Genomic DNA, 54,952 nt, shown 5'->3' on the forward strand with positions numbered 1-54,952 from the left:
GCTCCGCGTCGGCGGGCGTGCCCGCACCGCGCACCTCGGGGCCCATCGCCGCCAGCAGCCGCAGGATCCGCCGGGCGTACGCCACCGCCCGCGCGCCGGCCTCGGTGGGGCGTGCGCCGTGGCGCCCGCGGTCGAAGAGCACCGCGCCGAGCTTCCGTTCGCAGGAGCGCACGGCGTGCGAGACGGCGGACTGGGTGGTGCCCAGGCGCTCGGCGGCCGCCGTGAAGCTCTGCTGCTCCTCGACCGCGACCAGGATCCGCAGCTCGTGCGGGGCGAGATCGGTCATGCGCCCGACCCTACCGACATCCATCGATCCTGCTCATGGAAGGGGCCGTTCCATCGCTGCGGACCCCTGCCCGACCCCGCCCCCCGCTTCCTACCGTGAGCACGTCCGCCCGTCGCCTCCCGTCCGGAGCAGCCCGATGTCCCGCCCCACCGCCCGCGCCGTCCACCTGGTCTCCCGCCCCGACGGCGCCCCGACCGCGGAGAACTTCGCCTTCGTCGAGGAGCGCGTCCCCGCGCTCGCCGCCGGCGAGGCCCTCGTCGAGAACGTCTACCAGTCCGTCGACCCGTACATGCGCGAGGAGATGGACGAGGGCGGCTGGGAGCTGCACGCCCCGCTGGAGGGCCGCACCGTCGGCCGGGTCGTGGAGTCCCGGGCCGACGCCCTGCCGGTCGGCACGCTGGTCCAGCACCGCAAGGCCTGGCGCACCCACTCGGTGGTCACCGCCGACACCGCCACCCTGCTGCCCGACCTCGCCGGCGTCCCGCTCAGCGCCCACCTCTCCGTGCTCGGCGGCACCGGCCTGTCCGCCTGGGTCGGCCTGACCCGGATCGCCCGGCTCGCACCGGGCGAGACGGTCTTCATCTCGGCGGCCGCCGGCGGCGTCGGCACCGCCGCCGGCCAGCTCGCCCGGCTGCTCGGCGCCGGCCGGATCATCGGCAGCGCCGGCTCCGCCGCCAAGGTCCGCCACCTCACCGAGGACCTCGGCTTCGACGCCGCCTTCGACTACCACGACGCCCCGATCGCCGACCGGCTCCGCGCGGCCGCCCCCGACGGGCTGCACGTCTACCTGGACAACGTCGGCGGCGACCACCTGGCGGGCGCCATCAGCGCGATGCGCGACCACGGCCGGATCGCCTGGTGCGGCGCCGTCGCCCAGTACAACCACCCCCAGCAGCCGCCGGCCGCGCCGCACAACCTCTACGACGTGGTCGGCAAGAGCCTGCGCCTGGAGGGCTTCCTGGTCCGCAACCACCTCGACGCCCGCCCCGAGCTGTACGACTTCCTGGTCCCGCACCTGCGCTCCGGCGCGGTGGTGCCGGACGAGACCGTCGTCCGCGGCTTCGAGCACGTGGTGGACGCCTTCCTCGGCGTGCTGAAGGGCGCCAACACCGGCAAGATGATCGTCCAGCTCACCGACGCGCCCGCCTAGGGCGCGGCCTGGCCGGAGCGGAGGCAGACCCTAGAGCGGGGTGACGGCCTTCAGGACCAGCAGCAGGGCCACCGCCGCGTTCAGCGCGCACAGCGCCGAGGCGGCGGTGCCGGCCGCCGCGACCATGGCGGCGAGGCCGGCCCGGGTCGTCGCCGGGGGCCAGTTGCGCGAGGTGGGCACCGGGCCGAGCAGCGCGGCGACCCGGCGCGGCACCGGGCCGGGCGCCGGGGCCGGGGCGGCGAAGGCCGCGAAGCCGGGTGCCGGGGCCGCGTGCGACACCAGCGCCGCCCGGGCCACCGCCCGCGCGGTGATCCGGCGGTCCCCCACCGCCTGGGCCGACTCCTCGTCCGCCCACCGCTCGGCGCTGAACGCCACCGCCTCCTGCAACGGCCGCAGGAACGGGTTGACGCAGGCGGCGAGCTGGGTGGTCAGCAGGTAGCGGTGGTGCCGGTGCAACAGGTGCGCCCGCTCGTGCGCGAGCAGCGCCTCCCGCTCGTCCTCGGCCAGCCCGGCCAGCATCCCGGTGGACACCACCACCCGCCCCGGCGAACCGGGCAGCGCGTAGGCGTACGGGTTGCGGTCCGGCAGCACCGCCAGGTCGCCGGACGGCTCCGGCCCGGCGGGCAGTCCGGTCAGCGCCCGGCGGGCCCGGGCCCGGACCCGCAGGTGCCGGACGACCGTCCGGCAGCAGGTCGCGGTCACCAGGACCAGCAGCCACATGGAGGCCGTCCCGACCGTCTCGTGGTACGGCAGCGCGGCCCGCACCTCCGGGTCGGACCAGCTGTCCGGCAGCGGGTTGCCGGGGATCTGCGCGGTGCCCACCACGCCGATCAGCCCGAGGCAGAGCACGCTGCACACCGCCATCACCGCGCTGATCACGGTCATCAGCCGGGCCGCGCCGCGCGGGTGCAGGTGCTGCTCGGTCAGACGCGCGATCGGCACCGCGGTCAGCGGCAGGATCAGCGGGAGGAAGACGAAGAAACCCACGGGTCAGCTCTCATGGTCGGCCGCTGCCGGATCGGTGGACGCGGCGTCGAGCAGCGCCCGCAGCAGTTCCTCGTCGTGCGGGAGCAGCGCGCTCACGAAGCTGGCCAGGACGGCGTCCCGGTCGGCCTCGCCGTCGAGCATCCGGCGCATCCGCAGGGCCGCCAGCCCGGCCGCGTCGGAGGAGGCCTGCCACAGGTAGGAGCGGCCCGAGCGGGTGCGGGAGACGGCGTTCTTGGCGTGCAGCCGGGACAGGATGGTCATCACCGTGGTGTACGCCAGGTCGCCCTCCAGGCGTTCCTGGACCCACCCGGCGGAGACCGGGCCGGGCGCCCGCTGGAGCACGGCCAGCACCTGGGCCTCCAGCTCGCCCTGGCCGCGCCGTCTGGCCGGCTGGTCCCCGGCCGCCGGGGCGTTCCTCTCGTCTGCCATGACGGCCCACTCCCTCCGGATGCCGCGCCCCGGAGCCGGTGGGGCACGCGTTCATCCTAACGAGCCGCCCCCGCCGCGACCCCGGTCAGCGCAGCGGCTCCCGGGCGTTCTGGCGGCGGTCGAGCTCGGCGATGTCCGGGTGGTGGAGGTCGAAGGCCGGGCATTCGGAGCGGATCTTCGGCAGCGTCGTGAAGTTGTGCCGGGGCGGCGGGCAGGAGGTGGCCCACTCCAGCGAACGGCCGTAGCCCCACGGGTCGTCGGCCTCGATCCGCTCGCCGTACCGGGCGGTCCGCCAGACGTTGTAGAGGAACGGCAGGGTGGAGACGCCGAGCAGCAGCGAGCCGACGGTGGAGACGGTGTTGAGGGTGGTGAAGCCGTCCGAGGCCAGGTAGTCGGCGTAGCGGCGCGGCATGCCTTCGGCGCCCAGCCAGTGCTGCACCAGGAAGGTGACGTGGAAGCCGACGAAGAGGGTCCAGAAGTGGATCCGGCCGAGCCGCTCGTCCAGCATCCGGCCGGTGAACTTGGGCCACCAGAAGTGGAAGCCGGCGAACATCGCGAACACCACCGTCCCGAAGACCACGTAGTGGAAGTGGGCGACCACGAAGTACGAGTCGGAGACGTGGAAGTCGATCGGCGGGGAGGCCAGCAGCACCCCGGTCAGGCCGCCGAGCAGGAAGGTCACCAGGAAGCCGACGGTCCACAGCATCGGCGTCTCGAAGCTGAGCGAGCCCCGCCACATGGTGCCGATCCAGTTGAAGAACTTCACCCCGGTCGGCACCGCGATCAGCATCGTCATGATCGAGAAGAACGGCAGCAGCACCTGCCCGGTGACGAACATGTGGTGCGCCCAGACGGTGATCGACAGCCCGGTGATGGCGATGGTCGCGGCGATCAGACCGGAGTACCCGAAGACCGGTTTGCGGCTGAACACCGGGATGACCTCGGTGACGATGCCGAAGAACGGCAGCGCGATGATGTACACCTCGGGATGCCCGAAGAACCAGAACAGGTGCTGCCAGAGCAGCGCCCCGCCGTTGGCCGCGTCGAAGACGTGCGAGCCGAACTTGCGGTCGGACTCCAGGCAGAGCAGCGCGGCCGCGAGCACCGGGAAGGCGAACAGCACCAGCACCGCGGTGAGCAGGATGTTCCAGACGAAGATCGGCATCCGGAACAGGGTCATGCCGGGCGCCCGGAAGCAGACGATCGTGGTGACGAAGTTGACCGAGCCCAGGATCGTGCCGAAGCCGGAGAGGGCCAACCCCATGATCCACAGGTCCGCGCCGAGGCCAGGGCTGTGCTGGGCGCTGTTCAGCGGCGCGTAGGCGAACCAGCCGAAGTCGGCGGCGCCGTCCGGGGTCAGGAAGCCGAACACCGCGATCAGCGAGCCAAACAGGTAGAGCCAGTAGGCGAGCGCGTTCAGCCGGGGGAAGGCGACGTCCGGGGCGCCGATCTGCAACGGCATGATCCAGTTGGCGAAGCCCGCGAACAGCGGGGTCGCGAACATCAGCAGCATGATCGTGCCGTGCATGGTGAACAGCTGGTTGAACTGCTCACTGTCCATCAACTGCATTCCCGGTCGGGCCAGTTCCAGCCGCATCAGCATCGCCATCAGGCCGCCGACCAGGAAGAACAGGAAGGACGTGACCATGTAGAGGGTGCCGATGCGCTTGTGGTCGGTGGTGGTCAGCCAGCCGACCAGCGCCCGGCCGCCGCGCCGCCGGCGGGCCCGGCGCCAGCGGTCCAGCCGGGGGGTGCGCGCCGGGGCCGGCGCCCGGCCCACGACGTCCTTCGGCAGCAGGGTCACGCGGCCCGCCTTCCGTCCTCGGGGCCGGAAGGACGTCCGCCCCGCGGGCCGGACCGGATCCGGCCGGTAACCGGTCCACCACTACCAGCGACCGCCCGGTGGCACCCGGGGCGCGCGCGGCACGTCACCCGAACAGGTGCGGACCGGTTGCCCCGCGGCACGGCCGGGCGGACGGTCGAAACCCGTACGCCCGTTCGGGAGCATTCAGTTCCGCCATGGAGGAACCCATGAGCAGCGCAAGTACCCCGGGCAACCCGCCCACCGGTTCCGGCCCGCAGCAGCCCTGGCAGGCCGGCCCCGGCTCCGGCGGAACACCCCGCTCGCACAACTCCGGCTGGGTGACCGGCGGCGTGATCTTCGCGGGCGTGATCATGATGCTCAACGGCGCGCTCGACGTCTTCCGGGGCATCATGGCCATCGCCAAGGACGACGTCTTCGTCGCCACCCGGAACTACGTCTTCCAGTTCAACCTCACCGGCTGGGGCTGGATCCACCTGATCATCGGCGTGCTGCTGGCCGGCGTCGGCTACTTCGTGATCACCGGCGCGGCCTGGGCCCGGTACGTCGGTGTGGGCCTCGCCGCGATCAGCGTGATCGAGTGCTTCCTGTCCCTGCCCTACTACCCGATCTGGGCGATCATCGTGATCGCCCTGGACGTGTTCGTGATCTGGGCGCTCTGCGTCTACCGGCCCGAGACGGAGTGACCGGGCCGACGCCCGCGCGCGCCCGCACCCGACCCGGCGTCAGGTGCGGGCGCGCTGGGTGACCGCGATGCAGACCAGCACCACCACGGCCGTCACCGGTGCGGCCGCCGGCAGGGCCTCGCCCAGCAGCAGCACCGACCACACCAGCGTCAGCAGCGGCTGCGCGAGCTGGAACTGGCTGGCCCGCGGCACCCCGATCGCCGCCATCCCCCGGTACCAGAGCACGAACCCGCCGAACTGCGAGACCGCCGCCGTGTACGCCAGCCCGGCCAGCGCCTTCACCCCGAGGTGGACCGGCTCGGCGGGCAGCGCGAGCGCGACCGTCAGCAGCGTCACCGGCAGCGCGGCCACCACCGCCCAGGCGATCACCTGCGCCCCCGGCAGCTCCCGGGACAGCCGCCCGCCCTCCGCGTACCCGGCCGCGCAGATCAGCACCGCCGCGAACAGGTAGAGGTCCGCGCCGGTCGGCCGGCCGTGGCTCTGCAACGCGGTGAAGACCAGCACCGCCGCCGCCCCGGCCAGCGCCGCCGCCCAGAACACCCGGGACGGGCGGCGCCCGGTCCGCAGCGCCGCGAACACCGCGGTGGCCAGCGGCAGCACGCCGATGACCACCGCCGAGTGGGCCGTCGAGGAGGTCCGCAGGGCGAGGGTGGTCAGCAGCGGGAAGCCCAGCACGCAGCCCAGCGCGACCACCAGCAGGCCGGGCCACTGGTGCCGCCGGGGCAGCGGGGCACGGACGGCCAGCAGGTAGAGCGCGGCGAGCAGGCCGGCCACCGAGCCGCGCAGCCCGGTCGCGCTCCACGGGCCGAAGCCGGTCAGCGCCCAGGCCGTGGCGGGGAAGCTGATGGAGAAGCAGAGCACCCCGAGCGCGGCCAGCGCGGTGCCGGAGGTCGACGCGGCGGTGGGGGCGGGGGTGGGGGCGGGGATCGAGACCGAGGCGGAGGCCTGCGGTGCTATCGCAGCGGGGCGGGTAGCGCTATCTTGTGCCGTCATGAACGAGCGTAGCAGTGTGGCCGAACTCGCCGAAAGACTGCGCCGGGAGGTCGAGCGCTACCCGGAGGGACGGAAGCTGCCGTCCAGTCGGGCCCTGATGGAACGCCACCAGGTCAGCCCGGTCACGGTCTCCCGGGCCATCGCGGTGCTCGCCGCCGAAGGCCTGGTGGTCTCCCGGCCGGGCGCCGGGGTGTTCCGGGCCGCGCCGTTCGCCGCCGCCCCCGCCGTCCCGGCCGCACCCGCCGGCCGCCCCGGCGACCTCTCCTGGCAGGAGGTCGCGCTCAGCGCCGACTCCGGGCCGCGCGACCTCCTGGCCGCCCCGGTCTTCGCCATGCTCAGCGTGCCCCCGCCCGACGTCGTCGACCTCAACAGCGGCTACCCGCACGCCTCGATGCTGCCCGAACGCCTGCTCGCCGCCGCCCTCGCCCGGGCCGGCCGGCGCCCCGGCGCCTGGAACCGCCCACCCGTCGACGGGCTCACCGAACTGCGCGGCTGGTTCGCCCGCGACATCGGCGGCAACGGCGGTCCGATCGGCACCGGGGACGTGCTGATCACCTCCGGCGGGCAGGGCGGGCTCACCGTCGCCATGCGCGCGCTCGCCGCGCCCGGCACGCCCGTCCTGGTGGAGTCGCCGACCTACTCGGGCATCCTGGCCGTCGTCCGGGCCGCCGGGCTGCGGCCCGTCCCCGTCCCGGTCGACGCCGACGGCGTCCGCACCGACCTGCTGGCCGACGCCTTCGCCGCCACCCGGGCCCGGGTCTTCGTCTGCCAGCCGCTGTTCCAGAACCCGACCGGCGCGGTGCTCTCGCCGACCCGCCGCACCGAGGTGCTGCGGATCGCCCGGGCGGCCGGGGCGTTCGTCGTCGAGGACGACTTCGCCCGGCTGCTCGTCCACGCGGACGCCCCCGCGCTACCGCGCCCGCTCGCCGCCGACGACCAGGACGGGGTCGTGGTGCACCTGCGCTCGCTGACCAAGGCCGCTTCCCCCAACCTGCGGGTCGGCGCCCTCACCGCGCGCGGCCCGGCCCTGGCCCGGCTGCGGGCCACCCAGGTGGTGGACAGCTTCTTCGTGCCCCGGCCGCTCCAGGAGGCCACCCTGGAACTGGTCGCCGACCCCGGCTGGGCCCGCCACCTGCGCACCCTCGGCGCCGAACTGCGGGACCGCCGCACCGCCGCCGTCGCCGCCCTGCACCGCGAACTGCCCGGGCTGCTCGACACCTACCGCCCCGGCGGCTACCACCTGTGGCTGCGGCTCCCGGACGGCGTCGACGACGGCGCCCTCACCGCCGCCGCCCTGCGCGCCGGTGTCCAGGTCACCCCCGGCCGCCCGTACCACGCCGCCGAACCCCCGGCCGCCCACCTGCGCCTCAGCTACGCCGCCGCCGAAAGCCCGGCCCAAGCCGTCGAAGGCATCCACCGCCTCCGCCAGGCCTACGAACAGCTCACCCGCTGACCTACCCTGCGCGACGACGGGACCCCACCCCCGGACATCCCGAACACCACCGCCGCCACCGCGCAGTGGGACCTCAGCGGCGGTAGCCCGCCATGCCCTCCAGGCGGGCGATCCGCTCGGCCATCGGCGGGTGGGTCGAGAAGAGCCTCGCGCCGGCCTCGCCCGGCCGGAAGGGGCTGGCGATCATCATGTGACTGGCGGTCTGGAGCTGGGGCTCCGGCGGGAGGGGCAGCCGGCGGGTACCGGCGTCGAGCTTCCGGAGGGCGCTGGCCAGGGCGAGCGGGTCGCCCGTGATGCGGGCGCCGTCGGCGTCGGCCTGGTACTCGCGGGAGCGGCTGACCGCCAGCTGGATCAGTCCGGCGGCCAGCGGGCCGAGGATCATGATGGCGAGCATCCCGAACAGGCCCGGCCCGTCGTCGTCCTCGCTGCGGCCGAAGGGGATCAGCCAGGCGAAGTTGACCAGGAACATCACCACCGAGGCGAGCGCCCCGGCGACCGAGGAGATCAGGATGTCCCGGTTGTAGACGTGGCTCAGCTCGTGCCCGAGGACGCCCCGCAGCTCGCGTTCGTCCAGCAGTTGCAGGATGCCGTCGGTGCAGCAGACCGCCGCGTTGCGCGGGTTGCGGCCGGTGGCGAAGGCGTTGGGGGCAGGGGTCGGCGAGATGTAGAGGCGGGGCATCGGCTGGCGGGCCGAGGTGGAGAGCTCGCGGACGATCCGGTACAGCTGCGGGGCCTCGATCTCGCTGACGGGGCGGGCCCGCATCGCCCGCAGCGCCAGCTTGTCGCTGTTCCAGTAGGCGTACGCGTTGGTCCCGAGGGCGACCAGCAGGGCGATGATGAAGCCGGTCCGTCCGAAGAGGCTCCCGATCACCAGGATCAGCGCCGAGAGGCCGCCGAGCAGGACGGCGGTCCTCAGTCCGTTGTGCCGGCGGTGCACGTCAGGCCCTCCAATGGTGCGGTGGGGAAGCCCTTTCTGCCTCGTCCCTCTTGCCCGGTCAACGGGTGGGGGGCCGGGCCTTGTTCCCTTGTGACGGGCGCGACACCGGCGCGACACCGCCGCCCACCCACCCTGGCACCGCCGGGCCGCCGCCGCGCCCGCCCGGCCGGTGCACTGCTCCGACCGGGCGCGACGGGCTCAGAACAGGCTGCCGCCGGCCACCTGGAGGACCAGTTGCGGGGCCACCGAGAGGACCACGGCCACCGAGGCGGTGAGCCCGAGGGTGGCGGTCAGGCCGGCCGGCAGCCGGTGCTCGACGGCGGCCGCGCCCTGCGTCCCGCCGTCCGCCGCCGGGGCGAACAGCCGGGCCGTCCAGAGCAGGTAGTAGTACAGCGCGACGACCACATTGGCGGCCATCACGACGGCCAGCCAGCCCAGCCCGGCGTCGACGGCCGCGCGGAACACCACGACCTTGCCGAACAGGCCGATCACGCCCGGCGGCAGCCCGGCCAGGCAGAGCAGGAAGAAGGCGAGCGCGAGGGCCGTCCAGCGGCGCCGGCCGAACAGGCCGCGGAAGTCGTCCACGCTGGTCCCGGCCCGGCGGCCGACGGCGGCGACCACGCCGAACGCGCCGAGGTTCACCACGCCGTAGATGAGCGCGTACGCGGCGGTGGCGCCGAGCGGGTCGGCCACGGTGGGCGCGTACCCGGCGGCGGCCAGCGGCACCAGCAGGTAGCCGGCCTGGCCGACCGAGGACCAGGCGAGCAGCCGCACCGCGCTGTACCGGGTGTCGAAGCGCTGGCGCAGCGCGCCCGCGTTGCCGGCGGTCATGGTGACGGCGGCGAGCACGGCGAGCACCAGGCCCCAGGTGTGCGCGTACGGGCGGAAGGCGATGGTGGTGGCGAGCGCGAGCCCGGAGAGGCCGGCCGCCTTTCCGACCACCGAGAGGTAGCCGGCGACGGGCAGCGGGGCGCCGGTGTAGGTGTCGGGCACCCAGAAGTGGAACGGGACGGCGGCGACCTTGAAGGCGAAGCCGACCAGGGTGAGCACGGCGCCCGCCTCGGCCAGCGGCTTGAGCTGGCCGGGGGCGTGCTCCAGGCCCTGGGCGACCGCGCTGAGGTGCAGGCTGCCGCTGGCCGCGTAGACGAAGCCGATGCCGAGCAGCATGACGGCGGTCGCGGTGACGGAGGAGACGAAGAACTTGAGCGCGGCCTCGGCGCCCCGGCCGTCCCGGCGCAGCGCGACCAGGGCGAAGGCGGGCAACGAGGCGACCTCCAGGGCGATCACCATGGTGGCGAGGTCGCGGGAGGCGGGCAGCAGGGCGGCGCCGGAGGCGCTGGAGAGCAGCAGGAACCAGTACTCGCCGCCGGGCAGCCGCTCGGTCTCGACCGTGTGCGTCGAGAGCAGCGCCGCGATCAGCGCGCCGCCGAGGGCGAGCAGCTGGAACACCAGGGCGAAGTGGTCGGCGACGTATGAGCAGCCCGCGTTGTCAGTGACGCCTGCTACGTTCTGCGCACAGAAGGTCGCCCGGGGTGATCCCCCGGTGAGGGGAAGGAGCGAGATGAGGGCGAGGGCGAGTCCGGCCGCGGTGATCCGGCCGAGCCACTTCTTGTGCTGCTCGGGCAGGAACAGGTCGGTGACCAGGACGGCGAGGGCGGCCACGGCGGCGATCAGCGGGGGCGCGATCGCCACCCAGTCCACGGACTGGATCAGGCTGCCCGGGTTGGCTACGGCGAGGGAGGTCACAGTGTGCTGCCCCGTGGAGAGAGGTCCGAGTGCGGCGGGCTGGGCTCCGAGCATGGTCAGCCACCCCCGAGGAGGTGCTTGACGGCGGGATCGGAGAGGCCGAGCAGGAGCGCCGGCCAGAGGCCGGCGAGCAGGGTGAGGGCGACCAGCGGCGTCCAGCTCACGGCCTCGTACGGGCGCAGGTCGGCCAGTTCGCCCACCGGTGCGGGCTGCTCGGGGTCACCCATGCAGACGCGCCTGACCACGATCAGCAGGTACGCGGCGGTGAGGAGGGTGCCGAGACCGGCCAGGACCATGTAGGTGACGAACGCGGGGCGCGAGAGGCCGTCGGCCGGGTCGAACGCGCCGAACATGGCGAGCAGTTCGCCCCAGAAGCCGGCCAGCCCGGGCAGGCCGAGGCTGGCGACGGCGGCGAAGGCGAGCAGCGCGCCGATCCGCGGGGCGCGGCCGTAGAGGGCGGCGCCGGTGGTGCCGGAGAGGGTGTCGAGGTCCGCGGTGCCGTAGCGGTCCTTGAGGGCGCCGACGAGGAAGAACAGCAGACCGGTGATCAGACCGTGGGCGATGTTGGCGAACAGCGCCCCGTTGACGCCGACCGTGGTGAGGGAGGCGATGCCCAGCAGGACGAAGCCCATGTGGCCGACGGAGGAGTAGGCGATGAGGCGCTTGAGGTCGCCCTTGGATCCGGAACCAGAAGGCGCGGAGCGCTTCGAAAGAAGGGTGGTGGCGGGCGACGGGAGGGCGAGCGCGAGGCAGGCGAGCGAGCCGTAGACGATGCCGACGGCGGCGAACGCGCCCAGGTAGGGGGCGAGCGTGGTGGCGCCGTCCGGCACGATCGGGAGGAGGACGCGGACCAGACCGTACGTACCCATCTTCAGCAGCACACCGGCGAGCAGCACCGAGCCGACCGTCGGGGCGGCGGTGTGTGCGTCGGGGAGCCAGCTGTGCAGCGGCCAGGCGGGGGCCTTGACCGCGAGGCCGACCAGGATCGCCAGCCCGGCGATCACCTGGGTGGTGTGGCTCAGCCCGCTGCCGTGCGCGGTGGCCAGCGCCTGCATGTCGAAGGTGCCGGCCCGGACGCCGATCAGCAGGAAGCCGAGCAGCATCACGGCCGAGCCGAGCAGGGTGTACAGGATGAACCGGTTGGCGGCCGGGGTCTTCGCGCCGCTCCCCCAGCGGGCGATCAGGAAGTACATCGGGATCAGCACGATCTCGAAGGCCAGGAAGAAGAGCAGGAGGTCCAGCACCGCGAAGGTGGCGAGCATGCCGACTTCGAGGAGGAGGAAGAGCCCGACGAAGGCCTTGGCCGAGGGCACGCCCTCCCCGTCCGGCAGCCGCTTCTCCGAGTAGAGCGCGCAGAGGAAGGTGAGCAGGGCGGTCAACACGATCAGCGGCAGCGAGACGCCGTCCACGCCGAGGTGGAACCGCACGTGGAGGGCCGGGATCCAGGACACGTCGGTGGTGGCCTGCATCCGGGCGGGCTCGTCGTGGTCGAAGCCGGCCGCGAGCACGACGGTGAGCAGGAACACCGCGCCGGTGACGACGGTGTTCAGCCGCAGCGCCCGCCGGTCGGCGGCGGCCGCGTCGGGGCCGAACACCGGCGCCAGGGTGAGCGCGGCGCCGAGCAGCGGCAGCAGCAGGAGGGCGATGAGGACTGCGTTCATCGGGGGCTCCTACGTGCGGCGGTCGGGATCGGGGAGAGCGAGGAGAGGGGGTACGGCATCCGCTACACCGCCACCAGGACGGCCAGCAGGACGACGCCGGCGAGCAGCGCGCTGAGGTAGGTCTGCGCGTTGCCGGTCTGCGCGAGCCGGACGGCCCGCCCGAGCAGGTTGGCGCCGACGCCGCTGCCCCGGACGTAGGTCTCGATGACCTCGCGGTCGAGGAAGCGGACCAGCTGGGCGGCGGCGACCACCGGGCGGACGAACAGCACGTGGTAGAGCCGGTCGACGCCGAAGCCGTGCCGGGCCGGGCCGAACAGCGGGCCGAGCAGGGTGCGCCCGGGGTCGGCGACGATCACCTCGGCGGCCGGGGCTCCGGCCTGCCCGGGCACCTGGCCGACGGCGGCCGGCGCCGGGCGGCCGGTGGTCAGCCGCGCCGTCGCGGAGCGCCAGGCCCCGTAGGCGGCGAGGATGCCGACCACGGCGAGCCCGGTGCCGGTGACGGCGGTGACGCCGGAGGGGCGCAGCGAGCCGCCGTCCAGCAGTGCGGGCAGCCAGTCCGAGCGCAGCCCGGCGACGCCGAAGCCCATGGTCGGGACGGCCAGCACCCAGAGCGGCCAGCGCATCGCCGGCGGCTCGGCGGTGGCCGGGTCGGCCTCGTCGAGCTCGGGCGAGTACGGGGCGTCCGCCTCGTGGTCGACCACGACGGTCGCCCGGTCGGCGGCGGGCAGCACCTGCGGTGCGGCAGCGGCAGCCCCGGCCGGGCTGTGGAACGCCAGCAGGAACAGCCGGGTGGCGTACGCGGCGGTGAGCAGCGCGGTGAGCGCGGCCGAGATCAGCACGATCCACCCGGCGGCCTCCGGCACGGCCGAGGCGGGGCCGAGCCCGTTGGTCAGCGCCTCGCCGTTGGCGGCGTGCTCGGCGGCGGTCAGCACCGCCTCCTTGCTGAAGAAGCCGGAGAAGGGCGGCAGCCCGACCAGGGCGACCAGCCCGATGCCCATCGTCCAGTAGGCGTCCGGCACCCGCTTGCGGAGCCCGGGGATCCGGGACATCGCGGAGATCGAGTTGGTGTGCGCGGCGTGGATCACCACACCGGCGGCGAGGAACAGCAGCGCCTTGAAGGCGCCGTGGCTGACCAGGTGGAAGACCGAGGCCTCGCGGTCGCCGCTGGCCAGCGCCCCGGCCATGTAGCCGAGCTGGCCGACGGTGGAGTAGGCGAGCACCCGCTTGAGGTCGTCCTGGGCGAGCGCGCAGAGCGCCGAGCCGATCATCGTCACGGCCGCCATCACGGCGAGGACGACCAGCGCCGCCCCCGACAGCAGGAAGACCGGCAGCAGCCGGGCGACCAGGTAGATGCCGGCCGCGACCATGGTGGCGGCGTGGATCAGCGCGGAGACCGGCGTCGGGCCGGCCATCGCGTCCGGGAGCCAGGTGTGCAGCGGGAACTGCGCGCTCTTGCCGGCGACCCCGGCGAGCAGCAGCAGCGCGATCAGGGTCGGGTGGCCGAGCCGCCCCTCGGTGGCGGCGGCCAGTACGTCGGGGATCCGGAAGCTGCCGGTGTCCGCGCCGAGCAGGAAGATCCCGAACAGGAACGGCACGTCGCCGAGCTTGGTGACCAGGAAGGCCTTCAGCGAGGCCGAGCGGGCGTCCGCGGTCTCCCAGTGGTGGCCGATCAGGAAGTACGAGCAGATGCCCATGACCTCCCAGCCGACCAGCAGCACGATCAGGTCGCCCGAGTAGACCACCAGGAACATCGCCGCGGTGAAGAGCGAGACCAGCGCCGCGTAGGAGGGGTAGCGCGGGTCCTCCTTCAGGTACGCGGTCGAGTAGACCTGGACGCAGGTGGCGACCAGGCCGACCAGCACCGAGATCAGCGAGCTGTAGCCGTCCAGGTAGAAGCCGAGGGAGATGTCCGGGCCGCCGGTCGGGGTGAGCCGGGTGGCCACGTCGAGGACCTGGCCGGTGCCGAGCTGGAGGGCGACCACCAGGGCGAGCACGGCCGAGACGGCGACCGGGACGATCGCCAGCGGCCGGGCCAGGCCGGGCGCCTTCTTCCCGACGGCCAGGGTGGCGGCGGCCCCGAGCGCGGGCAGCGCGGGGACGAGGGTGGGCAGGGCGAGGTTCATGCGGCGGCCTGGCCCTTCAGCGCCTCGGCTCCGTTCGGCGCCTCGTCGACGGCGAGCGGCTCGGCCGGGTCGCCGAGCGCGGTGGCCCGGTCGATGTCCGCCGTGCCCCGGGCCCGGAACAGCAGCAGGACGATGGCGAGCCCCAGGCCGATCTCGGCGGCGGCGATGGTGATGGTGAACAGGGTGAGCGCCTGCCCGGCGTGCAGCGAGTCGCGCAGCCAGACGTCGAAGGCGACCAGGTTGAGGTTGACGGCGTTGAGCATCAGCTCGACGGACATCAGCACGAGGACGGCGTTGCGCCGGGCGAGCACGCCGTACACGCCGACGCTGAACAGCAGCGCGGCGAGGACGACGGGGTAGGCGAGGTGCATCAGCTCTCCTCCGACGCGGACGGCCCGGACGACGCGGGCGCGGCCGACTCGGGAGCGGTCGGCTCGGGCACGGCCGGCTTGGGCGCGGTCGCGGCGACCGTCCCGTTCGACCCGACCGGCCGCCCGGCCCGCAGCTTGCCGGCCCGCGGGGCGGGCACCCGCCGCTTGGACCCGCGCGACAGCACGATCGCGCCGACCAGCGCCGCCAGCAGCAGCACGGACAGCGCCTCGAACGGCAGCACCCAGGTGCGGAACAGGCTCGCCCCGGTGACGGCGGCCGAGCCGCCGCCCGCGCCGAGGTCGATCCAGGAGGTCCGGAAGGCGTCGACCACCAGCGTCACCAGGGTCCCGGCCGAGGCCAGCGCCACGGCCAGGGCCACCCAGCGGTTCTTGGAGTCGGCGTCCGGCGAGCGCCCGATCGGCGCCTTGGTGAGCATCAACCCGAACAGCACCAGGACGACCACCGAGCCGAGGTAGATCAGCACCTGCACCCAGGCGATGAACTCGGCGGTGAGCAGCAGGAACTCGATCGCCAGCCCGCCGAGCGCGACGACCAGCCAGAGCGCGGCGTGCACCAGCTGCTTGGTGCTGACGGCGACCACGGCCGAGCCCAGCACGGCGATGCCGACCAGCAGGAAGACGATCTCCACCCCGGTCGGGGACAGGAACGAACGGGCGGCCGGGTCCAGGGAGCCGGTCGCCGCGAGCAGGGTGGCGCCGATCATGCGTCGTCACCCTTCTCCTCCGCGGCCGCGGCAGCGGCGGCCAGCTTGTCCGCCGCCTTGCGCGCGGTGGCGATCTCCTTGGGCTCCTCGGCCCGCTCGTCCAGCGCCGGCGGCGCCGGGACGGTCCACATCCACTCGCGGAGCCGGTCCCGTTCGTGGGTCAGCTCCAGGATGTCGGTCTCCGCGTACTCGAACTCCGGCGACCAGAACAGCGCGTCGAACGGGCAGACCTCGATGCAGATCCCGCAGTACATGCAGAGCGAGAAGTCGATGGCGAAGCGGTCCAGCACGTTGCGGGTGCGGGCGCGCGCGTTCGGGTCGGCGGCCGGCAGCGTCTCCTTGTGGGAATCGATGTAGATGCACCAGTCCGGGCACTCGCGCGCGCAGAGCATGCAGACCGTGCAGTTCTCCTCCAGCAGCGCGATGACGCCGCGCGAACGCGGCGGCAGCACCGGCTGCACGTCGGGGTACTGCGCGGTGACGCTCTTCCTCGTCATCGTCCGCAGGGTCACGGCCAGGCCCTTGGCCAGACCGGCACCGGGAAAACTCATGAGATCGCCACCTTGATGATGCCGGTGAGGGCCAGCTGGACGAGGGCGAGCGGGATCAGCACGGTCCACGCGAAGCGCATCAGCTGGTCCTCACGCAGTCGCGGGTAGGTGACCCGCAGCCAGATGACCACGAAGGCCAGCGCGAAGGTCTTCAGGATCGTCCAGAGCCAGCCGAGCTGGTCCGGCATCGGGCCGTGCCAGCCGCCCAGGAACAGCACCGTGGTCAGCCCGGACACCACGAGGATGCCCACGTACTCGGACAGCAGGAACAGCGCGAAGCGCAGACCGGTGTACTCGGTGTACGCGCCGAAGATGATCTCCGAGTCGGCGACCGGCATGTCGAACGGCGGGCGCTGGAGCTCGGCCAGGCCGGCCGTGAAGAACACGAACGCGCCGATGATCTGCCAGGGCAGCCAGTACCACTGCCAGGCGTCCACGATCGCGGGCAGCGACAGCGTGCCGGCGGCCATCGCCACCGAGGCGGCTGCCAGCACCATCGGCAGCTCGTACGACATCAGCTGCGCGGCCGTGCGCAGACCGCCGAGCAGCGAGAACTTGTTCGCCGAGGCCCAGCCGGCCATCAGCTTGCCGATCACGCCGATGCCCATGACGGCCAGCACGAAGAACAGTCCGGCGTCGATCGCCTGGCCGACGAAGCCGTCCGGGCCGATCGGGATCGCCAGCAGCACGAAGAGGTACGGCAGCAGCGAGACGGCGGGCGCCAGCTGGAAGATCCGGCGGTCCGCCCCGGCCGGGACGATGTCCTCCTTCTGCGCGAACTTCACGCCGTCCGCGACGAGCTGCGCCCAGCCGTGGAAGCCACCCGCGTACATCGGGCCGAGCCGGCCCTGCATGTGCGCCATGACCTTGTGCTCGGTCTGGCCGATGACCAGCGGGAAGGTGAGGAAGACGACGAGTGTGGCGACGCAGCGCAGCACCGTGTCGAGCAGGTTCACGCGCCGTCTCCGTCCTGGCCGGCCGCCCCGGCCGACGTGTCGTCCTTCTCGTCCTGCGCGGCCTCCGCGTCCTGAACGTCCTTCGCGTCCTCGGCAGCCTCAGCAGGAGCAGCAGCCTCACCAGGCGCAGCGGCCTTCGCGGGCTCCTCGTGCGCCGGCACCGGGTTGTGCCACGGCGCGTCGGAGGAGCGGGTCCGCGCGGGCGCCGGGCGCTCGGCCTGCGGCGCCGCGCCCTCATCGGGCCCGGCCGCCGCCTGGCTGGCCGACCCCTCGGACACCGACCGGGTACGCCGCGGCCGGTCCGCCCGCACCGCCGGAGCCCCGGACGCCGCAGCAGCCCCGGGCTCAGCAGCAGCCTCGGGCGCCGCAGCGGCCTCGACCGCCTCCCCGCCCGCCTGGCTGGCCGACCCCTCGGACACCGACCGGGTACGCCGCGGCCGGTCCGCCCGCACCGGCGCGCCCTCGGCGCCGACGGCGGCGGCCCCGGCGGCAGCCGCCCGGGGCGTGCGCGCCGCCGCGCCCGCCGCCCGCGCACCACGCGCGGGCCGCTCGGCGACCGGCGGCAGGGTGCCCTTGAGCGGCCCCCACTCGTTCGGGTCCGGCACACCGGCCGGCTGCATCTTGCGCCGGGCCGGCCCGCCGCCGTGGTCCGACTCGCCCGGCTCCTTGGCGCCCGGCCAGTCCTTGGCGACCCGGGCCGCGAGCACGAACTCCTTGCGCAGCGGGTGGCCCTCGAAGCCGTCCGGCAGCAGCAGGGTGATCAGGTGCGGGTGCCCGGGGAAGTCGATGCCGAACATCTCGTGGGTCTCGCGCTCGTGCCAGGCGGCACCCGCGTACACCGGGACGGCGGTCGGCAGCGCGGCCCCGTCCCGTGGCACCCGGGTGCGCAGCGCCAGGTGGCGCACCGCGTGCCCGTCGGCGGAGGCCAGGTGGGCGACCACGGAGAAGCCCTCGGCGAGCTCGTCGACGGCGCTCAGCCAGTCGAAGAAGCCCAGCCCGAGGACGTCCCGGGCGTTGGTCAGCGCCTCGATCCAGTGCTCGGCCGGCACGTCGACGGTGATCAGCCCGTACGCCTCGGCGCCGGTCGCCCACTCCCCGACCGACGCCGCGTACTGCTCCGCGCTGGTCACGGCGCTCCCCCTTCGGACGGACCGGCCGAGGGCCCCGCCACCAGCGGGCGGCGCAGCGCGGCGGTCGGCGCGGTGTAGCGGCCGGGCAGCGACTCGGCGGCGATCTTCTCCTGGAGCTTGAGGATGCCCTGGAGCAGCGCCTCGGGCCGGGGCGGGCAGCCGGGCACGTAGACGTCGACCGGGATGATCTGGTCCACGCCCTTGGTGACCGAGTACGAGTCCCAGTACGGGCCGCCGGAGTTGGAGCAGGCGCCGAAGGAGATGACGTACTTCGGCTCGGGCATCTGCTCGTAGAGGCGCTTCACGGCGGGCGCCATCTTGTCGGTCACGGTCCCGGAGACGATCATCAGATCGGCCTGCCGGGGGCCGGGCGCGAACGGGATGACACCCATCCGGATGAAGTCGTGCTTGGCCATGGACGCCGCGATGAACTCGATCGCGCAGCAGGCCAGGCCGAAGTTGAAGCACCAGAGGCTGTAGCGGCGGCCCCAGTTGAGCACGACCTTGACCGGGTCCGGCGCGAGCCGGGCCAGCGGGCCGATGCCGCGGCGCTCGACGGCGCCGGGGCGCGACGGGTCCGGGAGGCCGAGCGGGACCGGTCCGCCCTGGGCACCGTGCGTGTGCGGGTGGTTGTGCGTCACGTCCATTCCAGAACGCCCTTCTTCCAGGCGTAGAGCAGCCCGACCGCGAGGAAGCCGATGAAGAGGAACATCTCGATCAGCGTTCCGGCGCCGTACCCGGCGGTGGCGAAGACCGTCGCCCACGGGAACAGGTAGATCGCGTCGACCGCGAAGATCACGTACAGGAAGGCGTACACGTAGTAGCGGATCTGGGTGTGCGCCCAGTCCTCCCCCACCGGGTCCACGCCGCACTCGTAGGCGAGGAGTTTCTCGGGCGAGTACACCACCGGTCGCAGCAGCCGGTTGGCGGTGAACGCCACGGCGACGAAGAGCACCCCGACGACGGCCAGCAGGCCCATCGCGGCGTACGCGTCGAAGTAGCCGCCGCCGACCGCCGGGTCGGCCGCGACGGCAGCCGCGTGCTGCCCCTCCATGCCTTCGCCTCCACCTCGACCGTGAACCGCCCCTAAGGCAGTTCTACGACGTTTCTTTGCACGGTCATAACCATGGCCAATGCGTGAGTCTAAGGGGACCGCTCCGCTCCACCCGAACCCTGCCCGCTCCGCAAGACACCCGGTGGACACCCGGGTGAGCGGCGGACAGTGGCCCGAGGACCACGGTGGGGGTGGGGATAACCCCCGCCCGGGAAGATGCATCACCCCCATGGCCACCGCCCGCCCCGGTTCGGGAAGCTTGGTCCACCACGCTCGACCAAGAGGAACGGGTAGACCCAGATGACGCCTCCGCACCGCAGCGCCGTGGACCTCGGGAAGCAGGACGCGCGCACGGAGCGCCCCCCGCTGTACGGCCGCCGGATGTGGCGGCAGGCCGGGCACCTGCTGCTGAACCTGCCGCCGGGCGTGTTCGGCTTCGCCTTCACCGTCGCCGTGCTCGCGACCGGCCTGTCGCTGTCGATCACCGTGATCGGCCTGCCGGTGCTGGCCGCCGGGCTGGCCGGCTGCCGCGCCCTGGGCGGCCTGGCCCGGCGCCGGGCCCGGGCGGCGTACGGCTCCGGGATCCAGGAGCCGGAGCCGGTGCGGCAGCGCCGGCCGGGCTTCGCCGGGTACGCGATCGCCCACCTGACCGACCTGCTGAGCTGGCGTTCGGCGCTCTACAACGTGCTGATGCTGCCGTGGGGGATCCTCAGCTTCGTCCTCACCCTGGTCTGCATCGTCGTCGGCTGGCCGGTGCTGCCCTGGGTGGTGCGCGGCCTGGCGGCGGTGGACCGGGTGCTGATCGAGTCCCTGCTCTTCCCGGGTGCGCTCACCGAGCGGGTGCGCGAGCTGGAGGACGACCGCGGCACCGTGGTCGACACCGCCGCCGCCGACCTGCGCCGGATCGAGCGGGACCTGCACGACGGCGCCCAGGCCCGCCTGGTCGCGCTGGCGATGGACCTCGGCATGGCCAAGGAGCGGATGCGCGAGGTCGAGACGGCCGAGGACATCGCGGTCGCCACGAAGATGGTCGACAACGCGCACGGCGAGGTGAAGCTGGCCCTCCAGGAGCTGCGCGACCTGGCCCGGGGCATCCACCCGGCGGTGCTGACCGACCGCGGCCTGGACGCGGCGCTGTCCGCGGTGGCGGCCCGCTGCACCGTCCCCGGCGGGGTCAAGGTGAACGTCGACCTGAAGGGCCCGGACGGCGGGGCCGAGCGCCCGGACTCGGCGGTCGAGGGCATCGCGTACTTCACCGTCAGCGAGCTGCTGACCAACGTCTCCAAGCACGCCGGCGCCCGCTCCGCCTCGGTGGACGTCTGGCGGTCCGACGACCAGCTGATGCTGCTGGTCCAGGACGACGGCCGGGGCGGCGCGGCCGCCTACCCGGGCAGCGGCCTGGCCGGGCTGGCCGAGCGGGTCCGGGCGGTGGACGGGGTGTTCCTGGTGGAGAGCCCGGCGGGCGGCCCCACCACGGTCACCGTCGAACTGCCCTGGCGCACCCACGCCGCCCGCCACTGAGCAGCCCTGGCACCGTCCCGTCCCGTCCCGGACATGGTGCGGCGCCGGTCCCCGTCGAGGCAGTGACGGGGACCGGCGCCCGATCCGGTACGGCGGCCGGCCCGCGGAACCCTTGCGCGGTGTGCGGAACGGCCCCGCCGTGCCGGAACCTAGGGCGTTTCCAGGGTGCCGAGGGTGACCTCGGCGGTCTGGCTGTTGCCGTCCCGGGTGTAGGTGACGGTGACCTTGCTGCCCGGGGTGAGCGAGGCCAGCGCGGTGGTGAGCGCGTTCAGCGAGTCGACCGGGGTGTCGCCGATCTTGGTGATCACGTCGCCGGGCTGCAGACCGGCCGAGGCGGCGGGCCCGCCCGGGCTGACCGCGACGATGACCGCGCCGACCGGCTGGAACTGCTCGTTGAAGCTGGTCCGCGCGGTGACGCCGAGCGCCGCCCGGCCGGAGTTGGTGACCTTGCCCTGCTTGATCAACTGGTCGGCGATGTTGGTGATGGTGGACGCCGGGATGGCGAAGCCGATGCCGGGCGCCGCCGCGCCGTTGGCCTCGGGCTCGGTCGCCGCGAGGGTGTTGATGCCGATCACCTGGCTGTCCAGGTTGACCAGCGCGCCGCCGCTGTTGCCGGGGTTGATCGCGGCCGAGGTCTGCACCATGTTGCCGATGACGGCCCCGGGCGAGCCGCTGACCTGGGGTTCGGAGACGGTCCGCCCGGTGGCCGAGACGATGCCCTGGGTGACGCTGCCGGCGAGCCCGAGCGGGCTGCCCATGGCGAGGGTGATCTGCCCGAGCTGGACCTTGCCGGAGTCGCCGAAGACGGCCGGCCTCAGGCCGCTCGGCGGGCTGCTCAGCCGGATCACCGCGAGGTCGGAGTCGGGGTAGCTGCCGACCAGGGTGGCGTCCAGCGGCTTGGTGCTGTTGATCAAGGTGACCGCGAAGGTGGTCGCGGAGCCGACCACGTGCGCGTTGGTGACGATGTCGCCCTTGTCGTCGTAGACGATCCCGGAGCCCAGGCTGCCGCCGGTAGTGATCTGCACCACGGAGGGCAGCACGTCGACGATCACCTTCTGGTACGCGTCCTGAAGCTGGTTCCCACTGGTCGGCTGCGCGGCGGACGGCTTGGCGGAGCCCGAAGCGGTGGACGGGGAGGAGGAGGCGGAGGCGGAGGCCGTGCCGGAGGAGGAGGACGACCCGCTGCTGCACCCGGCCAGGGCCAGCGCGGCCAGCACGGCGACCGCGCCCGGGGCCGGCAGCCGTCCGTACTCCGCCTTCGGCCCGGTCGGTCTCGGGCCGGCCGGCACGGGGCGGGTGGGTTCCTTCTTCCGGCTCACCTCGGCGCCTCCGATTCGTCACCACGCTGAGAGCACGCAAATCTTTGTCAGCATTTCACCGATTTGTCCGAATTGGTGGCCCGACTCGCCCGGCTTCAGCGGGAAAGCCGAACGTCCTAGGATTCGGGGCATGACTTGGCTTATCACCGGCGGTGCCGGATTCATCGGCGGGCACGTGGTCCGCCAGCTCCTCGACGCCGGTGAGCGCGTCGTCGTCCTGGACGACCTGAGCACGGGCGACGCCGCCCGCCTGCCGGTCGAGGTCCCCCTGGTCAAGGGCTCCACCCTGGACCGGGACGTCCTGGACGAGGCCATCCGCGAGCACGCGGTCGAGGGCATCCTGCACTTCGCGGCCAAGAAGCAGGTCGGCGAGTCGGTCGAGCAGCCGTTCTTCTACTACCGGGAGAACATGGCCGGTCTCCAGACCGTCCTGGAGGCGGCGGCCGAGGGCGGCGTCAAGCGCTTCCTCTTCTCCTCCTCCGCCGCGGTCTACGGCATGCCGGACGTCGACCTGGTCACCGAGTCCACCCCCTGCGCGCCGATGAGCCCGTACGGCGAGACCAAGCTGGCCGGCGAGTGGCTGGTCGCCGCCGCCGGGAAGGCCTACGGCATCTCCACCGTGGCCCTGCGCTACTTCAACGTGGCCGGCGCCGCCTCCCCCGAGCTCTCCGACACCGGGGTCTTCAACCTGATCCCGATGGTCTTCGAGCGGCTCACCGCCGGTCAGGCGCCGCGCATCTTCGGCGACGACTACCCCACCCCGGACGGCACCTGCGTCCGTGACTTCATCCACGTCTCCGACATCGCCTCGGCGCACGTGGCGGCCGCCAAGCGGCTCGCCGCCGACCCGGCCGGCGAGACCTCGCTGGTGCTCAACATCGGCCGCGGCCAGGGCGTCAGCGTCAAGGAGATGCTGGCCGTGATCGGCGAGGTCACCGGCCACGACACCACCGCCGAGGTGACCCCGCGCCGCCCCGGCGACCCCGCCCGGGTGGTGGCCTCCGCCGACCTGATCGAGCAGGAGCTCGGCTGGACCGCCCGCCACGACGTGGCCGAGATGGTCGCCTCCGCCTGGGACGGCTGGTGCAGCCGCCACCCCGAGGCCCGCAAGGCCTGAACCTCCGGTACGGCGGCGGGGCCGGATCGCCCCGCCGCCGGTGCCGACGGCGGACGCCGCGGCTCAGCGGGCCGGCACGGCCGTCCCGTAGAACGCGTCCAGCGCGTACACGCAGCGGTCCTTGGAGCCGACGAAGACCCGCCCGCCGACCGCCACCGGTGACCCGGTGAGCTCGCCCTTGGTCCCGAGCTCCCAGCGCAGCTGACCGCTCGCCAGGTCCAGGGTGTGCAGCGAGTGGTCCCGGCTGCCCAGGTGCACCAGGCCGTCCGCGACCGCCGGGGAGCCGACGATCTCGCCGCGCGCCGTGTAGCGCCAGCGCTCCCGCCCGCTCGCCGCCTCGAAGGCGTACAGCACCTCGCCGCTGCCGACCAGCACCATGCCGTCCCCGACCACCACCGGCTCGGCGCCCTGGCGGCTGCCGGTGACCCCGCGCCAGCGGTCCCGGCCGGTGGCCGCGTCCAGCGCGTACACCGTGCCCAGGTAGTCGGCCACGTAGACGGCGTCGGCGTCCAGCGCGGGCGGGGTGAACAGCACCACCGGGGCCTCGAAGCGCCAGCGCTCGGCACCGCTGGCCGCGTCCAGCGCGTACACCCGGGTGCCGGCCGTCACGTACAGCACGCCGCCGCGCTCGACCGGGTGCGAGGGCACGTCCTCGCCGACCGGGAAGGACCAGCGCAGGCCCGCGCCGCGCGGGTCGATGCAGCGCAGCCGCCCGGAGCCGTAGTAGTACCCGGCGCCCGCCACCAGGACCGGCCCGGACTGCGGGTTCTCGTAGTCCTGCTGGGCGTCGTCGGCGCGCCACAGCTCGCCGCCGTTGGCCGCCGAGCGCAGCTGGACGCCGCCGCCCCGGATGCCGCAGCAGAGCACGCCGTCAGCGGCGGACAGCGAGTAGACCCAGCCGTCCAGCGAGGTGCGCCAGCGCTCGGTGCCGTCCGCGACGTCCACCGTGTACAGGTGCGGGCCGTCGGCGGCGTGCACCCGGCCGGCGTCCACGGCCAGCGCCCAGGCGACGTCCCGGGTCTTGTAGCGGCGCTCGCCGGAGGCGATGTCCAGCGCGTGAACCTCGAAGCTGGAGACGAACAGGGTGCCGTCGGCGACCACCGGGGTGCCCCAGACGTCGTTGGACATCCGGAACCGCCAGGGGCGCCAGCGGGCGGCCGGCGGCGGCGTCGGCTGCGGGGTCGGCGGGGCGGCCGCTCTGCGGACCCAGTCGGTCTCGGCCGGCGCGGCCCCCGGGCCGGGCTGCTCGTGCTCGGCCCGCGGCCCCGGGCCTATCCGCACCAGGGCGCCGGACAGCTGCACCTCGACGGCGTTGCCGCCCTCCGGCGCGCGGTGCCGGTTGGGGGCGGCGATCTTCGCGGTGGGGATCTCGGCCTCGGCGCCCGGCCCCGGGTGCGGCGCCGTGTGCACCGGCCCGGCCTGCGGCGGCGCGAGCCGCCCGCCCGGGTGGTGGGTGCGCGGGTCGTCCACGCCCGGCCGCTGCGGCGGGACCTGCTGCGGCGGGTGGGGCTGGTGGGACGGCTGCGGGCCGTGCGACGGCGCCTGGCCGCCCTGGACGGGCGCCGGCCGCGGCGGCGCGGCCGACCGGCGGCCCCGCTTGCGCTCGATCAGCTCCAGCGCGTTGACCGGGAGCCAGTCGCCGGCCTCGCCGGAGGCGTCGTCCCGGGAGAACAGGTGCGGAGCCAGCTCGGCCTGGATCTGCGCCGGGGTCGGCCGGTGCTCGGGCGAGGGCCGCATGCAGGCGCGGACCAGGTCCATCAGCTCCGGCGGCATCCCGGACAGGTCGGGCTCCTCGCGGAGCAGCTGGAACACCGTCTCCACCGGGTTGGAGCCGCGGTAGGGCGGGTGCCCGGTGGCACAGAAGACCATCAGCGAGCCGAGCGAGAAGACGTCGCTGGCGCCCCGGACGGTACGGCTGTCCCGCGCCTGCTCGGGCGACATGTAGGCGGGGGTGCCGACCGCGACGTTGGTCATGGTCAGCCGGGTGTTTGAGACCCCGGCCGCGATGCCGAAGTCGATCACCTTCGGGCCGTCCTCGACCACCAGGACGTTGGAGGGCTTGAGGTCGCGGTGGATCAGCCCGGCCGCGTGGATGGACTGCAGCGCCTCGGCGATGCCCGCGACCAGCCACCGGGTGGCGTCCACCGGCAGCGGGCCGCACTCCTCGACCAGGTCCTCCAGGGAGGGCGCCGGGATGTACGCGGTGGCCAGCCAGGGCACCCGGGCATCCGCGTCGGCGTCCACCACGGCCGCGGTGTAGAAGCCGCCGACCGTCTTGGCGGCCGCGATCTCCCGGGCGAAGCGGACGCGGAACAGCTCGTCCTCGGCCAGCTCCCCCCGGACGGTCTTGATGGCCACCCGTCGACCTGCGGCGGAGCGCGCCAGGTAGACCAGCCCCATCCCGCCCGCGCCGAGTCGCCCCAGCACCTCGAAGGGCCCGATCCGCCTCGGATCGTGCGCCGTCAGCTGGTCCACTCCGCTGCCACCTCCCCGTCTTCCGCACCCGCCGCGGGGTGCCGGACCCGATTCTCCATGGCCGCCCGGCCCATCTCCAACCTCCCCCGCCCAGATCCGGCGGGGCGGCCGAAGCCCGACACCGGCCGGTCAGCGATGACGGAACGGCCGGATTCTGACGCCCGCTCCGGCCGCGGCTTGCCCTCGGACGCTCCGGCACTTTTTTTCGAACGAGCCGATCTCCACCGAAGACCGTCACGCTCTGTCACCCGACCACCCCTCAGCGGACTCGCCGTCACGCTGTGGGGTCAAAGGCACACGGGGGGGCTCCAAACGTCGGCTCCGGAGCCCGGTGAATATCCGTCCGAAGTGGTTCACGCCGCTAAAGCAACCCCCGTGCGGAGTAATAGTCGCACTACCGAATCGCGCCAAGATCGTGCCACGGTAAGCTGACGGCATGACAGGACAAGTTCGCACCGTCGACGGTCGCGTCGCCGGGCGACGCGGACAGGAGACGCGGCAGAAGCTGCTCGACTGCCTCCGCGAGATGCTCAGCACGTCGCCCTATCGGGACGTCAAGGTCATCGACGTCGCCCGTATGGCGGGTACCTCCCCCGCGACCTTCTACCAGTACTTCCCGGATGTCGAGGGCGCCGTCCTCGAAATCGCCGAGGAAATGGCCAAGGACGCCGACACCCTCAAAGAGCTGGTGGCCGGAAAGTCCTGGGCAGGGAAGTCCGGCCCGACCACTTCGGAAGAACTGGTCGACGGATTCCTCGCCTTCTGGCGCAAGAACGACGCCATTCTCCGAGTGGTCACGCTCGGTGCCGCCGAAGGGGACAAGCGGTTCTTCAAGATCCGCATGACGGTCCTCAACGCGGTCGCCAAGCCGCTCGCGGATGCCGTCAGGGAACTCCAGGCGAAGGGGCAGGCCGACAAGTCGCTCGACCCGGCCGCCGTCGCCGGGGCCCTGGTCTCGCTGCTCGCCTCGGCGGCCGAGCACCAGAAGGCCTTCACCTCCTGGGGCGTCAAGGTCAAGGACCTCAAGCCCAACCTCGCTCCCCTGGTGTACCTGGGCGTCACCGGCAAGAAGGCGCCCAAGTAGACCATCCGCTCAACCGACCATCCGCTCCGCGCGTAGCCCCGGCCTCCTGTCCGGGGAACGACGGACGGCGGCCGTGTCCTCGGGGGAGGTCCGCCGACGTGCCGCAGCGCGCCTGAGCCAGACACGCCGGTGGGCGGGCACCCCTCACACAGGGTGCCCGCCCACCGGCGTTTTTCAGCTATTGGAGCCTCGGCAGGCTCTCAGGGGTCACGGGCAGCGGACCACCTGGCCGGCGTAGGCCAGGCCGCCGCCGAAGCCGAACAGCAGGACCGGGTCGCCGGGGGACAGCTCGCCGCGCTCGACCAGCTTGGAGAAGGCCAGCGGGATCGAGGCGGCCGAGGTGTTGCCGGAGTCGACCACGTCCCGGGCCACCACGGCGTCGCCGAGGCCCAGCTTCTTGGCGATCGCGTCGATGATCCGCAGGTTCGCCTGGTGCGGGACGAAGCCCTTCAGCTCCGCCGGGTCGATCCCGGCCCGCTCGCAGGCCTGGCGGGCCAGCGGGGCGAGCTGGGTGGTGGCCCAGCGGAAGACCGACTGGCCCTGCTGGCTGATCACCGGGTCCCAGCCGGTGATCACCACGGCGTCGCCCTTCTCCGGCTCGGAGCCCCAGACCACCGGGCCGATGCCGGGCTCCTCGCCCTCCTCCTGGGCCTCGACCACCGCGGCGCCGGCGCCGTCGCCGAAGATCACGCAGGTCGAGCGGTCGGTCCAGTCGAGCGTGTCGGACATCCGCTCGGCGCCGATGACCAGCGCGCGCCGGGCCGCGCCGGCCCGGATCGCGTGGTCGGCGGTGGCCAGGGCGTACGAGAAGCCGGAGCAGACCGTGTTGATGTCGTACGCGGCGGGCGAGCGGATGCCGAGCCGGGCGGCCACCGCGGCGGCGGTGTTGGGGCTGCGCTCGATCGCGGTGCAGGTGGCGACCACGACCAGGTCGATCTCCTCGGCCGTCCGGCCGCTGTTGGCGAGCGCCTTCTGGGCGGCCTCGGCGGCGAGGTCGACCAGGGTCTCGCCCTCGGCGATGTGCCGGGTCCTGATGCCCACCCGGGTACGGATCCACTCGTCGTCGGTGGCGACGAGGGCCGCGAGGTCCTCGTTGGTGAGGACCTTGGGGGGCTGGTAGTGGCCGAGTGCCACAATGCGCGAACCGCTCATAGTGCCATGCAACCGGGTTACCCGCTGGTCAGCGGGGCGCGACCGGCTACAGGATCCACCCCCGCGATCTGTAGGAGCCCCACAAGGGGCGTTGCGGCGCTTGGGCTCGGCCCCGCAGGTCAGGCGGCCAGGGCTGCCGCGTCGCCCATCACGATGACCGGGTGGGCCGCCGGATCCAGGGTGCGGATCAGTTGGGCCATCTTGTCCTCGGGGATCGAGACGCAGCCGTGGGTGGGACCGTCGTGGTCGACGTGGATCCAGATGCCGCCGCCCTTGGCCGAGCCGTTGGGGCGGCGCGGGTCGAGCGGGGAGTTGCCGGGGACGCGGTTGTAGTTGACCGCGACGACGTAGTCGAAGGAGCCGGCCAGCTGGTCGCCGAAGAAGCCCGTCCCGGAGACCACGAAGCTCGGGTCCTTGTCGTAGGGGAGCTTGCTGCCCGGGTCGGCCTTGCGGCCGCCGGCGTCGGTGAGGGTGAAGACGCCGATCGGGCTGCGCAGGTCGCCCTCGTTGTGGTCGGCGGTCCAGCCGTTCTTGCCGTTGTGGCCCTGCCAGGTCTCGCCGGCCAGCCAGCGGCCCTCGGGGGTGCGGCTCCAGAGGGTGACGGTGTTCTTGTCGGTGTTCTTGTCCTGGCCGGAGGCGACCACCACCTGGGTGGTCTCGGCGGGGATCTTCGCGGTGAAGGCGGCACCGAGGCCGGGTATCGCGGCGAGCGAGCCGTCCGCGCGGGTCTGGCTGCGGCCGGCGGCCGCGGCGTCGGTCTGCCGGTCGGCGGCGGCCTGGGCGGCGGCGGCCGCGGCTCCCCCGCCCGCGCCGGCGGCGTTCTGCGCGGCGGCCGGGGACGGCTGGTCGGGGGCGGCGACGCCGTCCGGGCCCGGTCCGTCGGCGCTGGTGAGGCCGGGCTTGGCGGCGTCCTGGCCGATGGTGTACCAGCCGGCGGCGGCCGCGAGCAGCAGCGCGGTGCCGGCGGTGACGGCCTTGCCGTGACGTTTCTGCTTGGCCTTGCGGCGACGGCCCCGGGCAGCGGCCCGGCCGCCCACGGGGGCGGGGGTGGTGGAGCCGGCCACCACCGGCACCTCGATCGGCTCCGGCTCGGCCGGGTACGGCTGGAAGGGCTGGTCGTAGGCCTCGAAGTACCCGTCCGCGCGGTACGCGTCCGCGTGCTGCCCGTCCGCGTCCTGCGGGTACCACTGGTCCGGGTACCACTGGTCCGGGTCCTGCGGGTACGGGTCCTGCTGGTACGGGTCCTGCTGGTACGGGTCCTGCGCGGTCGGCTGGTAGCCGCCGAACTCCTGCTGGCCCGGGTGCTCGTACACCCCGCCGTACGTCCCGTCGGATGTCCCGCCGTACGTCCCGTCGGACATCCGGTCGTACACCCCGTCGTACGTCCCGCCGTACCCGCCGTGGGCCTGGTACGACTGCTGCGGCACCCCCCACGCCGGGTCGTGCATCGGCTCGTCGTACTGGTACACGGTGGCGCGATGGGAACCGGACATGAGCCCGATCCTGCCAAACGGCGTACCCGTTGGTAAACCCGGGTCGCGTGCGGAGGCCGTGAAGAACGACGCCGCCCGGGCCGTGGCACGGCCCGGGCGGTCGACGGACTGCCTGGTCAGAGGCGCATCGCCTGCGGGGCCTCCCGACGCATCGGGTCCGGGCCCTCGTACTCGCGGATGACCTCGTAGCGGGTGTTGCGCTCGACCGGGCGGAAGCCGGCGTCGCGGATCAGGCCGAGCAGGTCGTCGCGGCCGAGCTTGTTCGGGGTGCCGAAGTTGTCCGCGTCATGGGTGATCTTGTACTCGACCACCGAGCCGTCCATGTCGTCCGCGCCGTGGCTGAGCGCCAGCTGGGCGGTGGTGACGCCGTGCATCACCCAGAAGACCTTGACGTGCGGGACGTTGTCGAAGAGCAGTCGGGAGACCGCGAAGGTCTTCAGCGCCTCGGCACCGGTGGCCATCTCGGTGCGCTCCATCAGCCGGTTGCGCACGACGCCGTCCTTGGAGTCGTGGAAGTCGTGCTGGTAGCGCAGCGGGATGAAGACCTGGAAGCCGCCGGTCTCGTCCTGGAGCTCGCGCAGCCGCAGCACGTGGTCCACCCGGTGGCGGGGCTCCTCGATGTGGCCGTACAGCATGGTGCACGGCGTCTTGAGGCCCTTGCTGTGGGCGAGGCGGTGGATCCGCGACCAGTCCTCCCAGTGGGTGTCGTGGTCGACGATGTGCTGGCGGACCTCCCAGTCGAAGATCTCCGCGCCGCCGCCGGTCAGCGACTCCAGGCCGGCGTCGATCAGCTCGTCCAGGATCTCGTCGGCGGACAGGCCGCTGATCTTCTCGAACCAGTGGATCTCGGTGGCGGTGAAGGCCTTCAGCGAGACGTTCGGCAGGGCCGCCTTGAGCTCCCGCAGCGAGCGCGGGTAGTAGCGCCAGGGCAGGGTCGGGTGCAGGCCGTTGACGATGTGCAGCTCGGTGAGGGAGTCGCTCTCCATCGCCTTGGCGAGCCGGACGGCCTCCTCGATGCGCATCGTGTAGGCGTCCTTCTCGCCCGGCTTGCGCTGGAACGAGCAGTACGCGCAGGACGCGCTGCACACGTTGGTCATGTTGAGGTGGCGGTTGACGTTGAAGTGGACGACGTCGCCGTTCTTCCGCGTCCGCACGTGGTGGGCCAGCCCGCCCAGCCAGGCCAGGTCGTCGCTCTCGTAGAGCGCGATCCCGTCCTCCCGGGTCAGCCGCTCCCCCGCGTAGACCTTCGCCTCCAGCTCGCGCTTGAGCCCTGCGTCCATTGCGGTGCCCCGCCTCCTCCGACTTCGATTCCTTGCCGGAACGAGCGTACGCCTACGCCGACAGCAGCTCCGTGAGCAGGGCGGGGTCGATGTTCCCGCCGCTGACCACGGCCGCGACCGTCTGGCCGCCCGTCTCGGCGGCGCGGTGGAAGTAGGCGGCCGGGGCGACCGCACCCGAGGGTTCGGCGACCAGCCGGCCGCGACGGGCCAGCAGGGCGACGGTCGCGCGGATCTCGTCCTCGGTGACGGTGACGATGTCGTCGACGTACGCGGTCAGGTGCTCGAAGGGCAGCTCGCCGACGGACGGGGTGCGCAGGCCGTCGGCCAGGGTGCGGTAGGTGTCCGCGACCGGCCAGGTGATCCGGCGGCCGGCCCGCAGGCTGGCCTGGGCGTCGGCGGCCAGCTCGGGTTCGACGCCGATCACCCGCACACCCGGGCGGGTGAGCTTGAGCGCGGCCGCCGTCCCGGAGATCAGGCCGCCGCCGCTGACCGGCACCAGCACGGTGTCCAGCCCGGCCGGGGCGTCCTCGGCGATCTCCAGGCCGACCGTGCCCTGGCCCGCGATGATGAACGGGTCGTCGTACGGCGGCACCCAGACGTAGCCGTGCTGCTCGGCCAGCTCGCCGGGCAGGGTGTCCCGCTCCCCCGGCGCCACCAGGATCACCTCGGCGCCGAACGCGCGGGTGGCCTCCACCTTCACCGTCGGTGAGGTGTCCGGCATGACGATCACGGCCTTGACGCCGAGCAGCGCCGCCGCGTACGCCACCGCCTGCGCGTGGTTGCCGCTGGACTGGGCCACCACACCGCGGGCCCGCTCACCGTCGGTGAGCGCGGCCAGCCGGTTGTAGGCACCGCGGGTCTTGAAGGCCCCGGTCGGCTGGAGGTTCTCCGGCTTCAGCCAGAGCCGGCGATCGCCCTCGGCCGCCCACGGGGCGGGAACCAGCGGGGTGCGCACGGCCACTCCCGCGATCCGCTGCCGGGCCGCGCGCAGCTCCTCCAGACCGACCAGTGCCATTCGTCACTCTCCTTCGGGAGGGAGCTCGCTCACCCGGTTCTCCCACTTGGTGGAGAGTACGACGGTGGTGCGGGTGCGGGCTACGCCCTTCGTGCCCGAGATCCGCTTCACCACCGACTCCAGGCCCGCCACGTCGGCGACCCGGACCTTGAGCATGTAGGAGTCGTCACCCGCGATGAACCAGCAGTCCTCGACCTCGCTGAGGTCCTTCAGCCGGAACGCGACGTCCTCGTGGTCGGCCGCGTCGGTGAGCTGAAGGCCGATCAGGGCCGTGACGCCGAAGCCGAGCGAGGCCGGGTTGACCGTCGCCCGGTAGCCGGTGATGACCCCGGCCTGCTCCAGGCGGTTGATGCGGTCCGTGACGCTCGGGCCGGAGAGGCCGACCAGCCGGCCCAGCTCGGCGTAGGACGCACGGCCGTTCTCCCGGAGCGCCTGGATGAGCTGTCTGTCCACCGTGTCCATATACCGTCCGCGTCCTTCCGAACCTCGCCAGACCCACAGATCATTATCCGGATTCAAAGGCGCCGTGTGCGGACCAACCCGGATATCGCAGAGAAGATACTCTCCCGCCCTCGGCCTCCTCACTCCCCCTCAGCCGGTGCCGGGCCGCTTTCCCCGGTCCGGCGCGCCGCCGCTCCCAACTCCCCTTCCCAGCGCAGGTACAGGGAATGCGGCACACCGACGGCGTCCAGCACCCGGCCGGCCACGAAGTCGACGAGTTCGCGCACGGTGGAGCCGCCGGCGTAGAAACCGGGCGAGGCGGGGAGCACCACGGCGCCCTGCGCGTCGAGCTCCACCAGGTGCTTCAACGTCACCCCGTTGAGTGGCGTCTCACGCACGCAGACGACCAGCGGGCGGCGCTCCTTGAGGGTGACGCTGGCGACCCGCTGCAACAGGTCCTTGCTCAGGCCCAGCGCGATCCCGGCCACCGCGCCGGTGGTCGCGGGCACCACCAGCATCCCCTTGGCCGGGTAGGAGCCGCTGGACGGACCGGCCGCGAAGTCCCCGGCGGGCCAGTAGCGGACGTCGTCCAGCCCCTCGTCCGTCCCCAGCCAGGCCGCCAGGTCGGTGCGCCAGTGGGCGTCCCGGAAGGAGATGCCGGTCTCGTCCAGGATGGTGAGCCGGGCGGCGCGGCTGACCACGAGGTCCACCGACTCCCCGGCGGCGAGCAGCGCCCGGATCACCGAGGCGGCGTACGGCGTGCCCGAAGCCCCGGAGACCCCGACCACCCACGGCTGACGCTTGTCTGTTCCCATGGGGCATTTCTATCCCGCCCCCATCCCCGGACACCCCCTGGGAGGATGGGGCCATGGCAGCGACCCTCGTCGACCTCACCCATCAGGTGACCACCGCGATGCCGGTCTACCCCGGCGATCCGGCCGTCCTGCTGGAGCCCGCGCTCACCACCGCCACCGCCGGGGTGAACGTGCTGGCCCTGCACCTCGGCTCGCAGTCCGGGACCCACGTGGACGCGCCCTACCACGTGGACGTCACCTGGCCGACCCTGGACGGGCTGCCGCTGGAACGGTTCACCGGCCCGGCCGTGCTGGCCGACCTGCGCGGGCTGGAGCCGCGCGCGGCCGTCACCCCGGAGCTGCTGGCCCCCGCGCTGGAGCGGGCGGCGGCCTTCGCCGAGGGGGCGGTCCTGCTGCTGGCCACCGGCTGGGCCCGGCACTGGGGCACCGACGCCTACCTCGCCCACCCGGCCCTGACCGCGGAGGCGGCGGAGGCGATCGTCGCCGCCGGGATCCGCACCGTCGGCGTGGACGCGCTGAGCGTCGACCCCACCCCCGATCCGGGCCCGGGCGACCCGGCGGTGGCGGCGCTGCTCGCCGACCTCACCGACGAGCACGACCAGCCCGCCGCCGAGGAGCCGACGCTGGCGGCGCACCGGGTGCTGCTGGGGGCGCCCGGCGGCGGGGTGATCGCCGAGAACCTGACCGATCTGCGGGCGCTGCTGGACGCCCAGGAGGCCGGGCGCCCGGTGGAGGTTTCGCTCTTCCCGCTGCGGCTGGTGGCGGCGGACGGCGCGCCGGTCCGGGCGGTGGCCAGGCTGGGCTGAGCGCGGCCCGGCCCGCGGTCAACTCCGGTCCGGGGACTTGGTCTAGACCATCCCGGGAGCCCGCCGGTACGCTGTCCGCCCATGGCAGAGATCATCGGAGTGATCGAGCAGCTCTGGCGCTACCCCGTGAAGTCCACCGGCGGCGAGCGGCTCGACTCCGTCGAGGTGGACCGGCGCGGACTGGCCGGCGACCGCCTCTACGCCGTCCGCGACGGCGCCGGGAAGTTCGGCTCGGGCAAGAACACCCGCCGCTTCCGCCGGATGGACGGCCTGCTCCGCCTCTCCTCCCGCCTCGGCCACCGGATCGACGGGCCCGAGCTGTTCGACCCGCTCGGCCGTCCGGTCGCCGACCCCACCGCCTTCCTGCGCGCCTACCTCCAGCGCGAGGACGTCGAACTCGCCCGCGAGGACGCCGTCTCGCACTTCGACCAGCTGCCGGTCAGCGTGCTCACCACCGCCACCCTGGACTGGGTCCGCCAGACCGTCCCCTTCGCGGTGGTCGACGAACGCCGGTTCCGCCCCAACGTCCTGCTGCGCACCCCGCCCGGTACCCCACCGTTCATCGAGGACGACTGGTTCGGCCGGCAGGCCCACGGCACGGCCCCGGACGGCGCCCGGCTCGCCTTCGTCCGCTCCAGCGAGCGCTGCGTCATGACCGCCACGGCGCAGCCCGGGCTCCCGCACGCCCCCGAGATCCTCAAGGCCGTCGTGCACGCCCACGACGGCCGCCTCGACGCCCTCGCCGAGGTGGCCGCCCCCGGCCGGCTGAGCGTGGGCGACGAGCTCGCACTGGACTGACCCCGAGCCGGTACGCGACCGCCGGCAGGCGCTAGAGTCCCGCTCCGGATCGGATTTTTGACATCCGGTCACACACACGGGGGGTTATTCGTCATGTCTGTCGTACGCGTGCGTCGTTCCCGATCCGCCGTGGTCACCGCCGCCACCCTCGGCGTCATGCTGGCCACCGGCGCGGTGCTGTCCGCCCCGGCCGCCTATGCCGCCGATGCGCCCGCGGCCACCACGGCCACCGCCACGACCACCACCACCGCCGCTCCGGGCGTCACGGAGGCGGCCAAGCCGGAGCTGACCGTCCACGAGCCGGCGACCATCGGCCACGGCGGTGAGCCGGTCGAGTTCACCGAGACCGTCACCAACCCGGGCAGCGCCGAGGCGTCCTTCACCCTGAAGCTCGACGCGAGCAACCCGGCCGCCCGCGGGGCCGGCCGCGTCACCATCGACTACCGGGCCGCCGACGGCAGCTGGAAGCCCGTCGCGCTGGCCTTCAGCCAGTCCGACGCCTTCCACTTCACCGGCGAGGTCACCGGTCTGACCGTCGCCGCCGGCGCCACCAGGACCGTCCAGCTGCGCATCGCCACCCCGGTCAACAACGACTGGGGCAACCAGGACTCGCCCATCAAGCTCCGCTCCGCCCTCCTCGACCAGAGCGGGAAGACCGTCCTCGCCGAGAGCACCAAGGAGATCACGGCCAAGGCCCTCACCGTCCAGGTCAAGGACGCGCCGACCACGGCCGTCGTCGGCGGCGCCCCGGTCGAGTTCGACGTCACCGTGAACAACGCCAGCGCCTCGCGCTACACCGACGTCGCCAAGGTCGTCGAGGCCGACCGGCGCAGCACGCTCCAGGTGAAGAAGGCCGACGGCAGCTGGGAGAACATCACCGGCACCCCGAGCACCCAGCCGGGCTCCGACCGGGTCAGCTACCTCCTCACCGGTGACAAGAGCATCGCCGCCGGCGGCAGCGACACCCGGCACGTCCGCCTCGCCTTCACCGCCGACGCCCCGCTCGGCACGACCTACGTCCACCCGTGGGCCGTGCAGGACACCGGCCCGGGCTACGCACCCGCCATCCGCGGCCCCCAGGCCCTGGCGATCGAGCTCACCGCGGCCCCGGTCGTCGCCAAGCCGACGCTGACGGTTCAGGAGCCGGCCTCGATCGGCTACGCCGGCGAGCCGGTCGAGTTCACCGAGACCGTCACCAACCCGGGCACCACCGAGGCGCCGTTCACCCTCAAGCTCACCGCGAGCAACGGGATGGCCGGCTCCCCGGGCCGCATCACCGTCGACTACCGCGACGACAACGGCACCTGGAAGCCGCTCGCGCTGACCTTCAAGCCGGCCGACGGCACCTTCGGCTTCACCGGCAGGATCACCGGCCTGACCGTCGCCGCCGGCGCCACCAGGACCGTCCAGCTGCGCCTCGCCACCCCGACCGACGTCGGCGGCGCCCTCACCCAGCCGATCAAGCTCCGCTCCACCGTCGTCGACCCGGCCGAGAGCGCCGTCTACGCCGACACGACCAAGGACGTCGCCGTCAAGTCCCTGGCCGTGGAGGTCAAGAACGCGCCCACCACCGCCGTCGCCGGCGGCGCCCCGGTCGAGTTCGACGTCACCGTCAGCAACCCCAGCGCCTCCAGCTACACCAACGTCACCCCCGCCCTGGGCGCCGACCCGAACACCACCCTCCAGGTCCAGAAGGCCGACGGCACCTGGGAGAGCATCACCGGCACCGCCGCACCCGGCTCGGTCGTCTACCACCTCAACGGCAACGACACCACCCTCGCCGCCGGCGCCACCCTCACCAAGCACCTCCGGCTCGCCTTCACCGCCGGTGCCCGCACCGGCAAGAGCTACGTCAACCCCTGGGCCGTCCTCAACGAGAAGACCGGCGTCCCGGCCTACGTCGGCCCCCAGGGCTTCCCGGTCGACATCACCACCGCCCCGGCCACCGGCGGGACGGGTACGGCCACGGGCACCACCACGAGCACCACCACCGGCAGCACCGAGGCGGGCAGCACCACCGCCCGGGCCACCGGCTACACCGCCACCACGGGCATCACCTCCGCCGACGTCGAGCCGGCCGGCGGCGAGCTCGCCCGCACCGGTTCGGACGGCATGGTGGAGACCGCGGCGAGTGCCGCCGCCCTGCTCGTGAGCGGCATCGGCGCGCTGTTCGTCGCCCGTCGCCGTCGCAACGCCTGACCCTTCCCCGCCCCCGAGGCCACGAGCCCCGGCCCCCGGATTCGTCCGGGCGCCGGGGTTCGGCGTTTTCCGGGCCCGACCTGGGCGGATGCCCACCACCGAAAGGTGAGCGGACGTTACGTCAACACTCTTTTCCCATTGACGACTTGACCTTCCCGGGACCATCCTGTCTTACTGTCATAAGACAGGAGAACAACGGTGATCGAGTTCGTCCTCGACGGCCGCTCGCGGGTGGCCACCTACATGCAGCTCGTGTTGCAGGTGAAACAGGCACTGCGGGTCGGGCTCGCGCGGCCCGGCGACCAGTTGCCGAAGGTGCGCGAGGTGGCGCGGACCCTGGCGATCAACCCCAACACCGTCCTGAAGGCTTACCGGGAACTGGAGTTGGAGGGGCTGGCCGAAGGGCGGCCGGGCGTCGGAACCTTCCTGGTCGGCACGCTGGCCGGGCCGTCGCTGGTCAACCAGGCCGAGCTGCGCGAGGAACTGGTGGCCTGGCTGCGCAAGGCCGAGGCCGCCGGGCTCGCCCGGGAGGACATCGCCGCACTGATCGACACCACCCTGCGGGCCACGCTCGACCGGCCCGGGCCGGCCGACAGATGATCGAAAGCTTGGGGGAAGAAATGACGGAAGTCGCGCTGGAAGCCCACGAGTTGGGCAAGAGATACGGGCGTTCCACCGCCCTCAGGGGCTGTTCGCTCCAGCTCCCGGCCGGGCGGATCGCCGCGCTGGTCGGCCCGAACGGCGCGGGCAAGTCCACCCTGCTGCACCTCGCCGTAGGCCTGCTGGAGCCGGACGAGGGGCAGGTGCGGGTCTTCGGTCGCGACCCCCGCGCGGGCACCGAGGTGCTGGCCGAGATCGGCTTCGTCGCCCAGGACACCCCGCTCTACCCGGACTTCACCGCCGCCGAGCTGATCACCATGGGCGGCAAGCTCAACCGCCGCTGGGACGCGGACGTCGCCCGGGACCGGCTCGCCCGGCTCGGCATCCCCCTCGACAAGCCGGTCGGCAGCCTGTCCGGCGGCCAACGCGCCCAGGTGGCACTGGCCTTGGCGCTCGCCAAGCAGCCGCGTCTGCTGCTGCTCGACGAGCCGGTGGCCGCGCTCGACCCGCTCGCCCGGCACGCCTTCATGCAGGAGCTGATGGGCGCCGTCGCCGACCTCGGCACCACCGTGCTGCTCTCCTCGCACCTGCTGGCCGACCTGGAGCGGGTCTGCGACTACCTGGTCGTGCTACAGACCGCGCAGGTCCAGCTGACCGGCTCGGTGGACGACCTGCTCGCCGGGCACCGCACCATCGTCGGCCCCCGGGTCGGCGCGGAGGCCGTCCCCGGCGTGGCGGCGGTCGTCCGCGCCAGCCACACCGAGCGCCAGTCCACCCTGCTCGTCCGGACGGACGGACCGCTGGACGAGAGCCTCTGGACCGTCCACGAGGTGACCCTCGAAGACCTCGTGCTCGCCTACCTGGGCGCAGCCGACACCCGCCCCCTCCCGGAGGTGACCGCGTGATCTGGCTGACCTGGCGCCAGCACCGCAAGCAGGCCCTGTGGACGGCGGTCCTGATGGCCGTGCTCGCCGCCGCCGTGATCCCCACCGGCCTGTCGATGCGGGCCGCCTTCAAGGACTCCGGTCTGGCCGACTGCCTGCGCCGGCTCGGTCACGACCGGCTCGCCACCGGCGGCGACTGCCAGGCGCTGAGCCAGCGGTTCGACAACCAGTACGGGGCCATGCCCTTCCTCGCCATCCTGTTCCTGCTGCTGCCGCTGCTGGTCGGGCTCTTCCTCGGCGCCCCGCTGGTCGCCCGCGAGGTGGAGAACGGCACCCACCGGCTGATCTGGACCCAGGGCATCAGCCGCCGCCGCTGGATCGTCACCAAGTTCGGCCTGGTCGGCGGCGCGGCGCTGGTCCTGTCGGTGGTGTACGCGGTCGGCGTCTCCTGGTGGTTCCAGCCGCTGGCCGACAACGGCCTCGGCCGGTTCCGCTACCTGGTGTTCGACCTCCACGGCACCGCACCGATCGGCTACACGCTGTTCGCGGTGGCGCTCGGCATCCTGGTCGGCACGGTCTGCCGCAAGGTGCTGCCCGCGATGGGGATCTCGCTGGTCGCGTTCGTCGCGGTCCGGGCCCTGGTCGAACTGCTCGCCCGGCCGTCCTACCTGCCGGCCAAGTCGCTGACCTACCCGATCGACAGCCCGGTCCTGGCCAACCGCTTCACGGGCGACTGGGTCCGCGCCAGCGGCCTGCGCAACGGCACCGGGGAGCTCGTCATGCCGGACGCCCAGATCGGCTGCGCCCAGGACGGCACCGAGGCCAGCGCCAGGTGCGTGGCCGACCTCTCCCAGCAGGGCTTCGGCCCCGGCCCGTACACCAACTGGCAGGAGTACCAGCCGGCCGACCGCTTCTGGACCTTCCAGGCGATCGAGACCGGGATCTTCCTCGCCCTGACCGCGCTGCTGCTGTTCCTGGCGGTGCGGCGGATCCGGCGGATCGCCTAGATCGTGCTGCCCGGGGTCGCGCGGGCCGGGCGGATCAGGCACAGCGGATGGCCGGCCGGGTCGGCGAAGATCCGCCACCGGCCGACGTCGTGCAGGCGGACGGCGCCGAGGGCGAGCACCTCGCGCTCGGCGCCGTCCAGGTCCTCGACGTGGACGTCCAGGTGGGCCTGCTGGGGGTGGTCCCGGTCCGGCCAGCGCGGCGGGCGGTAGCCGTCGACGCGTTGGAAGCAGAGCACCGTGCCGCCGTCCAGGTGCAGGGTGGACCAGCCCTCGCCGAGCGACCAGCGCGGATCCGGCCGGTCGACCGCACCGCCCAGCACGCCAGCGTAGAAGCGGGCCAGCGCGGCCGGGTCCGGGCAGTCCAGGACGATGCACTCCAGCTTGCCGATCATGCCCCGATCCTCGCGGACGGACGGCGGCCGGGGAAGCGGGTTTCGGGCGGCGGTGGACAGCCGCAGCCCCGGTCGGGACCATGATCGGATGATCACAGGAGCATCGGAGCCGTGGGCCCGGCTGGAGCGGATCCGCCGCGAACGCGGGCTGCTGACCCCCACCGAGCTGCTCGAACTCGCCGACCAGGGCGTCACCGTGCTCGACCCGTTCTCGGTGATCGTCTCCCGGCGGGTGCGCCTCGGCCCGGACACCCTGCTCTACCCGGGCGTCGTCATCGAGTGCGACGAAGGCAGCAGCTGCGCCCTCGGCCCCGGCAACGTCCTGCACGGCGGCACCCGGATCACCGCGAGCAGCGGCGGGCGGATCACCATCGGGCGCGACTCGCTGATCGGCGAAGGCGGCACCCAGATCACCGCGACCACCATTGACGCCATCCTGATCGGCGACCGGACCCGGATCGCCAACGGCGCCGAGGTGCTGGGCAGCAGCCGGATCGGCGACGGCGCCCAGATCCTCGGGCCGATCTCCGCCCGCTCCGTCGACCTCGCACCCGGCCGCTCCCGCACCTACCCCGACCCGGACGCCCGCGGCGGCGTCCTCAAGGGCTTCGGCCGGGCCCAGCGGATCCACGTCGGCGTGGGCGAAGTCGTCAACGGCGCCGGGGACTTCGCGACGGCCCCGGTCGAACGCCAGCGCACGTACCACCCGGAGGCGCCCCGGCTGACGCGGTAGGGCCATCGTCCGTCGGCCGGGTGAACCTGGTGGACGCAGTCGACGGGAGCGCCAACCCGGCCTCCCGCGCCGTCCTGGAGCGCACCGGCTTCACCGCCACCGGCCCCACCGTCGTCGGCGGCCGCCCCGGCCTCGCCTTCCGGCTCGACCTGCGCGCGTACGGCGACTGAGCGGTTCGAATCCCACACCGGCGGGGAACGACCGCCAGCATGACGATCCCTCACCGCTTGACCGGCACCGGCGACCACCACGTCCTGGTGCTGCACGACTGGTTCGGCACCAGCGCCGGCTGGGGCCCCTTCCTCGACTACCTCGACGGCGACGCCTTCAGCTACGCCTTCCTCGACTACCGGGGCTACGGGGAGCGCAAGGACGTCCCCGGCGCGTACACGCTCGCCGAGATCGCCACCGACGCACTCAGCCTCGCCGACCAACTCGGCTGGGAGCGCTTCTCGCTGGTCGGCCACTCGATGGGCGGCAAGGCGGCCCAGCAGGTGCTGGCCGAGGCCCCGCTGCGGGTGCGCAAGCTGGTCGGCCTGGCCCCCGTCCCGGCCGGCGCGTACCCGCTGGACGCCGACGGCGAGGCGTTGTTCTACGGTGCCGCCGAGGACCGGGCGAAGCGGTACGCGATCCTCGACCTGGTCACCGGCCAGCGCGCCGGCCGGGTCTGGCTCGACCACATGGTCGACCAGTCGCTGCGGCTCTCCACCCCGGAGGCCTTCGGCGGCTACGTCCGCGACTGGGCGACCGCCGACCTGGAACGCCGGATCAGCGGAAACCCCGTCCCCGTCAAGGTGATCGTCGGCGAGCACGACCTCGCCCTGACCGCCGACGTGATGCGCGGCACCTGGCTCAGCCACTACCCCAACGCCGTACTGGAGGAGCTCGGCGGCAGCGGCCACTACCCGATGTACGAGACCCCGGTCGCCCTGGCCGGCTCCCTGGAGGCCTTCCTCCACAACTGAGGCCGCTCCCGCGCTGCACCGGAAGTCGACTCCGCCGACTTCCTGTGCAGCGCCGGGGCGTCAGCCCGCTGCGGTGCGGTAGCGGCTCGGGGGGAGGCCGTGGTGGCGCTTGAAGGCGTGCGAGAAGGCGAACTCCGAGGTGTAGCCGACGCGGGTGGCGAGGGTGGAGAGCGGGAGGTCGGAGTCGCGCAGGAGGCGGGCGGCCGTGGCCATCCGCCACCAGGTGACGTAGGCGAGCGGCGGCCGGCCGACCGTGGCGGTGAAGCGGCGGGCGAAGGCGGCGCGGGAGAGGCCGGCCCGGGCGGCCAGGGACTCGACCGTCCAGCTCCGGCCCGGCTCGGCGTGCACGGCCTGGAGGGCGCGGCTCAGCGCGGGGTCGGCCAGGGCCGCCGCCCAGCCGCCTTCCGGGCCCCCTGCCGGCTGCTCGGACCAGGTGCGCAGGATGAACAGCAGCAGCATGTCGAGCAGCGCGGGCACCGTGGCGGCCGAGCCCGGCCTGGGCCGCTGCAACTCCCCGGCGAGCAGGCCGACGGCCGCCCCGATCTCGGGGTGCCGGCCGGGCAGGTGCAGGACGTCCGGCAGGTCCCGCAGCAGCGGGTGCGCGCGGGCCGGGTCCAGCTGGTAGGCGCCGCACAGGGTGACGGCGTCGGCCGGCCCGTCGTCCGTGCCGCCCTCCCACCCGCCGTCGGCGTGCGGGTCGCAGACCGGCCCGGCGATCGGCGAGGACGGGTGGTCGGCGAGCACGTGCCCGTGGCCGCGCGGCAGGAACAGCACGTCCCCGGCGGCGAGCCTGACCGGCTCGCCGACGTCCGGCAGCAGCCAGCAGGACCCCTCCAGGACCACCTGGAACCCCGCGCCGGGCGCGGACGGGAACCGCTGCCCCCACGGCGCCCGCCAGGCCACCCGGGCCGAACGCGGCTCCCCCGTCCGCAGGGTGGCCACCACATCGCTCAACACGTCCACACCGAGGACGGTAGACGATCGCGCATGAAGCCGAGATCCGTACGCATGGGGCGTCTCAATCGCCTCGCGTACGTTCGAAGCATGACCCCGAAGCGAACTGACGCCCCCTCGACCGTCCTCGTCGTCGGCGCCGCCGGCACCGTCGGCCGGCACGTCGCCCTACAGCTCACCGCCTCCGGCACCCGCGTCCGGGCGCTGACCCGGCAACCCGACCGGGCCCGGCAGCCCCGGTACGTCCAGGGCGACCTGCTCGACCCGGCATCGCTGGAGGCGGCGGCCCACGGCACCGACGCCGCCTTCCTGGTCTGGCCGTTCGCCACCGCCGAGGGCGCGGCGGGCGCGGTGAAGGCGCTGACCGGGCACGTCGGCCGGGTGGTCTACCTCTCCTCCGCCGCCGTCCGGGACGTGCCCGGGCAGCGGTCCGAGTCGCCGGGACGGCCGGACGCCGAGATCGAGGAACTGATCGCCGCGAGCGGCGTCCGGCACACCTTCCTCCGCCCGCACGGCTTCGCCGCCAACACCCTGCGCTGGGCCGAGGAGATCCGCACCGAGGCCGTCGTCCGGGGCTTCGGCGGCGCGGCCGGGCTCAACCTGATCGACGAGCGCGACATCGCGGCGGTCGCGGTGCGGGCCCTCGTCGAGGACGGCCACGACGGCGCCCGCTACGTGCTGACCGGCCCGGAGTCGCCGGCCCAGGCCGAACAGGTCCGGATCATCGGCGAGGCCGTCGGCCGCCCGGCCCGCTGGGAGGAGATCCCCCGCGAGGCCGCCCGCCACCGCATGCTCGACACCGGATGGCCGCCCGCCATCGTCGACGGCGCCCTGGACTTCATCCACGCCCGCATCGCCGCCCCCGAGCCGGTGACCACCACCGTCCAGGACGTCACCGGCCACCCTCCCCGCCCGCTCCAGGCCTGGGCCGCCGACCACGCCGCCCTGTTCCGGTGAGCGACGGCCGTCAATACTTCAGGGGCTTGACGATGGTGTGCGTGATGACCTGCCCCGCGATGTACTTGGTCTCGATCCTCGGCCGACCCACCGCCTCCGACCGTCGCGCGCCGCGGGTCTCGGACGGGGACGGCACGGCGCCCGCAGCCTCCGGGTAGTTGCAGGTGAGGAGCTCGGTGTCCCAGTGCAGGCCGGCCGGGCAGTCGAAGCGGTAGGCGATGCCGTTGCTGCACTCCCAGAACCGCCCGGGGTCGGTGTCCGGGTAGTACTGCTGGTCGCCGGGGCACGGCTTGGTCACGTACGGCTGCTCCGCGCGCGGCTGCGCGGCGGCGGCCTGCGGCACCGCCGGCGCGGCCAGGCAGAGGCCGGTCATGGCGGACGCCGTCAGCGCGCGCCGGACACTCGGCTTCGTCATCGGTTTCCCCTCGGGTCGGGCCCGAGCCGGACACCCACGCCCGGGCGCCCCACCCCGGGCAAGATCACGCACCCGGCCCAACGACGCCGTCCCCACCGGGACACGGCCGCCCGCTGCCCACCTCAGGCGGCGGGGAGGGCCAGACCCGCACCCGCTCTCAGCGCGGCACGGGCCAGGGCGGCTCCACGTCGGGCGACCTCGGCGACCGTGCCGGCTGTTGTCGTGACGGTTCTCGCCCCCACGCCCGCGCAGGCCCGGCAGATGCCCGGGGAGGGCACCGGATCCCGGCACTCCGCGCATTCATGGCGCCCGGGCGCGGCGTCCGGTGGCCGGGGCGGCGGGAGCTTGCGTTGCAGGCGGTCGCGGAGCACGCCTGCCGGGGAGTGCATCGGCTGCGGCAGCGCAGGCAGCAGGGCGTGCGCCAGGTCGGCCTCCGAGCAGCCGCGCGCCAGCCACTCGGCGACCAGCGGCGCGAGCGCGGCCGCCTCGCGCTCGCCGAGCCGCAGCCGGGGCTCGCGGCGGACGACCCGGAACAGCGCCGCGACCGCCTCCCGGACCTGCGGGTCCGGCTGCGTCAACTCGACGGGGAGGGTGGGTACTTCTTCCGGGTTCTTTACATAAGGGGCGTCAGAGCGACCGGGTTCGGGTGAACCGGCCGCCGGGAGGGGGACACCCGGTCCCGCCACAAGCTGGGGAGTGTCGAAGACATGCGCATAGGAGCGGACCGTCCCGTCGGGCAGCCGCACCGTCTCGACCCGGTAATACCCGGCAGCCTTCAGCTCGTTGAGCGCCCGCCGGACGGCCCCGCGCCCCTGAGTGCTGCTGTCGGCCATCTGCCGGCCGTCCTCCCGCCAGCCGTCCGGGCGGGAGAGGAGATCCGCGAGGAGGCCGCGAGCGGTGTAGCTGAGGCGGCGGTCCTGGAGGAGACCATTCGGAAGAACGGTGAAAAAGCGCGCGTGCACGCTACGATGAATCTGCATGGGGAGTGTCAGCTCCTGGTGCCAGACCCCGGGGTGTTTCCGCGCCGCCGGGGTCTTCTCTTTTCTGCTTGCGCGACGGAACGTAACACGCCGATAGCAGCCAGTGTTAACGAGATTGACGTCCAGTCAGCGCGCGAAGCACCCAGGGGCGCGCGGCCATTCCCGCGCGCCGCAAGCGTCACCTTCAGCGAAGCGTCGCCGGTAGATGCCCCCGCCATGCCAGGCACGTCGCGGTGCCGCCTCCCAGTCCGCAACCGCATGCCGGACCGCTGCTGGGCGCGTCGGCGGCGAGTAGGCCCGCACGGGACGAGAGGAGTGCCCCATGAGTCAGCCAGCACCGGACGGCATCGGACTGATCCCCCGGCCCGACAAGACCCCGGCCGCACTCAAGGCCGCGCTTGCCGTCGTCGCCCCGGATCGGCTCCCCGAGATGGTCGAGGGGCAGACCGGCGCCATGGCGGCGGCCATCAAGGAGGGCAGCGTCAGCCCGATCCTCTCCTTCGTCGCGCACTGGGCCGCGGTCGTGGAGATCGAGCGGGTCCAGGACACCGCAAAGGCGTATCACCGGGCGAACTACCTGGCCAACCACGCCCCGTCGGTCGAGGAGTGCCGGGCACACGCCGTCGAGGTCGCCGAGCTCTACCGTTCGGCATTCGCAGCGGTGAACGGGTGAGCTGGGGCTGGGAGTACCTCCCCAGCAAGGAACGCGTCACCGGCGGCGCACCAGCCGCCTTCCTCGCTGCCGTCGAGCACAAGGCCGAGGAGCTCGTCCGAGCCGCCGAAGCGCTCCACCTGGACGGATCCGCCACGAGGGCAGCGGCGAGCCGATGCAGTGCATCGACGTCGCCGGGGGCCTCTTCACGTACTACGTCGTTCCCCGGCTTGCGCTCGTGGTCGTCTGCCAGGTGACTCCACCGCCGGCATGATCGCCATGGCCGTGGCCCGGCCCGCGAGCGTGCCCCCTGGCGCAGCCGGTGAGGCGCCCCCTCGAACTCGCATACCGTCTCACAACGCCGCGGAGCAACTGGAAAGCCGCAGGTCACAGGAGTGAGACGACATACCGCCAGATCTGGGACGTGAGACCGTGGCGGCCGCCCTCCTGCCGGGTTCACCATGATCATCAGGTGGCCGCGCACAGCACACAGCTTGTTGCGAGAGCGCCGATTACCCGGCACGAACACATTTCGAGGTGCACACATGAAGACGCTCGCGACGAAGGCAGCGGCCGTGACGGCCGTCTCCCTCCTCCTCGGCCTCGGGCTCGCGGGGAACGCGCAGGCTGCGGCCCGCGACGGGCAGGACCCGATCTCGGCGGGCTGCGCGGGTGACGCGATCACCGCGAAGGAGGCGCAGATCTGGGACGGGTACACCAACTCGTACGACGGGAAGATCCAGCTCCGCTACAGCCCGTCCTGCCGGACGATCTGGGGCCGCGTGATCGCGTACAAGGGCGTCGGCATCGGCATGTCCCAGGTCTACCGCAACTCGGACAACGCCTACCAGCAGTGCACGATCGCCAGCGGGAACTGGAACGACAGCCTCGGCGGGTACAGCTGCTACACCCCGATGCTCAACGACGCCGGCGTGACCGGCTTCGCCACCGGGTGGGTCCACGACATGTGGAACCACATCTCCTCGGAGAGCACCGGAAGCTACTGAGAGACCCGGAATCGCTGACGGGCATCGATACGTCAAGCCTGTTGTGCGAACCGGCATTTCGTGGCCTGTTCGAGGGCTCGTTACGGTCCGATCCATGGACTGGAACTTTCAGACGGCCGAAAGGCTCGCGGCTGCCCTGCGTGCCGGTGAAGTGACCTCGGCGGAACTGGTCGACGCGGCGATCGCCCGTATCGAGCGGGACGACGAGGCGATCAACGCGATCTGCCTGCCGGACTTCGACCGCGCGCGGGCCGCCGCGCGCGGTGCCGACCAGGCCCGCGCCCGCGGCGAGGACCGGCCGCTGCTCGGCATTCCGGTGACGGTCAAGGAGTCCTACAACGTCACCGGAATGCCCACGACCTGGGGCATGCCGCAACACCGGAACCACCTGCCGGCCGAGGACGCCGTGCAGGTGTCCAGGCTCAAGGCCGCGGGCGCGGTGGTGCTCGGTAAGACCAATGTGCCCTTGGGGCTGCAAGACATCCAGAGCTTCAACGCGATCTACGGCACCACCAACAACCCGTGGGACCACGGCCGCACGTCGGGTGGATCCTCCGGCGGATCCGCGGCGGCCCTGGCGTGCGGATTCGGCGCGCTGTCCATCGGTTCCGACCTCGCCGGTTCGCTGCGCACCCCCGCGCATTTCTGCGGTGTCTACGCACACAAGCCGACCCTCGGGCTGGCCGCGAACCGCGGCATGGTCCCGCCGCTCGCACCGGCCCTGCCGGTCGACCTCGACCTCGCCGTCGTCGGGCCGATGGCGCGCACGGCCCGCGACCTCACGCTCCTGCTCGACGTCATGGCCGGACCGGACCCGCTGACCCGCGGTGTGGCGTACGAGTTGTCGCTGCCGCCCGCGCGCCACGAGCGGCTCCGCGACTTCCGGGTCCTGGTCCTCGAGGAGCATCCGCTCATTCCGACCGGGTCCGCCGTCCGGGCGGGCGTGAACCGGGTGGCCGACGCGCTCGTCGACGGCGGCGCCCGCGTCGCACGACACAGTGCGCTGCTGCCCGATCTGGCCGAAGCCGCGACGCTCTACACGCGGTTCCTGTTCTCGGGCTCCACCGCGCACTTTCCCGTCGAGGCGACCGAGCAGCTGCGGACCCGCGCCGCCGGACTGAGCCCGGACGACCAGAGCCTCGATGCGGCGCGGCTGCGCGGCATGGTGCTCAGCCACCTCGACTGGATCGAGGCGAACAACGGCCGCGAGCTCCACCGCCACGGCTGGCGGCAGCTCTTCGCCGAGTTCGACGCCGTGGTGTGTCCGATCACGCCCACTCCCGCGTTCCCGCACGACCACAACCCCGATCCGCTGGAACGCCGGATCGACATCGACGGCGTCGAGTACCCGTACTTCGACCAGCTCGTCTGGGCCGGTCTGGCCACCATGCCCGGCCTACCCGCCACCGCCGTACCAACGGGCCGGTCCCCCGAGGGTCTGCCGGTGGGAGTGCAGCTCATCGGTCCGATGTTCGAGGACCGCACGGTACTGCGGCTGGCCGAACTGCTGGAGGAGGAGATCGGCGGCTTCCAGGCACCGCAGACATACGCACCGCAGGCATACCGAGAGTTCCCGTAGCCGACTCCACCGGTGCTGGAATCTCCCCCGGGGGGAGGTCGTACCGTCCCGATCGGTCGCAGGGTGCGGCTGCCGAGAGGGGTGTGTGATGGCGACGTTCGTGCTGGTTCCCGGGCTGTTCCTGGGTGGTTGGGCGTGGGAGGCGGTGGCCGCCGAGCTGGCGGCGCGGGGGCACCGGGCGGTGCCGGTGACGCTGCCGACGGAGGCGGGGGCCACGCTGGCGTCGCATGCCGACGCGGTGGCGGAGGTGCTCGCGGCGGAGGGCCCGGGGGCGGTGCTGGTGGCGCACAGCTACGGCGCGTTCCCGGGCGTCGCGGCGGCGGACCGGCGGCCGGAGCTGGTGTCGCGGCTGGTGTTCGTGGACACCGGCTCCCCGGAGTCGGGCGAGTCGGTGGAGACGCAGATGCCGCAGCTGGACCTGCTGGCGGGGGCAACGGGTGACGTCGTCCCGGTGCCGAAGGAGATCCCGGCGGTGCACGGGGTGCCGGAGGCGGAGCACGAGCGCTGGCGCCGGCTGGCCACCCCGCAGCCGGTGCGGACGGTCACCGATCCGATCGAGCTGACCGGCGACTGGCTGCGGGTGCCGACCACCGGCGTGTTCTGCCGGGCGAGCGGGCTGAGCATCGAGTTCGCCCGGACGCTGCACGCCACCGGGCTGCCCCGGTTCGCGAAGCTCGCCGAGCCCGGGGTGACCTTCTTCGAACTGCCGACCGGCCACTACCCGATGCTGTCCGCGCCGCTGGAGCTGGCGGACGTGCTGGAGCGCGCCGCGAAGGGCGAGGGTAGCGGCCTGTACGACAACTGACCCCGGCTGCGGGCGGCCGCGAGCGCCGGACGGCCGGCGGATCCGACGTCCCACTCAACCGTGGAGCCGACAAGCCCAAGACATCCGAGCCGTGGCTCCGCTCATGATCGGAGCGACCTGGCCTACGCCAGCGCGTCGAGTTCGGCGGAGATGGCCGCCCGAAGCGGGGCGTAGGCCGGGGTGAGGGCGTACTGGGGGTCACGCCAGTGGTCGGGCGGGTAGAGCCAGACGGGCTTCTCGACCAGGTACGCGGGCTCCCACTCGTAGCGCGGCCAGATGTGCGCGTGCAGGAACGGGTCCTTGTTGCCCAGGATTTCGAGGTTGACCCGGCGGAAAGCCGGGTCGGCGGCGCGGCAGGCCCGTTCCACCGCCTCGCCGAGCCGGTCGAGGTCGGCGAGGTACGCGAGGCGGCGCGGGCGGGGCAGGTCGGTGAGGCGTTCGACGCCCGGCTGGTCGGTCAGCAGGACCGCGTAGCCGGGCAGGAACTGGACGTCCCCGATGACGGCGAAGCCGGCCCCCAACCGCCGCAGCACGGTGGGGTTCTCACCCCGCAGCGCGCTGCCGACGCGGTCGGCACGCCAGTCGGGCGACGTCACGTCAGATCGTGCTGAACTCGCCGTCACGGACGGCGGTGACGAAGGACTGCCAGGCGGCGGGCGTGAAGCGGAGGCGAGGCCCCTCCGGGTCCTTGGAGTCGCGAACCGAACCCGGGCGGGCATCGTCGACCTCGATACAGTCGTTACTGCCGCTGCCGCCGCTGTAGCTGCTCTTGCGCCACTGCTCGGTTCGGTGCATTCGCGTAGTCCTCCGCCGCCGACTCGATCAGAGCACGGGACGCCTCCGGCGACAACGCGGCAGCCCTGACCAGATCGTAGGCCAGCATGAAGTTCCTCACCAGAGACGGATCGTCCACCAGGCCCCCGCTCTGCGGCCCTTCGAGATAGACCGTGGGCGGCGCCTCCTCGAAGGTCATCAGGCAGACCGAACCTTCCATCAAGGCGTACGCGCCAGCGGAGAACGGCACCACCTGGATGATGGCCGTCCTGTTGCGGACCAAGTCGACGAGGTACGTCATCTGCCGCGCCATGATGGCAGGGCCGCCAACTGGCCGACGAAGTACCGCTTCGTCCAGGATCGCCCAGTACAGCGGCGCCTTCGCTCCGTCGAGAATCGCGGATCGAGCCAGTCGAGCAGCAACCAACTCCTCGTTGGCCACTTCCTTCCGGAGCGGATTAGCCGACTCGAACAGAGCTCTCGCATAGTCCGCCGTCTGCATCAGGCCGGGCACCAGCAACGGCGAGAACTGACTGATGCTCTCCGCCGAGGACTGGAGTTCAACTACCTCGGCGAAGTAGTCCTCGTAGCGCGAGGACTTCCGCACCATCTCGTACATCCGCTGGAAGTGCCCGTCCGTCTTGAGCACGTTGTCCAAGTACTCCGACAGGTCCTTCTGCGGCTTGCGCACCGCCACTTCCATCTGCCCGATGTACCCGCCCGAGCAGAACACCAGCTTCCCCAGGGCCTCCTGGGTCAGCCCCGCCGCCTCCCTGAGCCTCCTCAGCTCCTCGCCGTAGTACCGGCGCGGGGCGTCCGACGGGTCGAAGTCCTTCGCCATGAGTGCAACTCCCCTTCAACGAGACCGTTGTTGGGATCGACGATAAGCACTCACAGCCACGGAGTCGATACAAACAGTGACGCTGTAGGGATCAGATCCCGAGCCCGCGAATGATCAGGTCCAGCAGCGCGAACACGAACAGCGAAATCCCCACGAACCCGTTGGTCTGGAAGAACGCCCGGTTGAGCTTCGACAGGTCGTTCGGCTTCACGATGGTGTGCTCGTACAGGAACGCCCCGGCAACCACCACCAGCCCCACCCAGAATGCCGCCCCCGCATCCGTCAGGAGCGCGAACCAGCCCAACAGAAGCGTTGTCAGGACGTGGCACACCCGCGCGCCCCGGATGGCCGCCGGCACCCCGAACCGCGCGGGCACCGACCGCACCTTGCCCTGCCGGTCCGACTCGACGTCCTGGCAGGCGTAGATCAGATCGAAGCCGCCGATCCAGATGCCGACCGCGACCCCCAGCACCACGGCTTCCCACGACCACGACCCGGTCACCGCGAGCCAGGCCCCCACCGGCCCCATGGCCTGCGCGAGTCCCAGGATCGCCTGCGGGAAGTCGGTGAACCGCTTGCCGTACGGGTAGACCACCATCGGCACCACCGCCACCGGCGCGAGCGCCAGGCAGAGCGGGTTGAGCAGGGCCGCCGCGCCGAGGAAGACCACCAGCGCGACCGCCGAGCCGATGTACGCGGTCTTCAACGACACCGCGCCGGTGACCAGTTCACGCCCCGCGGTACGCGGGTTCCGGGCGTCGATCTCGCGGTCGATGATCCGGTTGGCGGCCATCGCGAAGGTCCGCAGCCCGACCATGCACACGGTGACGATGAACAGCTGGCCCCAGTGCACCCGCTTGTCGGCGAGGAACATGGCCGTCAGCGCGGCGATGTAGGCGAAGGGCAGCGCGAAGACCGAGTGCTCGATCATCACCAGCCGCAGGAAGGCCCGGGCACGCCCCGGGGTCTCGACGGCGGAGGCCGTGCTCACAGCCCGTACTCCTTCCAGCGACGCGACACCAGCTCGGCCGTCGCCGGGTCGGAGGACACCATCTCCGGCCAGCCGCCGTCCCGGGTGTACCCCTCCTCCGGCAGCTTGCGGGTGGCGTCGATGCCCGCCTTGCCGCCCCAGAACTGCTGGTACGAGGCATGGTCGAGGTGGTCGACCGGCCCTTCCACCACCGTGAGGTCACGGCTGTAGTCGACGTTGCCGAACGCCCGCCACGCCACCTCCTGGTAGTCGTGCACGTCGCAGTCGGCGTCCACCACGATGATCAGCTTGGTCAGCGACATCATGTGCGCGCCCCAGATGGCGTGCATCGTCTTCTGGGCGTGCTTGGGGTACTTCTTGTCGATCGAGACGATCACGCAGTTGTGGAAGCCGCCGGCCTCGGGCAGGTCGTAGTCGACGATGTCCGGGATGATGATCTTCAGCAGCGGCAGGAAGAACCGCTCGGTGAACTTGCCCAGCGGGCCGTCCTCGGTCGGCGGGCGGCCGACCACGATGGACTGGAGGATCGGGCGGCGGCGCATCGTCACGCAGTCGATCGTCAGCGCGGGGAACGGCTCCTGCGGGGTGTAGAAGCCGGTGTGGTCGCCGAACGGGCCCTCGGGCAGCAGCTCGCCGGGCTCCAGCCAGCCCTCCAGCACCACCTCGGCGTCGGCCGGGACCTGGAGCGGCACGGTCTTGCAGTCGACCATCTTCACCCGCTCGCCCGCGACGAAGCCCGCGAACAGGTACTCGTCGATGTCCCCGGGCAGCGGCGCGGTGGCCGCGTAGGTGACGGCGGGCGGGCAGCCGAAGGCGATCGCGACGGGCAGGCGCTCGCCGCGCTTGGCCGCCACCGCGGCGTGGTTGCGGCTGTCCTTGTGGATCTGCCAGTGCATGCCGATGGTCCGGCGGTCGTGCCGCTGGAGCCGGTAGAGGCCCAGGTTGCGGATGCCGGTGTCGGGGTCCTTGGTGTGGGTGAGGCCCAGGTTGAAGAAGGAGCCGCCGTCCAGCGGCCAGGTGAAGAGGGCGGGCAGCTCGTCCAGGTTGACGTCGTCGCCGGTGAGCACGACCTCCTGGACCGGGGCGTCGCCGGACTTCACGTGCTTCGGCGGCACGTGGGCCATCGAGGCGAGCTTGCCGAAGGCGTCCCGGAAACCGGTGAAGCCCTGCGGCAGTTCGGGCTTGAGCAGGCCGGCGATCTTCTCGGCGATGTCCTCCGGGCCCTTGAGGCCGAGCGCCTTGGCGAGGCGCCGTTCGGTGCCGAAGACGTTCATCGCGAGCGGCATCGACGAGCCCTTGACGTTCTCGAAGAGCAGCGCGGGGCCCTTGGCCTTCTGCACCCGGTCGACGATCTCGCCGATCTCCAGGTGCGGGTCCACCTCTGCCTTGATGCGCTTGAGGTCGCCCTCGCGGTCGAGTGCCCGCAGGAACGAGCGGAGATCGTCGTATGCCATGCCTGTCAGTATCCGCCACCCGATAGCCTGGCTCGGTCAAGGGCCCCGGTAAGGCGCCCGTCGCAACCGCCGTCGTCCGGGGGGAGATCACCGCCGTGCCGAGGATCCTGCTGACCATCGTTCTCCCGTTGGCCCTCTGGGTGTGGGCGTTCATCGACTGCCTGTCCACGCCCGAGGACGAGGTGAAGCACCTCCAGAAGCCGCTGTGGGTAATCATCGTGCTGCTGTTCCCGCCGCTGGGCCCGATCGCCTGGCTGGTGGCCGGAAAGCGGCGCGGCCTGCGGGTGGCCGCCGAGGGGGGACCGGACGACCGTGCACGGGCCGACCGCCCCGGCCTCCGGCCCGACGGCCGTCCGCTGGCGCCGGACGACGACCCCGAGTTCCTGGCCTCGTTGAAGAAGAGCGACAAGGAGCACGAGGACATGCTCAAGCAGTGGGAGGCCGATCTCCGCCGGCGCGAGCAGGAGCTGCGCGGCAAGGACGAGCCGGAGGACGGCCGTAAGAGCTGACCGGAGCCGCTCGCGGACTCCCTCGGACAGCCCACCCGGGCGGCATCGGGTGGGCTGTGGCGTTTTTGGCGCTTCCCTACGACTCCAGGGGTGGCGGCACGGACCGTGACCGCTCCGGTGCCCTGCTTGAGCAGAGCTTGAGCAAGGCGCAAGACGCCCCGCTTAGGCTAGTCAACGACGGCCCTGACCTGCGCTTTTCTTCACGCTCAGATCATCGGACCATCATTTGCCCGACAACCCCCGGTATTCGAACGGACACCGAGCGCATCGGCTTCGACCCCGCGACTTCTGTGCAGGCCTGACATCTAAACGGACCCGACCTTGTACGGAATCGACGCCGAAACCAACGCACGGCCCCTCGTACAGTCATAAGTGAAGAAAGTGATTCGCAGCCGGGGGCACAGCAGACGTTGGCTGTCGGACAGTTCCCTCACCCTTGGAGTGGTTCGAGATGACGGTTGTGCATGAGGCGCCGGTCGGAGACGAGATCCCCGAGATGCCGGCCGACGCCCGCGGACGGGTCGCCGAGCTTCACGAGCTGCGCGAGAAGGTGCGGCGCGGCCCCAGCGAGAAGGCCACCGAGGCCCAGCACGCGAAGGGCAAGCTGACCGCCCGCGAGCGCATCGAGCTGCTGCTGGACGAGGGCTCCTTCCACGAGGTCGAGCCGCTGCGCCGGCACCGCGCCCAGGGCTTCGGCCTGGAGGCCAAGAAGCCGCACACCGACGGCGTGATCGTCGGCTGGGGCACCGTGCACGGCCGGACCGTCTTCACCTACGCGCACGACTTCCGGATCTTCGGCGGCGCCCTGGGCGAGGCCCACGCGCAGAAGATCCACAAGATCATGGACATGGCCATCGCGGCCGGTGCGCCGCTGGTCTCGCTCAACGACGGCGCCGGCGCCCGCATCCAGGAGGGCGTCACCGCGCTCGCCGGCTACGGCGGCATCTTCCAGCGCAACACCAAGGCCTCCGGCGTCATCCCGCAGATCTCGGTCATGCTCGGCCCGTGCGCCGGCGGTGCCGCGTACTCCCCCGCGCTGACCGACTTCGTCTTCATGGTCCGCGAGACCTCGCAGATGTTCATCACCGGCCCGGACGTGGTCCAGGCGGTGACCGGCGAGAAGATCAGCCAGAACGGGCTCGGCGGCGCGGACGTCCACGCCGGCGTCTCGGGCGTCTCGCACTTCGTCTACGACGACGAGCAGTCCTGCATCGAGGAGGTCCGCTACCTCCTGTCGCTGCTGCCGCAGAACAACCGCGAGATGCCGCCGACCGTCCTCAGCGACGACCCGGTCGACCGCCGCAACGACAGCCTGCTCGACCTGGTGCCCGCGGACGGCAACCGCCCGTACGACATGCGCAAGGTGATCGAGGAGATCGTCGACCACGGCGAGTACCTGGAGGTCCACGAGCGCTGGGCCACCAACGTGCTGTGCGTGCTGGCGCGGATCGACGGCCACGTCACCGGCATCATCGCCAACCAGCCGCAGTCGCTGGCCGGCGTGCTCGACATCAACGCCAGCGAGAAGGCCGCGCGCTTCGTCCAGATGTGCGACGCCTTCAACATCCCGCTGGTCACCATGCTCGACGTGCCGGGCTTCCTGCCCGGTGTCGACCAGGAGCACGACGGCATCATCCGGCACGGCGCCAAGCTGCTGTACGCCTACTGCAACGCCACCGTGCCGCGCATCCAGCTGATCCTGCGCAAGGCCTACGGCGGTGCCTACATCGTCATGGACTCGCGCTCCATCGGCGCCGACCTCTCGTACGCCTGGCCGACCAACGAGATCGCCGTCATGGGCGCCGAGGGCGCCGCCAACGTGATCTTCCGCCGCGACATCAACGGCGCCGAGGACCCGGACGCCATGCGGGCCCAGAA

At 72.8% G+C, this 54,952-nt stretch carries 55 protein-coding genes (2 of these 55 cut by a window edge); 22 read left to right on the top strand and 33 right to left on the bottom strand.

Going from position 1 to position 54,952, the window contains the following annotated elements; all coding sequences use genetic code 11:
* Positions 1-286, bottom strand: partial view of a LysR family transcriptional regulator gene (locus tag ABTY15_RS00800; protein WP_350574110.1) — the start only. 617 nt of this gene lie to the left of the window's left edge; only the first 286 of its 903 coding nucleotides appear in the window; it begins with the start codon at positions 284-286; the stop codon falls past the left edge of the window.
* 136 nt (positions 287-422) lie between these two features.
* Between ABTY15_RS00800 and ABTY15_RS00805 the strand changes: the two genes are divergently transcribed.
* Entirely contained in the window at positions 423-1,436 is a 1,014-nt protein-coding gene (locus tag ABTY15_RS00805; RefSeq protein ID WP_350574111.1) for an NADP-dependent oxidoreductase, read from the top strand.
* A gap of 30 nt (positions 1,437-1,466) precedes the next feature.
* Here ABTY15_RS00805 and ABTY15_RS00810 read toward each other — a convergent pair whose 3' ends face one another.
* From ABTY15_RS00810 to ctaD, 3 genes are all read right to left on the bottom strand, one after another.
* Complete coding sequence (locus ABTY15_RS00810; protein WP_350574115.1) at positions 1,467-2,423, bottom strand: M56 family metallopeptidase; 957 nt, start codon at positions 2,421-2,423, stop codon at positions 1,467-1,469.
* A 3-nt stretch (positions 2,424-2,426) separates the two neighbouring features.
* Positions 2,427-2,852, bottom strand: a complete 426-nt coding sequence (locus tag ABTY15_RS00815) for a BlaI/MecI/CopY family transcriptional regulator (RefSeq protein ID WP_350574117.1) — start codon at positions 2,850-2,852, stop codon at positions 2,427-2,429.
* A gap of 85 nt (positions 2,853-2,937) precedes the next feature.
* Positions 2,938-4,596 carry an aa3-type cytochrome oxidase subunit I gene (gene ctaD / locus ABTY15_RS00820; protein ID WP_350574563.1) on the bottom strand — a complete coding sequence of 553 codons (1,659 nt, stop codon included), beginning with the start codon at positions 4,594-4,596 and terminating at the stop codon, positions 2,938-2,940.
* Positions 4,597-4,883: 287 nt separating this feature from the next.
* Here ctaD and ABTY15_RS00825 point away from each other — a divergent pair, with 287 nt between their 5' ends.
* On the top strand, positions 4,884-5,360 hold the full coding sequence (locus ABTY15_RS00825) for a DUF7144 family membrane protein (RefSeq protein ID WP_350574119.1): 477 nt from the start codon (positions 4,884-4,886) through the stop codon (positions 5,358-5,360).
* Between the two features lie 39 nt (positions 5,361-5,399).
* On the opposite strand, the gene ABTY15_RS00830 is transcribed toward ABTY15_RS00825, so the two are convergent.
* The gene (locus tag ABTY15_RS00830; RefSeq protein WP_350574121.1) at positions 5,400-6,353 is read right to left on the bottom strand and encodes a DMT family transporter; all 954 of its coding nucleotides are present in this window, start codon (positions 6,351-6,353) and stop codon (positions 5,400-5,402) included.
* Between ABTY15_RS00830 and ABTY15_RS00835 the strand changes: the two genes are divergently transcribed.
* A complete protein-coding gene (locus tag ABTY15_RS00835) occupies positions 6,352-7,806 on the top strand; it encodes an aminotransferase-like domain-containing protein (protein WP_350574123.1) in 1,455 nt (484 codons plus the stop codon). The two genes, ABTY15_RS00830 and ABTY15_RS00835, sit on opposite strands and share 2 nt — an antisense overlap.
* 73 nt (positions 7,807-7,879) lie before the next feature.
* On the opposite strand, the gene htpX is transcribed toward ABTY15_RS00835, so the two are convergent.
* The 11 genes from htpX to ABTY15_RS00890 form a co-directional block, all read right to left on the bottom strand.
* Positions 7,880-8,743, bottom strand: coding sequence for a zinc metalloprotease HtpX (gene htpX / locus ABTY15_RS00840; protein WP_350574125.1), 864 nt, complete (start codon positions 8,741-8,743; stop codon positions 7,880-7,882).
* A 198-nt stretch (positions 8,744-8,941) separates the two neighbouring features.
* Positions 8,942-10,543 carry an NADH-quinone oxidoreductase subunit N gene (locus tag ABTY15_RS00845; protein WP_502893391.1) on the bottom strand — a complete coding sequence of 534 codons (1,602 nt, stop codon included), beginning with the start codon at positions 10,541-10,543 and terminating at the stop codon, positions 8,942-8,944.
* A gap of 2 nt (positions 10,544-10,545) precedes the next feature.
* Entirely contained in the window at positions 10,546-12,150 is a 1,605-nt protein-coding gene (locus ABTY15_RS00850; protein ID WP_350574129.1) for a complex I subunit 4 family protein, read from the bottom strand.
* A 62-nt stretch (positions 12,151-12,212) separates the two neighbouring features.
* Positions 12,213-14,273 carry an NADH-quinone oxidoreductase subunit 5 family protein gene (locus tag ABTY15_RS00855; RefSeq protein ID WP_350574131.1) on the bottom strand — a complete coding sequence of 687 codons (2,061 nt, stop codon included), beginning with the start codon at positions 14,271-14,273 and terminating at the stop codon, positions 12,213-12,215.
* Entirely contained in the window at positions 14,270-14,644 is a 375-nt protein-coding gene (gene nuoK / locus ABTY15_RS00860; RefSeq protein ID WP_350574133.1) for an NADH-quinone oxidoreductase subunit NuoK, read from the bottom strand. The genes ABTY15_RS00855 and nuoK overlap by 4 nt, the downstream gene beginning before the upstream one ends.
* Positions 14,644-15,369 (bottom strand): NADH-quinone oxidoreductase subunit J family protein, encoded by a 726-nt coding sequence (locus ABTY15_RS00865; protein WP_350574135.1) that lies wholly within the window; start codon positions 15,367-15,369, stop codon positions 14,644-14,646. The genes nuoK and ABTY15_RS00865 overlap by 1 nt, the downstream gene beginning before the upstream one ends.
* Positions 15,366-15,920, bottom strand: coding sequence for a NuoI/complex I 23 kDa subunit family protein (locus tag ABTY15_RS00870; RefSeq protein ID WP_350574136.1), 555 nt, complete (start codon positions 15,918-15,920; stop codon positions 15,366-15,368). The genes ABTY15_RS00865 and ABTY15_RS00870 overlap by 4 nt, the downstream gene beginning before the upstream one ends.
* The gene (nuoH, locus tag ABTY15_RS00875) at positions 15,917-16,876 is read right to left on the bottom strand and encodes an NADH-quinone oxidoreductase subunit NuoH (protein WP_502893392.1); all 960 of its coding nucleotides are present in this window, start codon (positions 16,874-16,876) and stop codon (positions 15,917-15,919) included. The genes ABTY15_RS00870 and nuoH overlap by 4 nt, the downstream gene beginning before the upstream one ends.
* Positions 16,873-18,006 carry an NADH-quinone oxidoreductase subunit C gene (locus tag ABTY15_RS00880; protein WP_350574138.1) on the bottom strand — a complete coding sequence of 378 codons (1,134 nt, stop codon included), beginning with the start codon at positions 18,004-18,006 and terminating at the stop codon, positions 16,873-16,875. Before ABTY15_RS00880 ends, nuoH begins: the two co-directional genes overlap by 4 nt.
* Complete coding sequence (locus ABTY15_RS00885) at positions 18,003-18,653, bottom strand: NADH-quinone oxidoreductase subunit B (protein WP_350574140.1); 651 nt, start codon at positions 18,651-18,653, stop codon at positions 18,003-18,005. The genes ABTY15_RS00880 and ABTY15_RS00885 overlap by 4 nt, the downstream gene beginning before the upstream one ends.
* Complete coding sequence (locus tag ABTY15_RS00890; RefSeq protein ID WP_280675333.1) at positions 18,644-19,060, bottom strand: NADH-quinone oxidoreductase subunit A; 417 nt, start codon at positions 19,058-19,060, stop codon at positions 18,644-18,646. Before ABTY15_RS00890 ends, ABTY15_RS00885 begins: the two co-directional genes overlap by 10 nt.
* Positions 19,061-19,360: 300 nt before the next feature.
* On the opposite strand from ABTY15_RS00890, the gene ABTY15_RS00895 reads away from it, so the two are divergent.
* Positions 19,361-20,581, top strand: coding sequence for a sensor histidine kinase (locus tag ABTY15_RS00895; RefSeq protein ID WP_502893393.1), 1,221 nt, complete (start codon positions 19,361-19,363; stop codon positions 20,579-20,581).
* Between the two features lie 149 nt (positions 20,582-20,730).
* Here the strand turns inward: ABTY15_RS00895 and ABTY15_RS00900 are convergent, their stop codons facing one another.
* Positions 20,731-21,822 carry a S1C family serine protease gene (locus ABTY15_RS00900; protein ID WP_502893400.1) on the bottom strand — a complete coding sequence of 364 codons (1,092 nt, stop codon included), beginning with the start codon at positions 21,820-21,822 and terminating at the stop codon, positions 20,731-20,733.
* Between the two features lie 208 nt (positions 21,823-22,030).
* Between ABTY15_RS00900 and galE the strand changes: the two genes are divergently transcribed.
* Positions 22,031-23,017, top strand: a complete 987-nt coding sequence (gene galE, locus ABTY15_RS00905) for a UDP-glucose 4-epimerase GalE (protein ID WP_350574142.1) — start codon at positions 22,031-22,033, stop codon at positions 23,015-23,017.
* A 63-nt stretch (positions 23,018-23,080) separates the two neighbouring features.
* Here the strand turns inward: galE and ABTY15_RS00910 are convergent, their stop codons facing one another.
* Positions 23,081-25,492 (bottom strand): outer membrane protein assembly factor BamB family protein, encoded by a 2,412-nt coding sequence (locus tag ABTY15_RS00910; protein WP_350574144.1) that lies wholly within the window; start codon positions 25,490-25,492, stop codon positions 23,081-23,083.
* A 436-nt stretch (positions 25,493-25,928) separates the two neighbouring features.
* Here ABTY15_RS00910 and ABTY15_RS00915 point away from each other — a divergent pair, with 436 nt between their 5' ends.
* Positions 25,929-26,576, top strand: coding sequence for a TetR family transcriptional regulator (locus ABTY15_RS00915; protein WP_350574146.1), 648 nt, complete (start codon positions 25,929-25,931; stop codon positions 26,574-26,576).
* 207 nt (positions 26,577-26,783) lie between these two features.
* Here ABTY15_RS00915 and ABTY15_RS00920 read toward each other — a convergent pair whose 3' ends face one another.
* The 6 genes from ABTY15_RS00920 to ABTY15_RS00945 all read right to left on the bottom strand — a co-directional run bounded on the left by ABTY15_RS00920 (position 26,784) and on the right by ABTY15_RS00945 (position 32,772).
* A complete protein-coding gene (locus ABTY15_RS00920; protein ID WP_350574148.1) occupies positions 26,784-27,728 on the bottom strand; it encodes a beta-ketoacyl-ACP synthase III in 945 nt (314 codons plus the stop codon).
* 119 nt (positions 27,729-27,847) lie between these two features.
* Positions 27,848-29,221 (bottom strand): L,D-transpeptidase family protein, encoded by a 1,374-nt coding sequence (locus ABTY15_RS00925; protein ID WP_350574149.1) that lies wholly within the window; start codon positions 29,219-29,221, stop codon positions 27,848-27,850.
* Positions 29,222-29,337: 116 nt separating this feature from the next.
* Complete coding sequence (gene mqnE / locus ABTY15_RS00930; protein WP_350574151.1) at positions 29,338-30,501, bottom strand: aminofutalosine synthase MqnE; 1,164 nt, start codon at positions 30,499-30,501, stop codon at positions 29,338-29,340.
* A gap of 52 nt (positions 30,502-30,553) precedes the next feature.
* Positions 30,554-31,516, bottom strand: coding sequence for a threonine ammonia-lyase (locus tag ABTY15_RS00935; protein ID WP_350574152.1), 963 nt, complete (start codon positions 31,514-31,516; stop codon positions 30,554-30,556).
* A 3-nt stretch (positions 31,517-31,519) separates the two neighbouring features.
* Positions 31,520-31,978, bottom strand: coding sequence for an Lrp/AsnC family transcriptional regulator (locus tag ABTY15_RS00940; protein ID WP_153461055.1), 459 nt, complete (start codon positions 31,976-31,978; stop codon positions 31,520-31,522).
* Positions 31,979-32,097: 119 nt separating this feature from the next.
* Positions 32,098-32,772, bottom strand: coding sequence for a UbiX family flavin prenyltransferase (locus ABTY15_RS00945; RefSeq protein WP_350574154.1), 675 nt, complete (start codon positions 32,770-32,772; stop codon positions 32,098-32,100).
* A 53-nt stretch (positions 32,773-32,825) separates the two neighbouring features.
* Between ABTY15_RS00945 and ABTY15_RS00950 the strand changes: the two genes are divergently transcribed.
* From ABTY15_RS00950 to ABTY15_RS00975, 6 genes are all read left to right on the top strand, one after another.
* Positions 32,826-33,578, top strand: coding sequence for a cyclase family protein (locus tag ABTY15_RS00950; RefSeq protein ID WP_350574156.1), 753 nt, complete (start codon positions 32,826-32,828; stop codon positions 33,576-33,578).
* A gap of 81 nt (positions 33,579-33,659) precedes the next feature.
* Entirely contained in the window at positions 33,660-34,376 is a 717-nt protein-coding gene (locus ABTY15_RS00955; RefSeq protein ID WP_350574158.1) for an MOSC domain-containing protein, read from the top strand.
* 93 nt (positions 34,377-34,469) lie between these two features.
* The gene (locus tag ABTY15_RS00960; RefSeq protein ID WP_350574160.1) at positions 34,470-36,575 is read left to right on the top strand and encodes a hypothetical protein; all 2,106 of its coding nucleotides are present in this window, start codon (positions 34,470-34,472) and stop codon (positions 36,573-36,575) included.
* A gap of 198 nt (positions 36,576-36,773) precedes the next feature.
* On the top strand, positions 36,774-37,175 hold the full coding sequence (locus tag ABTY15_RS00965) for a GntR family transcriptional regulator (RefSeq protein ID WP_350574162.1): 402 nt from the start codon (positions 36,774-36,776) through the stop codon (positions 37,173-37,175).
* Positions 37,176-37,195: 20 nt separating this feature from the next.
* The gene (locus tag ABTY15_RS00970; RefSeq protein ID WP_350574164.1) at positions 37,196-38,080 is read left to right on the top strand and encodes an ABC transporter ATP-binding protein; all 885 of its coding nucleotides are present in this window, start codon (positions 37,196-37,198) and stop codon (positions 38,078-38,080) included.
* A complete protein-coding gene (locus tag ABTY15_RS00975) occupies positions 38,077-39,066 on the top strand; it encodes an ABC transporter permease (RefSeq protein ID WP_350574166.1) in 990 nt (329 codons plus the stop codon). The genes ABTY15_RS00970 and ABTY15_RS00975 overlap by 4 nt, the downstream gene beginning before the upstream one ends.
* Here ABTY15_RS00975 and ABTY15_RS00980 read toward each other — a convergent pair.
* On the bottom strand, positions 39,063-39,458 hold the full coding sequence (locus ABTY15_RS00980) for a VOC family protein (RefSeq protein WP_350574168.1): 396 nt from the start codon (positions 39,456-39,458) through the stop codon (positions 39,063-39,065). The genes ABTY15_RS00975 and ABTY15_RS00980 overlap by 4 nt on opposite strands.
* 88 nt (positions 39,459-39,546) lie before the next feature.
* Between ABTY15_RS00980 and ABTY15_RS00985 the strand changes: the two genes are divergently transcribed.
* From ABTY15_RS00985 to ABTY15_RS00995, 3 genes are read left to right on the top strand one after another with little or no spacing between them, the layout of a single operon-like run.
* Positions 39,547-40,191 (top strand): hypothetical protein, encoded by a 645-nt coding sequence (locus ABTY15_RS00985; RefSeq protein ID WP_350574170.1) that lies wholly within the window; start codon positions 39,547-39,549, stop codon positions 40,189-40,191.
* Positions 40,192-40,220: 29 nt separating this feature from the next.
* The gene (locus tag ABTY15_RS00990; RefSeq protein ID WP_350574172.1) at positions 40,221-40,361 is read left to right on the top strand and encodes a hypothetical protein; all 141 of its coding nucleotides are present in this window, start codon (positions 40,221-40,223) and stop codon (positions 40,359-40,361) included.
* Between the two features lie 39 nt (positions 40,362-40,400).
* Positions 40,401-41,156, top strand: a complete 756-nt coding sequence (locus ABTY15_RS00995) for an alpha/beta fold hydrolase (RefSeq protein ID WP_350574174.1) — start codon at positions 40,401-40,403, stop codon at positions 41,154-41,156.
* A gap of 60 nt (positions 41,157-41,216) precedes the next feature.
* Here ABTY15_RS00995 and ABTY15_RS01000 read toward each other — a convergent pair whose 3' ends face one another.
* On the bottom strand, positions 41,217-42,119 hold the full coding sequence (locus ABTY15_RS01000) for an AraC family transcriptional regulator (protein ID WP_350574176.1): 903 nt from the start codon (positions 42,117-42,119) through the stop codon (positions 41,217-41,219).
* Between the two features lie 81 nt (positions 42,120-42,200).
* Between ABTY15_RS01000 and ABTY15_RS01005 the strand changes: the two genes are divergently transcribed.
* Entirely contained in the window at positions 42,201-43,067 is an 867-nt protein-coding gene (locus tag ABTY15_RS01005; protein ID WP_350574178.1) for an NAD(P)H-binding protein, read from the top strand.
* 10 nt (positions 43,068-43,077) lie between these two features.
* Here the strand turns inward: ABTY15_RS01005 and ABTY15_RS01010 are convergent, their stop codons facing one another.
* Positions 43,078-43,482: a carbohydrate-binding module family 14 protein gene (locus ABTY15_RS01010; protein WP_350574179.1), complete on the bottom strand. Its 405-nt coding sequence runs from the start codon at positions 43,480-43,482 to the stop codon at positions 43,078-43,080.
* Positions 43,483-43,604: 122 nt separating this feature from the next.
* Positions 43,605-44,462 carry a hypothetical protein gene (locus ABTY15_RS01015; RefSeq protein ID WP_350574181.1) on the bottom strand — a complete coding sequence of 286 codons (858 nt, stop codon included), beginning with the start codon at positions 44,460-44,462 and terminating at the stop codon, positions 43,605-43,607.
* A 322-nt stretch (positions 44,463-44,784) separates the two neighbouring features.
* Between ABTY15_RS01015 and ABTY15_RS01020 the strand changes: the two genes are divergently transcribed.
* The 4 genes from ABTY15_RS01020 to ABTY15_RS01035 all read left to right on the top strand — a co-directional run bounded on the left by ABTY15_RS01020 (position 44,785) and on the right by ABTY15_RS01035 (position 48,505).
* Complete coding sequence (locus ABTY15_RS01020; protein WP_350574183.1) at positions 44,785-45,135, top strand: hypothetical protein; 351 nt, start codon at positions 44,785-44,787, stop codon at positions 45,133-45,135.
* Between the two features lie 524 nt (positions 45,136-45,659).
* On the top strand, positions 45,660-46,121 hold the full coding sequence (locus ABTY15_RS01025; protein ID WP_350574185.1) for a DUF2690 domain-containing protein: 462 nt from the start codon (positions 45,660-45,662) through the stop codon (positions 46,119-46,121).
* Positions 46,122-46,215: 94 nt separating this feature from the next.
* Complete coding sequence (locus ABTY15_RS01030; protein ID WP_350574187.1) at positions 46,216-47,700, top strand: amidase; 1,485 nt, start codon at positions 46,216-46,218, stop codon at positions 47,698-47,700.
* Between the two features lie 88 nt (positions 47,701-47,788).
* Positions 47,789-48,505, top strand: coding sequence for an alpha/beta fold hydrolase (locus ABTY15_RS01035; RefSeq protein WP_350574189.1), 717 nt, complete (start codon positions 47,789-47,791; stop codon positions 48,503-48,505).
* 122 nt (positions 48,506-48,627) lie between these two features.
* On the opposite strand, the gene ABTY15_RS01040 is transcribed toward ABTY15_RS01035, so the two are convergent.
* From ABTY15_RS01040 to ABTY15_RS01060, 5 genes are all read right to left on the bottom strand, one after another.
* Entirely contained in the window at positions 48,628-49,101 is a 474-nt protein-coding gene (locus ABTY15_RS01040; RefSeq protein ID WP_350574191.1) for an HIT family protein, read from the bottom strand.
* Position 49,102: 1 nt separating this feature from the next.
* Positions 49,103-49,300, bottom strand: coding sequence for a DUF397 domain-containing protein (locus ABTY15_RS01045; RefSeq protein WP_350574193.1), 198 nt, complete (start codon positions 49,298-49,300; stop codon positions 49,103-49,105).
* Complete coding sequence (locus ABTY15_RS01050) at positions 49,245-50,120, bottom strand: helix-turn-helix domain-containing protein (RefSeq protein ID WP_350574195.1); 876 nt, start codon at positions 50,118-50,120, stop codon at positions 49,245-49,247. The genes ABTY15_RS01045 and ABTY15_RS01050 overlap by 56 nt, the downstream gene beginning before the upstream one ends.
* Before the next feature lie 91 nt (positions 50,121-50,211).
* Positions 50,212-51,111 (bottom strand): menaquinone biosynthesis prenyltransferase MqnP, encoded by a 900-nt coding sequence (gene mqnP, locus ABTY15_RS01055; RefSeq protein WP_350574198.1) that lies wholly within the window; start codon positions 51,109-51,111, stop codon positions 50,212-50,214.
* A complete protein-coding gene (locus ABTY15_RS01060; protein ID WP_350574200.1) occupies positions 51,108-52,565 on the bottom strand; it encodes a menaquinone biosynthesis decarboxylase in 1,458 nt (485 codons plus the stop codon). Before ABTY15_RS01060 ends, mqnP begins: the two co-directional genes overlap by 4 nt.
* A gap of 95 nt (positions 52,566-52,660) precedes the next feature.
* Between ABTY15_RS01060 and ABTY15_RS01065 the strand changes: the two genes are divergently transcribed.
* Both ABTY15_RS01065 and ABTY15_RS01070 read left to right on the top strand, forming a co-directional pair.
* A complete protein-coding gene (locus ABTY15_RS01065; RefSeq protein ID WP_350574202.1) occupies positions 52,661-53,074 on the top strand; it encodes a PLD nuclease N-terminal domain-containing protein in 414 nt (137 codons plus the stop codon).
* Between the two features lie 451 nt (positions 53,075-53,525).
* Positions 53,526-54,952, top strand: partial view of an acyl-CoA carboxylase subunit beta gene (locus ABTY15_RS01070; RefSeq protein ID WP_350574204.1) — the 5' portion only. The gene runs 175 nt beyond the window's last position; only the first 1,427 of its 1,602 coding nucleotides appear in the window; it begins with the start codon at positions 53,526-53,528; its stop codon lies off the right edge, out of view.

It is taken from the genome of Kitasatospora sp. NPDC097643 (assembly GCF_040302625.1).
GTDB lineage: Bacteria > Actinomycetota > Actinomycetes > Streptomycetales > Streptomycetaceae > Kitasatospora.

Bases quoted from the DNA above. Each gene is read 5' to 3' on its own strand.
- ABTY15_RS00805 (WP_350574111.1), top strand. From the start codon at position 423: ATGTCCCGCCCCACCGCCCGCGCCGTCCACCTGGTCTCCCGCCCCGAC.
- ABTY15_RS00815 (WP_350574117.1), bottom strand. From the start codon at position 2,852: ATGGCAGACGAGAGGAACGCCCCGGCGGCCGGGGACCAGCCGGCCAGA.
- ABTY15_RS00825 (WP_350574119.1), top strand. From the start codon at position 4,884: ATGAGCAGCGCAAGTACCCCGGGCAACCCGCCCACCGGTTCCGGCCCG.
- ABTY15_RS00835 (WP_350574123.1), top strand. From the start codon at position 6,352: ATGAACGAGCGTAGCAGTGTGGCCGAACTCGCCGAAAGACTGCGCCGG.
- ABTY15_RS00830 (WP_350574121.1), bottom strand. From the start codon at position 6,353: ATGACGGCACAAGATAGCGCTACCCGCCCCGCTGCGATAGCACCGCAG.
- ABTY15_RS00845 (WP_502893391.1), bottom strand. From the start codon at position 10,543: ATGCTCGGAGCCCAGCCCGCCGCACTCGGACCTCTCTCCACGGGGCAG.
- ABTY15_RS00850 (WP_350574129.1), bottom strand. From the start codon at position 12,150: ATGAACGCAGTCCTCATCGCCCTCCTGCTGCTGCCGCTGCTCGGCGCC.
- ABTY15_RS00855 (WP_350574131.1), bottom strand. From the start codon at position 14,273: ATGAACCTCGCCCTGCCCACCCTCGTCCCCGCGCTGCCCGCGCTCGGG.
- nuoK (WP_350574133.1), bottom strand. From the start codon at position 14,644: ATGCACCTCGCCTACCCCGTCGTCCTCGCCGCGCTGCTGTTCAGCGTC.
- ABTY15_RS00865 (WP_350574135.1), bottom strand. From the start codon at position 15,369: ATGATCGGCGCCACCCTGCTCGCGGCGACCGGCTCCCTGGACCCGGCC.
- ABTY15_RS00870 (WP_350574136.1), bottom strand. From the start codon at position 15,920: ATGAGTTTTCCCGGTGCCGGTCTGGCCAAGGGCCTGGCCGTGACCCTG.
- ABTY15_RS00885 (WP_350574140.1), bottom strand. From the start codon at position 18,653: ATGGACGTGACGCACAACCACCCGCACACGCACGGTGCCCAGGGCGGA.
- ABTY15_RS00890 (WP_280675333.1), bottom strand. From the start codon at position 19,060: ATGGAGGGGCAGCACGCGGCTGCCGTCGCGGCCGACCCGGCGGTCGGC.
- ABTY15_RS00895 (WP_502893393.1), top strand. From the start codon at position 19,361: ATGACGCCTCCGCACCGCAGCGCCGTGGACCTCGGGAAGCAGGACGCG.
- galE (WP_350574142.1), top strand. From the start codon at position 22,031: ATGACTTGGCTTATCACCGGCGGTGCCGGATTCATCGGCGGGCACGTG.
- ABTY15_RS00915 (WP_350574146.1), top strand. From the start codon at position 25,929: ATGACAGGACAAGTTCGCACCGTCGACGGTCGCGTCGCCGGGCGACGC.
- ABTY15_RS00920 (WP_350574148.1), bottom strand. From the start codon at position 27,728: ATGAGCGGTTCGCGCATTGTGGCACTCGGCCACTACCAGCCCCCCAAG.
- ABTY15_RS00925 (WP_350574149.1), bottom strand. From the start codon at position 29,221: ATGTCCGGTTCCCATCGCGCCACCGTGTACCAGTACGACGAGCCGATG.
- mqnE (WP_350574151.1), bottom strand. From the start codon at position 30,501: ATGGACGCAGGGCTCAAGCGCGAGCTGGAGGCGAAGGTCTACGCGGGG.
- ABTY15_RS00935 (WP_350574152.1), bottom strand. From the start codon at position 31,516: ATGGCACTGGTCGGTCTGGAGGAGCTGCGCGCGGCCCGGCAGCGGATC.
- ABTY15_RS00940 (WP_153461055.1), bottom strand. From the start codon at position 31,978: ATGGACACGGTGGACAGACAGCTCATCCAGGCGCTCCGGGAGAACGGC.
- ABTY15_RS00945 (WP_350574154.1), bottom strand. From the start codon at position 32,772: ATGGGAACAGACAAGCGTCAGCCGTGGGTGGTCGGGGTCTCCGGGGCT.
- ABTY15_RS00950 (WP_350574156.1), top strand. From the start codon at position 32,826: ATGGCAGCGACCCTCGTCGACCTCACCCATCAGGTGACCACCGCGATG.
- ABTY15_RS00955 (WP_350574158.1), top strand. From the start codon at position 33,660: ATGGCAGAGATCATCGGAGTGATCGAGCAGCTCTGGCGCTACCCCGTG.
- ABTY15_RS00960 (WP_350574160.1), top strand. From the start codon at position 34,470: ATGTCTGTCGTACGCGTGCGTCGTTCCCGATCCGCCGTGGTCACCGCC.
- ABTY15_RS00970 (WP_350574164.1), top strand. From the start codon at position 37,196: ATGACGGAAGTCGCGCTGGAAGCCCACGAGTTGGGCAAGAGATACGGG.
- ABTY15_RS00980 (WP_350574168.1), bottom strand. From the start codon at position 39,458: ATGATCGGCAAGCTGGAGTGCATCGTCCTGGACTGCCCGGACCCGGCC.
- ABTY15_RS00985 (WP_350574170.1), top strand. From the start codon at position 39,547: ATGATCACAGGAGCATCGGAGCCGTGGGCCCGGCTGGAGCGGATCCGC.
- ABTY15_RS00995 (WP_350574174.1), top strand. From the start codon at position 40,401: ATGACGATCCCTCACCGCTTGACCGGCACCGGCGACCACCACGTCCTG.
- ABTY15_RS01005 (WP_350574178.1), top strand. From the start codon at position 42,201: ATGACCCCGAAGCGAACTGACGCCCCCTCGACCGTCCTCGTCGTCGGC.
- ABTY15_RS01010 (WP_350574179.1), bottom strand. From the start codon at position 43,482: ATGACGAAGCCGAGTGTCCGGCGCGCGCTGACGGCGTCCGCCATGACC.
- ABTY15_RS01015 (WP_350574181.1), bottom strand. From the start codon at position 44,462: ATGCAGATTCATCGTAGCGTGCACGCGCGCTTTTTCACCGTTCTTCCG.
- ABTY15_RS01020 (WP_350574183.1), top strand. From the start codon at position 44,785: ATGAGTCAGCCAGCACCGGACGGCATCGGACTGATCCCCCGGCCCGAC.
- ABTY15_RS01025 (WP_350574185.1), top strand. From the start codon at position 45,660: ATGAAGACGCTCGCGACGAAGGCAGCGGCCGTGACGGCCGTCTCCCTC.
- ABTY15_RS01030 (WP_350574187.1), top strand. From the start codon at position 46,216: ATGGACTGGAACTTTCAGACGGCCGAAAGGCTCGCGGCTGCCCTGCGT.
- ABTY15_RS01035 (WP_350574189.1), top strand. From the start codon at position 47,789: ATGGCGACGTTCGTGCTGGTTCCCGGGCTGTTCCTGGGTGGTTGGGCG.
- ABTY15_RS01045 (WP_350574193.1), bottom strand. From the start codon at position 49,300: ATGCACCGAACCGAGCAGTGGCGCAAGAGCAGCTACAGCGGCGGCAGC.
- ABTY15_RS01050 (WP_350574195.1), bottom strand. From the start codon at position 50,120: ATGGCGAAGGACTTCGACCCGTCGGACGCCCCGCGCCGGTACTACGGC.
- ABTY15_RS01060 (WP_350574200.1), bottom strand. From the start codon at position 52,565: ATGGCATACGACGATCTCCGCTCGTTCCTGCGGGCACTCGACCGCGAG.